The 54,632-nt window shown below is 37.0% G+C and carries 53 protein-coding genes, 1 pseudogene and 3 riboswitches; of the genes and pseudogenes, 45 read left to right on the top strand and 9 right to left on the bottom strand.

Annotated elements, in window-relative coordinates; translation table 11 throughout:
• Window positions 1-70: 70 nt before the first annotated feature.
• Together KM885_RS12000 and KM885_RS11995 are read right to left on the bottom strand one after the other, a co-directional pair.
• Window positions 71-763 (bottom strand): DUF1565 domain-containing protein, encoded by a 693-nt coding sequence (locus KM885_RS12000; RefSeq protein ID WP_216884042.1) that lies wholly within the window; start codon window positions 761-763, stop codon window positions 71-73.
• 137 nt (window positions 764-900) lie between these two features.
• Window positions 901-2,319, bottom strand: a complete 1,419-nt coding sequence (locus KM885_RS11995; protein WP_216884041.1) for a sigma-54 interaction domain-containing protein — start codon at window positions 2,317-2,319, stop codon at window positions 901-903.
• 306 nt (window positions 2,320-2,625) lie between these two features.
• On the opposite strand from KM885_RS11995, the gene KM885_RS11990 reads away from it, so the two are divergent.
• The 7 genes from KM885_RS11990 to KM885_RS11960 all read left to right on the top strand — a co-directional run bounded on the left by KM885_RS11990 (window position 2,626) and on the right by KM885_RS11960 (window position 12,177).
• A complete protein-coding gene (locus tag KM885_RS11990; protein WP_216884040.1) occupies window positions 2,626-3,822 on the top strand; it encodes an amidohydrolase in 1,197 nt (398 codons plus the stop codon).
• Window positions 3,823-4,209: 387 nt separating this feature from the next.
• Window positions 4,210-5,310 carry a sodium:solute symporter family protein gene (locus tag KM885_RS11985; RefSeq protein ID WP_216884039.1) on the top strand — a complete coding sequence of 367 codons (1,101 nt, stop codon included), beginning with the start codon at window positions 4,210-4,212 and terminating at the stop codon, window positions 5,308-5,310.
• Window positions 5,292-5,597 (top strand): hypothetical protein, encoded by a 306-nt coding sequence (locus KM885_RS11980; protein ID WP_047185524.1) that lies wholly within the window; start codon window positions 5,292-5,294, stop codon window positions 5,595-5,597. Before KM885_RS11985 ends, KM885_RS11980 begins: the two co-directional genes overlap by 19 nt.
• Complete coding sequence (locus tag KM885_RS11975; RefSeq protein WP_216884038.1) at window positions 5,594-7,798, top strand: transglutaminase TgpA family protein; 2,205 nt, start codon at window positions 5,594-5,596, stop codon at window positions 7,796-7,798. Before KM885_RS11980 ends, KM885_RS11975 begins: the two co-directional genes overlap by 4 nt.
• Before the next feature lie 27 nt (window positions 7,799-7,825).
• Window positions 7,826-7,927: riboswitch (purine riboswitch) on the top strand.
• A gap of 154 nt (window positions 7,928-8,081) precedes the next feature.
• Window positions 8,082-9,617: a glutamine-hydrolyzing GMP synthase gene (guaA, locus tag KM885_RS11970; protein WP_047185522.1), complete on the top strand. Its 1,536-nt coding sequence runs from the start codon at window positions 8,082-8,084 to the stop codon at window positions 9,615-9,617.
• A gap of 523 nt (window positions 9,618-10,140) precedes the next feature.
• Window positions 10,141-10,689, top strand: a complete 549-nt coding sequence (locus KM885_RS11965; RefSeq protein WP_145523812.1) for a GNAT family N-acetyltransferase — start codon at window positions 10,141-10,143, stop codon at window positions 10,687-10,689.
• 579 nt (window positions 10,690-11,268) lie between these two features.
• Window positions 11,269-12,177 (top strand): DUF2268 domain-containing putative Zn-dependent protease, encoded by a 909-nt coding sequence (locus KM885_RS11960; protein ID WP_083452610.1) that lies wholly within the window; start codon window positions 11,269-11,271, stop codon window positions 12,175-12,177.
• A 193-nt stretch (window positions 12,178-12,370) separates the two neighbouring features.
• Here the strand turns inward: KM885_RS11960 and KM885_RS11955 are convergent, their stop codons facing one another.
• Together KM885_RS11955 and KM885_RS11950 are read right to left on the bottom strand one after the other, a co-directional pair.
• Window positions 12,371-12,847, bottom strand: coding sequence for a DUF3231 family protein (locus KM885_RS11955; protein ID WP_052771732.1), 477 nt, complete (start codon window positions 12,845-12,847; stop codon window positions 12,371-12,373).
• Between the two features lie 216 nt (window positions 12,848-13,063).
• Complete coding sequence (locus KM885_RS11950) at window positions 13,064-14,437, bottom strand: catalase (RefSeq protein ID WP_128715719.1); 1,374 nt, start codon at window positions 14,435-14,437, stop codon at window positions 13,064-13,066.
• 264 nt (window positions 14,438-14,701) lie between these two features.
• Here KM885_RS11950 and KM885_RS11945 point away from each other — a divergent pair, with 264 nt between their 5' ends.
• Window positions 14,702-14,959, top strand: a complete 258-nt coding sequence (locus tag KM885_RS11945; RefSeq protein ID WP_204797958.1) for a type II toxin-antitoxin system prevent-host-death family antitoxin — start codon at window positions 14,702-14,704, stop codon at window positions 14,957-14,959.
• Between the two features lie 254 nt (window positions 14,960-15,213).
• On the opposite strand, the gene KM885_RS11940 is transcribed toward KM885_RS11945, so the two are convergent.
• Together KM885_RS11940 and KM885_RS11935 are read right to left on the bottom strand one after the other, a co-directional pair.
• Window positions 15,214-15,558: a type II toxin-antitoxin system PemK/MazF family toxin gene (locus KM885_RS11940; RefSeq protein WP_047185516.1), complete on the bottom strand. Its 345-nt coding sequence runs from the start codon at window positions 15,556-15,558 to the stop codon at window positions 15,214-15,216.
• The gene (locus KM885_RS11935; protein ID WP_047185515.1) at window positions 15,551-15,748 is read right to left on the bottom strand and encodes a hypothetical protein; all 198 of its coding nucleotides are present in this window, start codon (window positions 15,746-15,748) and stop codon (window positions 15,551-15,553) included. Before KM885_RS11935 ends, KM885_RS11940 begins: the two co-directional genes overlap by 8 nt.
• A gap of 234 nt (window positions 15,749-15,982) precedes the next feature.
• Between KM885_RS11935 and KM885_RS11930 the strand changes: the two genes are divergently transcribed.
• The 9 genes and pseudogenes from KM885_RS11930 (at window position 15,983) to KM885_RS11890 (ending at window position 23,332) form a co-directional block, all read left to right on the top strand.
• Complete coding sequence (locus KM885_RS11930) at window positions 15,983-16,231, top strand: AbrB/MazE/SpoVT family DNA-binding domain-containing protein (protein ID WP_052771731.1); 249 nt, start codon at window positions 15,983-15,985, stop codon at window positions 16,229-16,231.
• A gap of 291 nt (window positions 16,232-16,522) precedes the next feature.
• Window positions 16,523-17,443 carry an alpha/beta hydrolase fold domain-containing protein gene (locus tag KM885_RS11925; RefSeq protein ID WP_204797925.1) on the top strand — a complete coding sequence of 307 codons (921 nt, stop codon included), beginning with the start codon at window positions 16,523-16,525 and terminating at the stop codon, window positions 17,441-17,443.
• A 64-nt stretch (window positions 17,444-17,507) separates the two neighbouring features.
• On the top strand, window positions 17,508-18,764 hold the full coding sequence (locus tag KM885_RS11920) for an acyltransferase (RefSeq protein WP_204797924.1): 1,257 nt from the start codon (window positions 17,508-17,510) through the stop codon (window positions 18,762-18,764).
• Window positions 18,765-18,769: 5 nt separating this feature from the next.
• Window positions 18,770-19,429, top strand: coding sequence for a DUF6320 domain-containing protein (locus KM885_RS11915; RefSeq protein WP_204797923.1), 660 nt, complete (start codon window positions 18,770-18,772; stop codon window positions 19,427-19,429).
• 200 nt (window positions 19,430-19,629) lie between these two features.
• A pseudogene (locus KM885_RS11910) lies at window positions 19,630-20,157 on the top strand (aldo/keto reductase); the annotation flags it as partial.
• A 195-nt stretch (window positions 20,158-20,352) separates the two neighbouring features.
• Window positions 20,353-21,258, top strand: a complete 906-nt coding sequence (locus KM885_RS11905; RefSeq protein WP_216884037.1) for a hypothetical protein — start codon at window positions 20,353-20,355, stop codon at window positions 21,256-21,258.
• Window positions 21,231-21,470 (top strand): zinc ribbon domain-containing protein, encoded by a 240-nt coding sequence (locus KM885_RS18275; protein WP_084824086.1) that lies wholly within the window; start codon window positions 21,231-21,233, stop codon window positions 21,468-21,470. The genes KM885_RS11905 and KM885_RS18275 overlap by 28 nt, the downstream gene beginning before the upstream one ends.
• 128 nt (window positions 21,471-21,598) lie before the next feature.
• On the top strand, window positions 21,599-22,624 hold the full coding sequence (locus KM885_RS11895; protein ID WP_128715712.1) for a hypothetical protein: 1,026 nt from the start codon (window positions 21,599-21,601) through the stop codon (window positions 22,622-22,624).
• A 477-nt stretch (window positions 22,625-23,101) separates the two neighbouring features.
• The gene (locus tag KM885_RS11890) at window positions 23,102-23,332 is read left to right on the top strand and encodes a hypothetical protein (RefSeq protein ID WP_047185509.1); all 231 of its coding nucleotides are present in this window, start codon (window positions 23,102-23,104) and stop codon (window positions 23,330-23,332) included.
• A 427-nt stretch (window positions 23,333-23,759) separates the two neighbouring features.
• On the opposite strand, the gene KM885_RS11885 is transcribed toward KM885_RS11890, so the two are convergent.
• Complete coding sequence (locus KM885_RS11885) at window positions 23,760-23,969, bottom strand: hypothetical protein (RefSeq protein WP_060668756.1); 210 nt, start codon at window positions 23,967-23,969, stop codon at window positions 23,760-23,762.
• A 639-nt stretch (window positions 23,970-24,608) separates the two neighbouring features.
• Here KM885_RS11885 and KM885_RS11880 point away from each other — a divergent pair.
• The 12 genes from KM885_RS11880 to KM885_RS11825 all read left to right on the top strand — a co-directional run bounded on the left by KM885_RS11880 (window position 24,609) and on the right by KM885_RS11825 (window position 34,626).
• Window positions 24,609-24,791: a hypothetical protein gene (locus tag KM885_RS11880; RefSeq protein ID WP_047185508.1), complete on the top strand. Its 183-nt coding sequence runs from the start codon at window positions 24,609-24,611 to the stop codon at window positions 24,789-24,791.
• A 21-nt stretch (window positions 24,792-24,812) separates the two neighbouring features.
• Entirely contained in the window at window positions 24,813-25,070 is a 258-nt protein-coding gene (locus KM885_RS11875) for a type II toxin-antitoxin system RelE/ParE family toxin (protein WP_047185507.1), read from the top strand.
• A 201-nt stretch (window positions 25,071-25,271) separates the two neighbouring features.
• Window positions 25,272-25,850, top strand: a complete 579-nt coding sequence (locus KM885_RS11870) for a M15 family metallopeptidase (protein ID WP_216884036.1) — start codon at window positions 25,272-25,274, stop codon at window positions 25,848-25,850.
• A gap of 252 nt (window positions 25,851-26,102) precedes the next feature.
• On the top strand, window positions 26,103-26,987 hold the full coding sequence (locus KM885_RS11865) for a LysR family transcriptional regulator (RefSeq protein WP_216884035.1): 885 nt from the start codon (window positions 26,103-26,105) through the stop codon (window positions 26,985-26,987).
• A 95-nt stretch (window positions 26,988-27,082) separates the two neighbouring features.
• Window positions 27,083-27,592: a flavodoxin gene (locus tag KM885_RS11860; protein WP_216884034.1), complete on the top strand. Its 510-nt coding sequence runs from the start codon at window positions 27,083-27,085 to the stop codon at window positions 27,590-27,592.
• 36 nt (window positions 27,593-27,628) lie between these two features.
• Window positions 27,629-27,946 (top strand): carboxymuconolactone decarboxylase family protein, encoded by a 318-nt coding sequence (locus KM885_RS11855; protein WP_047185503.1) that lies wholly within the window; start codon window positions 27,629-27,631, stop codon window positions 27,944-27,946.
• A gap of 39 nt (window positions 27,947-27,985) precedes the next feature.
• Window positions 27,986-28,711: a dihydrofolate reductase family protein gene (locus KM885_RS11850; protein WP_047185502.1), complete on the top strand. Its 726-nt coding sequence runs from the start codon at window positions 27,986-27,988 to the stop codon at window positions 28,709-28,711.
• A gap of 39 nt (window positions 28,712-28,750) precedes the next feature.
• Window positions 28,751-29,152 (top strand): cupin domain-containing protein, encoded by a 402-nt coding sequence (locus KM885_RS11845; protein ID WP_047185501.1) that lies wholly within the window; start codon window positions 28,751-28,753, stop codon window positions 29,150-29,152.
• A 145-nt stretch (window positions 29,153-29,297) separates the two neighbouring features.
• Window positions 29,298-29,399, top strand: a riboswitch (purine riboswitch).
• A gap of 91 nt (window positions 29,400-29,490) precedes the next feature.
• Window positions 29,491-30,795: an NCS2 family permease gene (locus KM885_RS11840; protein ID WP_047185500.1), complete on the top strand. Its 1,305-nt coding sequence runs from the start codon at window positions 29,491-29,493 to the stop codon at window positions 30,793-30,795.
• A 146-nt stretch (window positions 30,796-30,941) separates the two neighbouring features.
• Window positions 30,942-32,639 (top strand): methyl-accepting chemotaxis protein, encoded by a 1,698-nt coding sequence (locus tag KM885_RS11835; RefSeq protein WP_216884033.1) that lies wholly within the window; start codon window positions 30,942-30,944, stop codon window positions 32,637-32,639.
• A gap of 151 nt (window positions 32,640-32,790) precedes the next feature.
• Window positions 32,791-33,495, top strand: coding sequence for a gamma-glutamyl-gamma-aminobutyrate hydrolase family protein (locus KM885_RS11830; RefSeq protein ID WP_204797915.1), 705 nt, complete (start codon window positions 32,791-32,793; stop codon window positions 33,493-33,495).
• A gap of 69 nt (window positions 33,496-33,564) precedes the next feature.
• Window positions 33,565-34,626, top strand: coding sequence for an NAD(P)H-dependent flavin oxidoreductase (locus KM885_RS11825; protein WP_216884032.1), 1,062 nt, complete (start codon window positions 33,565-33,567; stop codon window positions 34,624-34,626).
• 693 nt (window positions 34,627-35,319) lie between these two features.
• On the opposite strand, the gene msrA is transcribed toward KM885_RS11825, so the two are convergent.
• Complete coding sequence (gene msrA / locus KM885_RS11820; protein ID WP_370447404.1) at window positions 35,320-35,844, bottom strand: peptide-methionine (S)-S-oxide reductase MsrA; 525 nt, start codon at window positions 35,842-35,844, stop codon at window positions 35,320-35,322.
• A 126-nt stretch (window positions 35,845-35,970) separates the two neighbouring features.
• Here msrA and KM885_RS11815 point away from each other — a divergent pair, with 126 nt between their 5' ends.
• Window positions 35,971-36,507: a 3-alpha domain-containing protein gene (locus tag KM885_RS11815; protein ID WP_047185495.1), complete on the top strand. Its 537-nt coding sequence runs from the start codon at window positions 35,971-35,973 to the stop codon at window positions 36,505-36,507.
• Between the two features lie 394 nt (window positions 36,508-36,901).
• Here the strand turns inward: KM885_RS11815 and KM885_RS11810 are convergent, their stop codons facing one another.
• Window positions 36,902-37,336, bottom strand: a complete 435-nt coding sequence (locus tag KM885_RS11810; RefSeq protein ID WP_047185494.1) for an Hsp20/alpha crystallin family protein — start codon at window positions 37,334-37,336, stop codon at window positions 36,902-36,904.
• Between the two features lie 122 nt (window positions 37,337-37,458).
• Here KM885_RS11810 and KM885_RS11805 point away from each other — a divergent pair, with 122 nt between their 5' ends.
• The 15 genes from KM885_RS11805 to KM885_RS11735 all read left to right on the top strand — a co-directional run bounded on the left by KM885_RS11805 (window position 37,459) and on the right by KM885_RS11735 (window position 54,262).
• A complete protein-coding gene (locus KM885_RS11805; RefSeq protein WP_047185493.1) occupies window positions 37,459-38,082 on the top strand; it encodes a DUF2179 domain-containing protein in 624 nt (207 codons plus the stop codon).
• Window positions 38,083-38,496: 414 nt separating this feature from the next.
• Window positions 38,497-38,594, top strand: a riboswitch (purine riboswitch).
• A gap of 173 nt (window positions 38,595-38,767) precedes the next feature.
• Window positions 38,768-39,259, top strand: a complete 492-nt coding sequence (purE, locus tag KM885_RS11800; protein ID WP_216884031.1) for a 5-(carboxyamino)imidazole ribonucleotide mutase — start codon at window positions 38,768-38,770, stop codon at window positions 39,257-39,259.
• The gene (gene purK, locus KM885_RS11795; RefSeq protein WP_216884030.1) at window positions 39,246-40,382 is read left to right on the top strand and encodes a 5-(carboxyamino)imidazole ribonucleotide synthase; all 1,137 of its coding nucleotides are present in this window, start codon (window positions 39,246-39,248) and stop codon (window positions 40,380-40,382) included. The genes purE and purK overlap by 14 nt, the downstream gene beginning before the upstream one ends.
• A 29-nt stretch (window positions 40,383-40,411) precedes the next feature.
• On the top strand, window positions 40,412-41,122 hold the full coding sequence (locus tag KM885_RS11790; protein WP_047185490.1) for a phosphoribosylaminoimidazolesuccinocarboxamide synthase: 711 nt from the start codon (window positions 40,412-40,414) through the stop codon (window positions 41,120-41,122).
• Window positions 41,119-41,370, top strand: a complete 252-nt coding sequence (gene purS, locus KM885_RS11785; protein ID WP_047185489.1) for a phosphoribosylformylglycinamidine synthase subunit PurS — start codon at window positions 41,119-41,121, stop codon at window positions 41,368-41,370. The genes KM885_RS11790 and purS overlap by 4 nt, the downstream gene beginning before the upstream one ends.
• Entirely contained in the window at window positions 41,367-42,050 is a 684-nt protein-coding gene (gene purQ / locus KM885_RS11780) for a phosphoribosylformylglycinamidine synthase subunit PurQ (protein ID WP_047185488.1), read from the top strand. The genes purS and purQ overlap by 4 nt, the downstream gene beginning before the upstream one ends.
• A complete protein-coding gene (gene purL / locus KM885_RS11775; protein ID WP_047185487.1) occupies window positions 42,034-44,262 on the top strand; it encodes a phosphoribosylformylglycinamidine synthase subunit PurL in 2,229 nt (742 codons plus the stop codon). Before purQ ends, purL begins: the two co-directional genes overlap by 17 nt.
• A gap of 14 nt (window positions 44,263-44,276) precedes the next feature.
• On the top strand, window positions 44,277-45,659 hold the full coding sequence (gene purF, locus KM885_RS11770) for an amidophosphoribosyltransferase (RefSeq protein ID WP_246864111.1): 1,383 nt from the start codon (window positions 44,277-44,279) through the stop codon (window positions 45,657-45,659).
• 24 nt (window positions 45,660-45,683) lie between these two features.
• Window positions 45,684-46,703 carry a phosphoribosylformylglycinamidine cyclo-ligase gene (purM, locus tag KM885_RS11765; RefSeq protein ID WP_047185485.1) on the top strand — a complete coding sequence of 340 codons (1,020 nt, stop codon included), beginning with the start codon at window positions 45,684-45,686 and terminating at the stop codon, window positions 46,701-46,703.
• Window positions 46,700-47,263, top strand: a complete 564-nt coding sequence (gene purN, locus KM885_RS11760; protein ID WP_047185484.1) for a phosphoribosylglycinamide formyltransferase — start codon at window positions 46,700-46,702, stop codon at window positions 47,261-47,263. Before purM ends, purN begins: the two co-directional genes overlap by 4 nt.
• A gap of 64 nt (window positions 47,264-47,327) precedes the next feature.
• Window positions 47,328-48,860: a bifunctional phosphoribosylaminoimidazolecarboxamide formyltransferase/IMP cyclohydrolase gene (purH, locus tag KM885_RS11755; RefSeq protein WP_216884029.1), complete on the top strand. Its 1,533-nt coding sequence runs from the start codon at window positions 47,328-47,330 to the stop codon at window positions 48,858-48,860.
• A gap of 17 nt (window positions 48,861-48,877) precedes the next feature.
• Window positions 48,878-50,122, top strand: a complete 1,245-nt coding sequence (gene purD / locus KM885_RS11750) for a phosphoribosylamine--glycine ligase (RefSeq protein ID WP_216884028.1) — start codon at window positions 48,878-48,880, stop codon at window positions 50,120-50,122.
• A gap of 553 nt (window positions 50,123-50,675) precedes the next feature.
• On the top strand, window positions 50,676-52,418 hold the full coding sequence (locus tag KM885_RS11745; RefSeq protein ID WP_216884027.1) for an adenine deaminase C-terminal domain-containing protein: 1,743 nt from the start codon (window positions 50,676-50,678) through the stop codon (window positions 52,416-52,418).
• Between the two features lie 234 nt (window positions 52,419-52,652).
• On the top strand, window positions 52,653-53,672 hold the full coding sequence (locus tag KM885_RS11740) for a DUF3048 domain-containing protein (protein ID WP_204797907.1): 1,020 nt from the start codon (window positions 52,653-52,655) through the stop codon (window positions 53,670-53,672).
• A 293-nt stretch (window positions 53,673-53,965) separates the two neighbouring features.
• Window positions 53,966-54,262 carry a YerC/YecD family TrpR-related protein gene (locus KM885_RS11735; RefSeq protein ID WP_047185479.1) on the top strand — a complete coding sequence of 99 codons (297 nt, stop codon included), beginning with the start codon at window positions 53,966-53,968 and terminating at the stop codon, window positions 54,260-54,262.
• Window positions 54,263-54,632 lie beyond the last annotated feature (370 nt).

Genomic DNA, 54,632 nt, shown 5'->3' with positions numbered 1-54,632 from the left:
GCATGACTAAATTAGCTGGATTCCTTGGTAGATATGCATTTTTAGGCGCTCAAGGATTTTTTATGAATAATTAAGGTATATTATTGTTTCGGCGAACGAGATTATTTTCCACCTTAAAATCGTTAATATTTCCATTAAGTACAATAGATTCACTTGAACCAAGTTTTAAGTTTTCCACAGTGTTATTTGCAATATGTATGTCTTTCATTGGGCGAGTTCCGTATATTGCAATCCCATGACCATTCCCGTCATCTGCATGGGTTTTAATGCGCTGCACGTGGTTATTTTCTAGTGTAATATGACTGCTAGATCCTGTTACATGAATACCCATTACTGTTTCATTTGCTAAATCGGTTGTTAAATCCTGTATTGTTAATCCACTAATGGTAATATAGTTTTTATTGTTTATCATAACCAAGGATGTATCCCCTTCAACATCCTTCATACCCTCTCCGCTAAGGATAACCTTTTCGTTTTTATAGGGTTTGAAAGTAATTGGCTTCGATTTTGTCCCACTATGTTTAACGACGAGATTTTCGTTATAAGTACCTTTTCGAATGAATACGGTGGATCCCGCTTTTGCTTCTGAAGCAGCTTTTTTCAGTGTGCGAAATGGTTTTGATTTCGTACCGTTATTTTGATCATTACCATTTAAAGCTACGTATATAAAATTAGCGTTTTCCTGTTTTGCATTCGTATGATTTAAAACAAAAAATATGGTGATAACAGCTATTGCCAAGAGGATAAGGATCGTTTTTTTCATATAATCATTCCCTGTATAAAATAAATAAATTTCTTTCTTCGTTCTGGAAAATTCCTATGTCGAATGCTACAGGATTGATTATATCATTATTTCGTTCAGGAGCAGTCAATTGAACAGCTACTAGATTTTATTCTATATCAATTAGTTTTGGTATCAATACCATATTTTTTGAGTCTTCTCATAAAAGTAGATTGGGGAATCCCCAAAAATTGCGCTGTTTTCCTTGTGGACTTGTGCTGTTTATATGCTTCCTTGATAATATCTCTTTCTACATTATCCAAAATTTCAGGTAAGGTATCGCCTTGCAACTGTAAATGTAGATCTTTATTTTCCGTTTCTGCTTTGTGGAATCGTTCCGGAAGATCAGATAAAGAAATTTCATCTTGTTTGACCATAACGACAAGTTGCTCCACAAAGTTTTCCAATTCCCTAATATTTCCTGGCCATGTATAATTTTGAAGTATTTCAATTGCTTCCATCGTGAAAAAACGATTTTTTTTATGTCGTGTATTAAACGTATTTAAATAAAACTGCAGAAGCGGAAAAATATCTTCTTTACGTTCGCGTAGAGGTAATATCGTAATTGGTAAAACATTAAGACGATAAAATAGATCCCTACGAAACGTACCTTCGTCTATCATCGTTTCTAAATGACGATTCGTCGCTGCGATAATCCGAATGTTTGCATTTTTTGTTTGTAAAGCGCCAATCGGCTTATATGTTTTATTTTGTAGTAATTGAAGAAGTTTAGATTGCAAATGAAGCGGAAGTTCACCGATTTCATCAAGAAATAGAGTGCCGGATTCGGCCAATTGTATCAAACCAACCTTTCCACCGGTATTTGCCCCTGTAAAAGCCCCTTTACTATAGCCAAAAAGCTCAGATTCGATAAGGGTTTCAGGTATGGATGCACAATTAACATGGATAAAAGGTTTATCATGCCTTTCGCTTAAGTTATGAATTTGTTGGGCGACAATATTTTTTCCGACGCCGGTTTCTCCAGTTATTAAAACGGTTGTATCTACACTTGCAACGGTCTCAATTATTTCGGAAAGTCTTACAAATGACTGGCTTTGTCCAACAAATGTAGTTCCATTTTTATTAAGCAGTTTATCCTTATTTAATTTCCTGAATTCTTGAATATAGCGTTGGAGAAGAGCATTAATTTCTCCGAGTTCAAGCTGGGGAGCACTGGAGGCAATTTTATTCATATTCCTGCCATGCGCGACCACATATTCGATATCTCCATCGTCACTCAAAATAAGATGGCCCGTGGTCATATATTTTTCTCCGTTTACCAGTGTTTGTACTTTTGTAATGGTTTTTCCTGTTTCAATCACTTTTTTTATGATAGAAGGATTAAATACTCCCTCATTTTCTAGTTCTGCCACACTTTTTCCGATCATTCTTGATTTATGACTTTCGAATATTTTTTTATTTATTTCGTTCATCCACAAGGTTTTGCCTGTCTTGTCAGTTATATAAATAGCATCATCGAGTGAATTAAGAATTTTAAGAAAATAAATTTGTTCAATTTCAATATTTTTTTCTATCATCATAGCCCACCTTAAACCGTTTTTCTGTATTAATGAGTCATTTTTGGATCATTATTATATTTTATCACAAAGTATTCATAAAAAATGAACCAAATATAAATCAGTGTTGAGGGAAGTGAGCTGATTTTGGTTCACCTTTTACTTTTATCGCGTGAAAATAAGTTGTATTCCGTTTGAATTTGTCCATTATTCCGGTAATTAGGATATTTAATACTGGCATGAAAATTGCATATATAGTTGCAGATGCTGAGCAATGATAAATGGGTGCATCATCAGAAACTAAGATATCGGAAAGGAGAAATGGTAATGACAGCAATACAAGATGATATAGCAGGCTTTGTCGAACAAAATAAGGGAGAAATGGTGAAATGGAGACGTCATTTACATCAGAATCCCGAATTATCTTTCCATGAAGAGGAGACTTCCCAGTTTGTTTATGATACGCTGCAATCGTTTGGGAACCTTGAGGTTACACGTCCAACAACAACAAGTGTAATGGCTCGCTTAGTCGGTGAACACCCCGGGGAAACAATCGCATTCCGTGCCGATATGGATGCTTTACCAATCCAGGAGGAAAATACATTTGAATTCGTTTCTAAAAATCCGGGTGTCATGCACGCTTGTGGACATGACGGGCATACGGCCATGTTGTTATGTACGGCTAAAATTTTATCCGGTCTAAAGGATCAAATAAATGGGGAGATTCGATTTTTATTCCAACATGCAGAAGAGCTACCTCCTGGAGGAGCAATACAAATGGTTGAGGCTGGCGTGATGGATGGTGTTGATAAAGTTATCGGTTTACACCTTTTGCCTACAATGGAGACTGGCACATTGGCTGTAGATTCAGGACCCATGCAATCCGCAGTTGATAATTTCGATATTAAAATTATCGGAAAAGGCGGACATGGCGTTTCCCCCCACGAAACCATTGACAGCTTGGCCATTGCTTCCCAAGTCGTTTCTAATCTGCAGCACATTGTATCAAGAAATACTGATCCTTTTGATGTACTAGCGTTATCAGTGACCAAAATTAATAGCGGTGCAGTTGATAGTACTGCAGCTTATAATGTCATTCCTGAGACAATTGAATTAGGTGGAACGGTTCGAAGTTTTAATACGGAGCTTCTAGGCTCTATTCCAAATGTAATGGAGCGAATCATCAAAGGAATTACAGATGCGCACGGAGCGACTTACGAATTCCAATACAAAAAAGGGTATCTTCCAGTAATAAATGATGAACAAGTATCGGGTCAAGTCCGTGAATCACTCATTGAAGTATTTGGTGAGGAAAATGTACAAAAAGCAAAAGCGATTATGCCAGGTGAAGATTTTTCTGTATTTTTACAGAAAGCTCCAGGGACCTACTTTTATGTAGGTGATGGTAACAAGGAAAAAGGCATGGTGTATCCGCTTCACCACCCGCGTTATACCATCGATGAAGATGCATTGGAAATAGGTGTAAAGGCATTTATCAATATAGCATTCAAATTACTGAAATAAACTTATCACATCTTAACTGGCTGTAAGACCATACTTCACGAAGTCGATTTAAACAAGAGATCTAAGTGGGAGCGGGCAGCCAGTAGCGCCTTGATAAGTTCAAATAACATTCAGTGGGGGATGAAGGAAAACCCCCACTGATGTGTTTTGACTGCCTTCAAACATACTCAATTCAAACAACCCACATCATTTCCGATTGGGATGGTGCGAGTTAGGTTATGCAAAGAAGTATTCCTTTAAGATCAAAGTTGAGGGAATACGGAATTTAAACGCTATATCTTTTATGGCTTATATCAATATGTTAGTTAAGTGAAAGTTACGGACAGAAACAACATGTTTAAATCGTGAAGCATATCATTTAAAACCTATTAAAAGGAGAAATAAACGATGCTAATTAATGAATCAGCAAAACCAATATTAATAATACTATTAACTGTATACGCTTTCAGTATTATTGGGTACTCATACTATTTTTATAGAAAAGCAAGAACGTATGAATCTTATAATATGGGTGGGCGTGCGATGCCGCTTACACCGATGATTCTAACAATAGTCGGTGGAGCTGTAGGAGGATCTACTTTACTTGGGTTTATGACGGATGCCTACCTACTTGGTATGGGACGAATATGGCTAGTTATTTCCCTTGCGTTTTCACTAGCAATCTTCACATTGTTTTTTGTGAAGCGCGTTCGAAAAGTTGGAGATGAACAACAATTATTTTCTGTTGGAGACTATGCTGCCTATCGATATGGAAATGCAGCGCGATACCCTGCATTTATTGGGAATATCGCTGCTTTAGGTGCTCTTACTGGTATGCAATTTGTAGCAATGGCAACCGTATTTAATCTTGTTTTTGGTTTGGATATGACGATTGGTATTTTAATATCTTGTGTATTTATCACGTTGAAAACCTATTTAGGGGGACTTACAGCTGTTATTTGGACGGACGCCATTCAGGGAACCGTTCAAACCATTGGAATCATTGCCCTGGGTGTCTGTGTTTATTTTTTAACTGGTGGATGGGAAAATGTCTCCGTGAATGTTAATTCTCTGGGAATGACTGATTTTTTAAGTCCAACTAATGCTGGGGTGGCAGAGATTCTTATACCATTTTTGACCATTGGAGCAGCTACATTAGTAAGGCAAGATACATGGCAAAGAGTATGGGCAGCGAAAAATATTAAAGTATCTGTCATGTCCAACTGGTTAGCTTGTTTCTTTGTACTTCTTACTGGAGTGGTTATCATCTTTATAGGAGTCTTTGCTAAAGCTGGTCTGAACATTGTAACGGACAAGCCAGAACTTATTTATTATGATGTCATATTCGGTTCTATTCCATTTTGGTTTGGAGCTATCATGTTTATCGTATTAATTGCTACGATTCTTTCTTGCGCAGATTCATTCTTTATTGCTGGTTCTACAACTATTGTTAGTGATGTTATTAAGCCACTAATGAAGCGGTGGAACATTTGGCTACAATCCAACTAGCTGGAAGGCAGTCATTTGGAGTACGATTAAAGGAACAAATTCCGCGTATGAACCATGGAGATATGGTGTTTGTGATGACGACCTATATGGATGATATATTCAAACAAACGATGGAACAATTGAGTAAGCGAATGAAACAGGTTGTGGTCATTTTTATACAATCATCCACGTTCATTTCTGAGGCTGATCGATTAACGTTACAACGATTTAAAACGGAAGGAATAGGGATCCAAATCATTACGGAAGAAAAATTAGTAAAAAGGCCAATTGAGGTGGATATAAGATGAAAGCTTTATTAAAAAGTAAATCAACTATGATCTATACCCCGTTCTTATATCTCTGTGGCTGTTTTTTATTTTGGGAATGGTTATATCCTTTACATGATATGACAGATACGGAAAGTATACGTGTGTTTATCTTCTATGCTTACTTCTGTTTTCTTATCACGTTCCTACAAATAAAGTGGTGGTTGTCATTTCCGGTTAAAGGAATTGTCCTTCTTTTTCTGATACATTGGCTATATTTTGATCAATCATCCCTTTTCAGTCTCACTTGGATAGCGCAATTGATTCAGGAGTTTTCGTTTAATGTGGATGCCCTTATTTCTCAAAATTACGATACATTGACTTCGACTTTTCGTAGTTTCTTATTTTTTATTTTAATCGCTTTAATGAGTTATTTACTTCATTATTGGTTTGTCCAAACGAAGCGAATCTTTCTGTTTGTTTTATTAACCTTCATTTATATTACCGTACTTGATACTTTTACCATGTATGATGCAACGACATCGATTGTACGAGCATTTATTATTTCTTTAATTGCCTTAGCGATTTGTAATTTGTTAAAGGAATTTGCCCATGTTTCGATTGGGTTCGAGTGGATGAAGAAGGTAAAATCTTGGTTGCTTCCACTTTTGGCCATCATCGGCTTTGCTACTTTGATTGGATTTGTTGCGCCGAAAATCGATCCACAATGGCCGGATCCGGTTCCTTTTATTTCTAGTGCAGCTGAAGAGGCGGGGGAAAGTTTTGGTAACACGGTTAAAAAAGTAGGTTATGGAGAGGATGACTCTAGACTTGGAGGGTCATTTGTCCCAGATAAAAGCCCTGTTTTTACAGCTTATGTCGATGACCAACATTACTGGCGAATCGAAACAAAGGATTTATATACAGGAAAAGGCTGGGAGTTATCGGAGAATCCAACGTTTGTGGAACAAGTAAATGGTCAGATAGATTTAGAAACATTTACAGATCAAGTCCAAACGGAAAAATTAACTGGAACCGTGGAAATTCATAACCAATCGATTGAAAAATTAATGTATCCATATGGAATCGAACAAGTTAAAGACGTAAAAGACGCGCAAACTGTATTTTCATTAGATGCTAATTCTGGTGCCGTTCAAACCACAAATGATACGAATTCCGGCTTGATTTATCAAATTCAATATGACAAACCAGCCTTTGCAATGAATCAATTGAAAAGTAGTTCAGAAGAAGACCCTATAGATATTTTGGATAAATATACACAATTGCCATCTACCTTACCAAATAGAGTAGTGGATTTAGCAGAAGAAATAACGGCAAATGAATCGAATCGTTATGACAAAGCCAGGGCGATTGAACAGTATTTTAACCAAAATGGATATGAATACAAGACGGAGGATATTCCAGTACCTCAGGGAAATCAGGATTATGTGGATCAATTTTTATTTGATTCAAAAATAGGGTACTGTGATAATTTTTCCACATCGATGGTTGTGATGCTTAGAACCCTTGATATACCTGCAAGATGGGTAAAAGGCTTTACAAGTGATGATTTAGTAGAAAGCAACTCTGGCAATGACCCGGATAAGTACCAAATTACGAATGCCAATGCACATTCTTGGGTTGAAGTATATTTTCCTGAATATGGTTGGGTGCCATTTGAACCAACCCAGGGATTTTCTAACTCAGCAGATTTTTACTTAGGAGAATCTCAAGTAGACACGGAAGCGGACGAAGAGGCATTAGACGCGTCGGCAGATTCCGTAGAAGAAGAGGAGCAAGTAACGGCAGAGCAGGAAGAGGAAGGAGCGGAAACAGCTCTTAACCTTTTACCGGAAAATCATGATATGAACCGGTTAGGTAATTGGGGTTGGCTTATTCTAATTGTGATTGTTGTTATAGCAATAGTGCTTCTTTATCTATTTAGAAATCAGTTGCGAACGAAGCGGGTTACGTATAGAATGGATAAAACCCCAGACGTAGAAACATTCCAAGAAGCGTACCATCATGTTATGAAGCTTTTACAACGTAACGGTCATATAAAAGCGCCAGATCAGACGTTAAGAGAATTTGCAAGAATGGTAGATGACCATTACGGAACAAGTGAAATGGGTAAACTAACGAATTACTATGAACAGCTTCTTTATAGAAATGAGTTTCCTGAGAAACATTCTGTGGAACTAACGAAATTATGGAAAGATTTAATCAATCACATAATGGGTTGACCTAGTAAACGTTGATTAGTAGAATAAAAGAAATTGTATTTGGCCTTTCGTATATCCTCGATAATATGGTTCGAAAGTTTCTACCGGAGTACCGTAAATACTCTGACTATGAAGGCAGAAAATCTAAATGGTTTGGTGAAAACTTGGATTTCTGCCTTTTTCTAGTTTTTTACTATGAAAAGGGGAAATTCAAGTTTTTTTTACTTAATTTTTATTTTCGTGGAATAATAATTGTAGAATTGGTGCTTAAGATTACTTTTTTAAATAGATAGGAGCAAATTTTATGGGAAATGAAGAAATGATTTTGGTGCTTGATTTTGGTAGTCAGTACAATCAATTAATTACTCGTCGAATTAGGGAGTTTGGGGTATACAGTGAACTACACTCTCATAAAATGACAGCAGAAGAAATTAAAAAATTAAATCCTAAGGGAATTATTCTTTCTGGTGGACCGCATAGTGTATATGGGGAAAATAGTTTCCGTCCAGATGAAGGAATTTTTGATTTAGATATTCCTATTTTAGGCATCTGCTACGGAATGCAATTGATGGCACTTCATTATGGTGGAAAGGTAGAAAGATCGAAGAACCGTGAATATGGAAAAGCACTTATTGATTTAGAAAGACAACCTGTTCTTTTCAAAGACACTCCAGCTAGTCAAACGGTTTGGATGAGTCACGGGGATAAAGTAACTGCTGTTCCTGAGGGATTCCAAGTGGATGCAACAAGCTCCTCCACCCCGATTGCCTCAATGAGTAATACGAATAAAAAATTATACGGAGTGCAGTTCCATCCAGAAGTAAGACATTCGGAATACGGAAATGATGTTTTAAGAAACTTTGTATTTCATGTATGTGAGAGTGCTGGGGACTGGACGATTGAAAACTTTATCGAACAAGAAATGGCGAACATTAGGAGCAAAGTTGGCGATAAAAAAGTGTTATGTGCGCTAAGTGGTGGGGTTGACTCCTCTGTTGTTGCTGCGCTTATTCACAAAGCGATTGGGGATCAACTAACTTGTATTTTCGTTGACCATGGTTTGCTTCGTAAAAATGAAGCGGATGATGTAATGAAAGTATTTGCAGATGATTTCCATATGAATATCATTAAAATCGATGCAAAAGATCGCTTCCTATCTAAACTTAAAGGTGTAGACGATCCTGAGAAGAAACGTAAGATTATCGGTAACGAATTTATTTATGTATTTGATGATGAAGCAGCTAAGCTAAAAGATATGGACTTTTTAGCACAAGGTACGCTTTATACAGACATTATTGAAAGTGGTACAGAAACAGCTCAAACGATTAAATCACACCATAATGTTGGTGGACTTCCAGAAGATATGCAATTTGAATTGATTGAACCATTGAATACTTTATTCAAAGATGAAGTTCGTGAACTTGGAACTCAATTAGGAATTCCGGATCATATCGTATGGCGTCAGCCTTTCCCAGGTCCAGGACTTGCCATTCGTGTTCTAGGAGAAGTAACGGAAGAAAAATTAGAAATGGTTCGTGAATCAGATGCTATTTTACGTGAAGAAATTGCTTTAGCAGGACTAGATCGTGATATCTGGCAATACTTCACCGTTCTTCCTAATATTAGAAGTGTTGGCGTAATGGGAGACGCAAGAACATATGATTACACCATTGGTATCCGTGCCGTTACATCGATTGATGGAATGACTTCAGACTGGGCACGTATCCCTTGGGACGTTTTGGAAAAAATCTCTACACGTATTGTGAATGAAGTGGATCATATTAATCGAGTGGTTTATGATGTGACGAGTAAGCCGCCTGCTACGATTGAGTGGGAATAAGAGGCTAACTTGATTTGAAGAGAGAACGCTGATTTAACAGCATTTATCCTACTCAAAAATGAAGAAAATGTATAAAAAATGATATAGTTCCCTACCAAAAACCCTACCAAGAAAAAATTTTGGTAGGGAATTTTTTTTATCGTTGAATTTTGGTAGGGAATAAACTAGCTAACTTGATTTGAAGAGAGAACGCCTTATTTGCCAGTGTTTATCTTAGCCTTAAACGTACAAAAAAATGGATAATGATATGGTTCCCTATCAAAAATTCTACCATCTTATTTTGGGTAGGGATTATTTTTTTGTATCTGGATTATCGTGAGGAATTAGAATTAATTTTAATGTATGTTAAAATAAGAGATTAAAAGCCCAATTCAAAAGGTTTTTTGTCCAAAAAATACTCTATGGATTGATGTTACTTCTTAAAGGTAGTTGGATAACAAAATTTCTGGGATAAAGCGTTCTAAAAAGGTAATTTAAAATATTTTACAAAAAAGGATTACAAGTTTAACAAAGGGTGAATATTATGAAGCTTTCTGGTGAAAAATTATTGCTAACAATGGCATCAGCCAATGATTTAGATTTTATTTGTAGGATAGAGACTGATGAAAATTTATGGTACTTTGAGGAGTATGTAGAATCGGATAAAGACGTTGTACGTGAAGAATATATTCAAAAAATTGAAGAAAAGGAAAATCGGACAAGTTATGATTTTATCGTTACGATTGCAACAGATAAAAATAAAAAACCTATTGGTCTAGCGCAATTATGGAACGATAGTGAACATAGAAAAAGCTGGGAAATTGGCTTTGCAATACTTCCTGAAAATGGAGGTAAAGGTTACGGGAGCGAAGCGGCGAAAGTGTTATTGAAATTTGCTTTTGAAAAACTATGCGCCCATAAAGTATTTGGAATGTGCAATGCAAATAATACACGCTCTGCGGTTTTGATGGAAAATATCGGTATGAGAAAAGAGGCCATTTTTAAGGAAGAGCTTTTTTGGCAAAATAAATGGGTTGATCAATACTATTTTTCTATTTTGGAGAGAGAGTATTTTGCAGGAGCTAAACCTTAATGTGAATAGAGTATGTTAGTTGCAATGATATAGTTCCCTACCAAGAAAAAAATTTGGCAGGGAATTTTGTTTTTTATTTGAATTTTGGCAGGGAAATTTTTGAACTAAATTAGGTAAGAGTTAGACATGATTAATTAATTATCTAATTGACTTCGGTTTTTATTTGTAGTTGCATCGATGCTTATAATTTTACTTGACTCTAACGTAGCGTAATACCTTAGTCTTGAAATATGGAGGTGAATTACACTGTTTACAACGGTGGACGTTTGCAAAAGAACTGGACTTACTGAACGCTCTATACCTACTATTCTAATTTGGATTTATTAAAACCAAGGAAGAATGCCAACGGCCAGTTAGTTTTATCCAAATTAGACTTAGAAAAAATTACACAAATACTTGCCGCGAAGATTACAGGTTATAAACTTAAAGATTTAAAAGACCGACAACCTTCATTAGGATTAATTAAAAATGACTTAACACAAATAATTGCTGAGATAGAAAATATATTATTTCATTTAGACCTAATATAAAGTTGTTTCAAGATTATAATGTTAAATATTTGCTAAAAAGGTGATTAAAATGGGTATGACTTATAAGGTAATCGATACAGTGGAACAATACGAAGAATTACTTGCGATTACGGATTTGGAAGAAAGAAAAAATTACTTTCGTTATACAATGATGGAGCCATTTAAGGAAATGTGGAATTTAATCAATGTTCCTATAAAAGCAAAACAAGAAAATGGCTATGATGTTATAATGGCTACAAAAATGCTTGGTTATGCAGATATTTCCAACGGTAAACAAATCCAACAGGGGTTATCAATCCTAAAAGAAAATAACGCTTATACAGTAGCGGATAATACCATTAAAAACTGTATAGAAAACGCTAATAAGTCGGGTTTGAAAGTAAACGCTGATGAAATAAAGTTTGGATTGTATGTTGCAAATCCTGATAAACTAAAGCTACAGAAAGGATATACGGGGTTCGGAGGTGTTCCCGGGTTTATTACTGTGAATATCTATCCAAATGAATATAACTTACCGAAACTTCCCGCAGTTATTGCTCATGAATTTCATCACAATATTCGCTTTTCTTATTTTGATTGGGACCATGGTAACGTAACAGTAGGAGATTATCTTGTTATAGAAGGTTTAGCCGAGTCATTTGCGAAAGAATTATACGGAACAGAACAATTAGGACCTTGGGTTACTAGCATGGAAAAAGAAGAATTAGAGTATTCAACCGATGTTATTAGGGAAGCTCTTGACGTAAAAGGGTTTGCCGAAGTGAGCAGTTATATGTTTGGCGATGAAATTGCGGCACAAGAAGGGTATCAACCTGTTGGGCTTCCTTTTTGTGCCGGTTATGCAGTAGGATATAAGGTTGTTCAGTCCTATATGAAAAAGTATAATAAGACAATTTATGAAGCAACTTTGGCTTCCACTGATGAAATAATTCATGGATGTGACTTGTTTTCTGAGTAACCCTCATAGTTCTGCAAAAGGGCGCGATTGGGGACAAAAAGGATACACATGCTAGTTATGTGCTATCCTCTTTTATTTGTTTTTTTAGTTTAGGGATTGAACTTTTTTTCACACTATTTTCCGATACCTCTTTTTTAAAAAAGTATCCAAAATTGGAATTATGCATTAAAATTTTGCGGAAAAGTTGGTTTTTTTAATATTGAAATTTCCTTATCGTTGTAAATCCACATTTTCCTGATGGGACCCCAATACTAAAAGCAAAAAAATCAGTTGCATAATACATCATTAATTGATCAGAAAATGTATATGCTGTACTTTTTGTTATATCCGCATCCCATGTCAAAGGTACAGGCAAATCACTTTCCTTTAATTTTTCGCTAAATAATGCAATATACTTTTTGCCAACTTCTATACATCTTAGAAGGAATGATGTGACATCCTTTGATTGGGCAACTTGGCTAAATCCAATCAAAATAGCTGTTCCAAAAGCTTTTATTTGGATGTTACCATGAAGGATAGCCACTTCCGATCCTATTAAAGGTCTTTTTCCACCTAAATATCCCATAAAAAAATCTTGCTTTTTTACAAAGTCAACTTCATCGAGATTGGGCAGGTATGGTGCTCTGACATACAACCCCTTTGATAACCTGATGGAAGCTTCTTTATACAAAGTTAAACGATTCCTGCTACTATATGAATAGAGCAATCAAATAGATGTAGCTTGTGGATATTTATTTCACCTAAAATATAGTGTACGAATACTGATATCCAAATGGAGATTGCTGATATATAAATTTAATAGTTTAATTTTATAAGACTTAAACTTTAGAAACCGTAACTTAGGAAGAGCCCATAATCTTGATGATTATGGGCTTTAGCAATTCATTTACTCTCGCAATCCATCCAATACACGTTCGCCGAGGTCACGGGAAGCAAAAGTAAGATACTCGATCACCTTGACCTGTAGTTCCCGTCTTATTCCCGTCATTGCGGTGACAAGATTCGAGACAAGGTTAGATTTCCCTGTTTGCGATAATGACCGATAGAAATCTCCTGCTTGTGAAAAATCATCTTGTTTTGCAATATCCGAACGCACGAGTTTCCCTTCTACATATCTGCCTTCTCCACTTGTCTGCAAATCGCCTGGTCGCCAATGCTTTTGCGCATTCACTGGAACCTTGCGAAATTGTGGACCGATACGATAACGTTGAGAATCCCAATATACATTCGCCCGGCCTTGTATAATCTTATCATCGGACAATTCCGCTCCATCTAATAAGTTTGAAGGTGAGAATGCAATCTTCTCCACTTGTTCCATATAGTTTTCGGGATTGCGATTGAGCACCATCTTCCCAACAGGATGGAAAGGGTACATCTTTGCATCCCACACTTTTGTGTCATCAAGGGGATCGAATGGAAGCTGTTCTTCATCCCTTGGATCCATCATTTGTACGTACAGCCCGTATTCTACCGTTCTCCCATTCGCGATTGTTTGGAAAAGATCTTCGCCGGCGTAATCGGGGTTGATCGCCGCCAGCCTTTCTGCCTCCTTGCTTGTAATATATTCCACACCATCAAATGGAAACCAAAGATATTTAATGTAATGGCGTTTTCCTTCCGAATTTCGCCACACGTACGTACTGACGCTGTGGCCGGGGATTCGCCGAAAGCTTTTGATTGTGCCGTGGTCAGAAAAGAGGCGAACGATAAAATGAGTGGTTTCTGGAGTGTTGGCGACAAATCTCCAAAGCCGTTCTGGGTCCATTAAGTTGTTTCGTGGTGATGGTGATAGTGCTTTGATACTCTCTGGAAAACGCATAGGATCGCGCAACAAAAAGACCGGGATATGGTTGCAAATAAGGTCGAAAATTCCGGCATCTGTATAGAACTTCGTTGAAAATCCACGTAAGTTTCGCGAAGTATCAGGAGTGCCTTTATTGCCCGTCCCAAGCGAAAAGCGAACCGCGACAGGAACTGTTTGCCCAGCCTGCTGAAGAAAGGGAAGTTTTGTGTATTCACTCATGCTATTCAACGTTTCGAAATGGCCGAAAGCACCATATCCTTTCACATGTACAGGTCGTTCCACAATTTTCTCGTGAATAAATGTTTCAAGTGTTTCATGCAAAATATTATCTTGCTCCAGTGTGGGACCGTTCTTACCAACCGTTTGTGAATGGGATGGTTCAGGATTATCCGATTGTTTATGTTGATGAACAGGAATACGCTTTTCTTGCTGAGGATTTTGTTTGTTATCGGTCATTATTTCCTCCTTGTGAAAAATTGACATTATTATATGTTATGAATGGTGCTTGTTTCAATATGCGTTATTAGCCAAAAGTAATAGGGTGATTGAAAAAGAGAATGGTGCGCCATCTGTAATAATATGTATTTTGTATTTTTGGAGCATAAAAGTTGGAACAAACGATGATAAACCATGAATATGATGGCATTACTGGCGATATTATAAAAAAATCAATCATTACGCTATAATATGAAGTGTAATCAATTATAAAAGAAAAGGGGAATTGTCGTATTAAGGTACAACCCAACAAATGCAAGAAAAAACCTTTACCAATTGATTAAGCAAGTGAATGATGATAATACACCGATTGAAATAACTAGCACAAAAAATGATGATGGTGCTGTTCTTGTCAGTAAAAGAAATTGGGATGCTATACAGGAAACACTTTATTTGCAAAGCACTGGGGTTCTTGATCGAATGAAACACTTTGAATATGAAGAGACAGAGGACTTGGGTGAGATTGATTGGGATACGCTATAAAGATAAAAAAGGATGAAAAAAAGATTTACCCAAACTGAAAGGGGCAAATCTTCATGAAAAATTTGATAAGCTAATTGAAGTTATTAAAGAAAGTCCTTTTCAAAATCCTCCGCCATATGAAAAATTTGTCGGTGTGGTCACATTTACGAGAGAGAATTATAATAAAGAAGGACTAAAAAGAGCAGAAGGGAATTTGGGAAAAAATGACTTCCTTCAATGAAAAGCCAGCTTGTTCCCAGGTCCTTATGGAAACCTTACTCAAGATTATTTATAAGAACATTAATTTTTGTACGAACATCCTCTAAAATTTCAGGTTTAACTTGACCAAACTTTTTTACAACTATATTCTTTGCGAGTGTGTACACTTTATCTGCCCTGATGCTTGAGGTTATTTTAAGAATTCCTTCTGTTAAGTCCGCTGAATCTATTATTACTGAATAATCAAGGTCTTTTAACTTTGAAGTAATAGCAACTACAATAATATCTTCTGTAAAATTATTGTAGCTATCGTTTGAAATAATTAAGACTGGACGTTGTTTTCTACTCGTTAAATCAGTAAATGGAACCGGTATTAATACAATGTCACCTTGCTTATACATTATTCCAAACCTCATCATCTATATCGTTATCCCAGAAGTCCAAACTACTCTCGCTGGCTTTTGATAAATCCTTAAATAAGCTTATTTCATTCTTATTTTTTATTTGCTCTGCAAAGTCTAATATTTTTCTAACTTCATTTTCAGGTGCTTCATCAATAATTTTCAGTAAACGTTCTTTAGCTGTATTCATGTTGTATGTTCACCTCCATGAATATTTTATTCTATTATATCACTTTGATTTCCTTTTGATAATTGAGTTTGTTTAAAAAATTGTACAATAATACATTCGCATTGGTTTGCGGACTGGATTAAGCAGCAAATCTTAAAATTATTACAGAGTGTTCTTCTTTTCCAATCAAAAGATATGTATCGATTCATTTGAAAATTATAAACTTAAGTCTACATTTTATTTGGAGGTGCTATGATGCGGACAAACAAACAGACAGTGGGGTATATAACCGTTACTGCACAACAATGGGGCAACAGCATTAGTATTCGTATACCTTTTAGATTGGCGGATAAATACGGAATTGTAAAAGGTACAGAGTTGGAAATTCGTGATACGAAAAATGGATTTGAGTTAAAACCAAAGGGAAAGCCAACATTGGATGATTTGTTGGCTCCATGTGATGGTGAAAACCCTTATGAGGAGTTTTTTTGCAAACTGGATTGAAACCATTATTAGTATCCATGTGAAGTTGGGGATTGGATCATTTGGAACATTTAGAGGATATACATGGGGAAAATAATGAAAAGTTGATGGGGAATTTATACCACCAAAGAAGACACCAAAAAGGGATATTGCCCAAAAGCAATATCCCTTTTTTGATGTGTCCGTGTGCCTTTTTGTACAAAACTAAACAATTCCTGCTAGTATAGAGTATAAAGCAACCAACAGACGGATATTTATTTTCGCGTAAGAATACTTTATAAAAATGGTACTACCCCGAACAGGAGGAAACTTATGAGAAGTATTCGAAGCTGGATTGCAGAACGTTTACTCAAACGATTCAGTAATAAAGATAGCTTTACCGATGAAAAACTATACGCTCAATTTCTTAAAGAAAAACAAAGGGAAAACGAGAAACCCTATGTATTACCAAAATATATTCAGAGAAAGTTCAGCATGGTAAAACAGCATTTTGGTGGAATGGAGTGTTACATCTTTAATGAAGAAAAAAAGACTTCAGGAAAATCCATCCTCTATTTGCATGGCGGAGGGTATATTAAACAACCATCGCTATATCATTGGAATTTTCTTTGGAAGTTAGCAAAGGGAACCGACGTTACGATATACGTTCCCATTTATCCGAAAGCACCCAACCATCAGTATAAAGAGTCTTTTGATAAAGTTCTTCCAGTGTATGAATCGATTTTAGAAACCTCGGATAAGGAAAATGTTATCTTGATGGGTGACTCTGCTGGCGGAGGATTTGCGTTGGCCTTAGCACAATTGCTTTTGGATAAAGGGCTACCACAACCTAAAAAAATCATTTTATTTTCACCTTGGCTTGATATTACGATGAAAAATCCAGATGCTTATCAATTGGAGCATAAAGATCCAATGTTAGGAATCTATGGTTTGATTCAAATGGGGAAGGCGTATGCAGGTGGCACTGACCCAAATAATTATTTACTTAGTCCGATAAACGGAAAGATAAATGGATTGGGGGAAATTACTTTATTTATAGGGACACATGAAGTTTTTTTACCAGATGCAAGGAAGTTCAGAGATATTGCTATCTCACAAGGAGTGAGAATGAACTATTTTGAATATCCGAAAATGAATCATATCTTTGTGCTTTTCCCGATTCCAGAGGCAAAAAGGGCGACTAAGAAAATCGTGAATATCATAAAAAACATAAGTAAAATGGACGAACGATGAATCGAGAGCAAATATGATGTAAAATAGGGTACAAGAAAAACAGTAGGTATTGAGGTGTTCAACAATGGATGAATGGTACAAACTTGATAATGCAGGGAAATTGTTTCATGCTGTATCGGAGCAAACCAATTCTTCGGTCTTCCGGGTTGCTGCCATTATGAAGAAAACAGTACACCCAGCTAAACTTCAACTTGCGCTGGATGATGTTCTCAAACGCCTCCCTTTGTTTGCCGTAAAGCTTCGTAAAGGTGTTTTCTGGGATTTTCTTGTGGAAAATAATGAAAAGCTTTATGTTCAGCTTGAAAGCCAATATCCATGTGCACCAATTGATCCGTTAGAAACAAATGGGTTCTTATTACGTGTTACCTATTATAAAAAGCGTATTGCTGTGGAATTTTTCCATTCTGTAACAGATGGGACAGGTGCTTTGGAATTTATTAAAGCGCTTATTTATTATTATCTATCTTATCTCGGAGAAGACGTGGCTTATGAAAGTACACTAATCGATATTCATAATCCGCCAAGTTATTATGAAAGAGACGATAGCTATCAAAACTATGGTACAGATGAAAAAGCGGAGAAATTCAAAGAAACGTCTTCTTATCAGATTCGCGGCACTTCCATCGATCAAACTATTACTGTCCATGGAAAAATGAGCGCTAGCAAAGTGCACCAGCTTGCAAAAAAATACGGAACAACCATCACCGGTTTTGTCACGGCCATTTTAATTGCAGCTATCTATAAAGAAAGATTACGGTATCGGGCATATAAAGAGGAAATAAAGATTGCCGTCCCAGTTAACTTACGGAGTCTTTTCCCATCCAATACTCTGCGCAATTTCTTTGGTGTTGTCAATATAGGTATGTCTGTAACGGAGAAGACGACATTGGAAGAAATTATTGAAGAAACATCGAAGCAATTACGTGAGAAAGTACAAAAGGAAAGCTTGCAGAAAAGTATTAACGACCGGGTGAAATGGCAAACCAGACTGACCGCGAGATTTGTTCCGCTCCCAATTAAATACCATGCCATTCGTTATGGTTACAGGAGTTTTAGTGAGCGCACTAAAGCGATGACCTTGACAAATATGGGGAAAGTACGACTTCCAGACTCCATGGAATCACATATATCTCATATGGAAATGGTTCTCTACCCGACAAAGAAAAGCCCGATTAACGCAGGGATGATCGCGGTGGGGGATGAACTTGTCATCACATTTGCAAGAATGATACAAGAAGTGGATATTATCCGTACATTCTTTAGAGAGCTTTCCAAGACATTTAATTTGGAGATAGAAGTATACTCCAATGACAGCAGGTGAAATCAATGCAACATTATTGCTCAAATTGCGATATCTATACACAACAACCATATTGTCCGTTATGTAAACACAAACTTTCTGAGGGATTGGAACATAACGCGTATTATCCTGCCTATGAAACCAAAGTTCAACGGCGTCGCTTTGTTCAGCGGCTCGTCTTGTTTATTGCTATTTTCGCTATTAGTACAAGCCTATTAATCAATTTATTAACTAAACCGAATCAATTATGGTTCTTGTATGTGCTAGGTCCCGTACTATATGGGTTATTATTGATTAATCATACCATACTCTCTAAAGCCCACACTGGTTCTAAAGTCATTTTTCAAGTTATCGCACTTTCTATTATGCTTTTTATCTTGGATGCGGCATCTGGAAGTTCAAAATGGTCGATCCATTACGTTATTCCTTTTCTCGTTTCGCTTGCTACATTATTTGTAACCATTATTGTACTAAGAAAACCAATGAAATGGCGAGAGTACATCGGGTATATGACAACAATGGTTATTTTAGGCTTTCTTCCTGTCATTCTTTTTCTAAGCTCCTGGTCAACGGTGTTATGGCCAAGTGCTGCAACTGCCTTATATGCTCTGCTAACGCTAATTGGGATGATCTTATTTTCGGAAAAAACGATGAAGAATGAAATTGTGCGGAGGTTTCATTTTTGATGAAGAAATGTAAGTATTAATATGAATAAAGGCTATAAACCCTATTGATAAGGTTTACAGCCTTTTATTTTTTAGATGACTCCTGTTGGTATCTCTATCGGTTAAGAAAAAGCAACATTCGTTTTTTTGTTAGTTAAACTGGTTTCTACGTAAGGTTCTAATGGAAACTTCATGTTCTCCTAAAAGTTTATTTAGATCTTTATCTCCTTCATTGGAAAAGCAGTATTCCAATCGAAGAAACAATAGAAGCAATGGAAAAAGCTAAAATGCAGGGGAAAATCAAAGCTTGGGGAGTTTCAAATTTTGATGTGAATGATATGAAGAAATTACTAAAACAACCCAATGGTCCTCACTGTGCCACGAATCAAGTCCGTTATAATTTAGGAGATCGTGGAATTGATTTTGATTTAGTTCCTATGATGAAGGAAAATAATATACCGTTAATGGCATATGCCCCTGTAGCAAGAGGAGATCGTTTAGGTGCCGATCTAACGAAACAAAAAGTGTTACTAGATATTGCGAAAAAGTATAACGCAGATGTTTTTCAACTCCTATTAGCATGGTGTATTCGTAATGGGCAGACCATCGCCATTCCACAATCTAGTAATACGGAACATGTTATCAATAACGTAAAAGCTGCAGATATTCAGCTTACGGAAGAGGATCTTGCAAAAATAGATTCCGTTTATCCAGAACCAAGAGTTAGTGAGCCACTTGCATTGTGCTAAGTAGGCCTAAATGATGAATGGAATGTTAAGAGTAGAATTTTCTACTCTATTTTTTTACGAGCTTGGCAGAACGCCCCTTATTTTAATGAGGGGATGAATGCCAAGTTTATTTTTTGAACAACTTTATTATGCAAGCCTTTTTAGGTTGATAATCGAACGTATGTTTGGTAAAATATTCCATATGGAGGTGAAAAAATGGCTACGAAAACTATCTTAGTTAAACTCAAAAAGCCAACAAAGAAAAAGCATAAACAATTTATATATGAGCAAACGGAGTTTTCTGATTGCGTAAATCATTGTGTAGAACGCCTACAAAATGGAGAAAAAATTTCTTCAAAAAACGTACCATTCAACCTTAAATCCGCTATAAGAAATGAGGCTATTCGTCGAGCGAAAAAGGCAATTTCTGATTATAAAAAGGGGCGAGCAACTACTATTCCAGTTTTCAAAAAATCACTTGGTGTGAAAATAAATAATCAAAATTGGAATTCCATAGAGAAAAACGGAAGATGGTACATTGCCTTTACCTCAAATATGGGGAAAAAGGCACTACCAGTAGTAGAAACAAAAGATGTACAAACGTTTTTTCCATTTTTAACGCAAAAAAGGAAAGGATTTCGTGGAACCATGGAATTGTTACGTAAAGGGAAACATTGGTATGTGGCGATTCCAATACAAATAAGTTCAGAACTAGACTTTGGAAAGAAACATAAACGCATCTTTGAAAACATGAAACGACGAAAGTATACATCTATTGGTGTGGACTTAGGGTTGCGACATATTGCGGTCGTTTCTGAACCTCTTAGTGGTAAAAGACAATTTTTCTCTGGTAAAGAAGTCGGTTATATGCGACGTCATTTTCGTTCCATACGACGTTCGTTAGGTAAAGCAAAGGCGCTGCGCGTCATAAAACGTATAGGTAGAAAGGAAAGACAATGGATGAAAGATTATAACCGAAAATTAGCCAAAGGTATAGTGGATTTCGCCCTGCAATTTGATAACCCAATTATAAAAACAGAAGCATTAGATGACATTCGAAAAACATGCCGTAGCATAAAAGAGCAGATAAAACCATTCATTCGTGGTCTTTCTATCAATTAAAACAGTTCATCAAAGAAAAGGCTTCAAAATACAATATCCCAGTTGTAGATATTAACCCTTATCAAACAGGCCAAATTTGCGGATGTTGCGGTCATGCAGAAAGGAAAAATCGCAATGGTATTAAATTCCACTGCGTAAAATGTAATTATACGTGTCATGCTGATTTGAATGCTGCAAATAATATTGCACGTAGCACAAGCTTGGCGGGGTAACACGGAACAGTCGTGAGACAAGCTCCCACCCTAGTGAACCGCTTCCGCCTCCTTTTAAGAGGTTTCCACTTTGGAAGCTCGGTATTTTAATGCCGAGAGGATGTCACTAAATTTAAGGGGGCAGTTTAGTGGTCAGGCGCAACCGATTATTAATGATGTTTTTAGCACTAATGATTCTATTTTTAGCTGCATGTGGTAACAGTGAAGATGAAAAACAAGGGGAAACGGAAAATCAAAACAATGCGAGTACACAAGAAGAGTCAGGATCAAAAACTGAAGAAGATTCAACAGCTAGTGCGGAGGAAGTTTCCTTTGAAGTGAATCAAGCTCCAAAAGACCAGGGTGATTTGGAAGTAGCGCTTGAAGGGGATATCCATGTTGCAAATAAGGGTGTTTCCGTCAAAGGAACGACAAATCTATTACCTGAATCAAGACTTATCCTTATCATTAACTCAGAGGATGGAGTATTAATTGGAACAAGTGATCAAACACTGGTTAAAGAAAACGGGGAATTTGAATTGGAATCGAGTCTTCCAGAAAAAGTGGAAGGAGTAGTACATATTGAGGTGAAATTTGAGCCTGCAAATCAGAGTGAGGAAATAAAAAATCATTATTTAAACGAGCTTAGTGGAAGCTTTGTACGAAATTATACGGATTCAGGCGAAACCTATCAAAAAGCATCTTTCCAGAAAACAGTCACACTAGATGAAGGTGAACAGACATTTGCAATTACGGAACCGAGCTGGGATATACCGGATAATTATGGGGAAGCAGCAGTATGGATGGAGCCAGAAATAGAGAAGCAAGAAGATTATGTGGTAGTAAAACTAAATAGTAATATTATAGATGGAACGTTTATCCAAGCAAGGGCCCACATTCCCAATTACATTACATCGGGAATACAGGGCTATAGCTATATAAATCCGGATGGCTCCGCAGTCCTATATATTGAGGATCCAGAAAAAGACAGTCGAATTAAAAATCTAACTGAATACGAAATTATTATTACCATGGATCCATCCCATAGTAATAATGGTTCGCTTGTCACAGAAGCATATGGAGAAAGTGGACAGAATTTGGCAGGCGATTATGTTGATACTGAAAATGATTCGAAAGTGATTAGGCAAACCCTAACAGTTACGGTGGATGAGTGATATAGGAAAGACAATGAACACTATCTTATAGGGAGTTTAGACTTTTCCCTGGGATAGTGTTTTCTTCTGGAATAAAATTAAAGAGTAATTATAAAAGTATGATTTGTGTAGGGCTTCACTTAAATTAACGGGCAGTATAGTGCAATAACGTTATATTAATTACAGATGAAACATTTACTATTTTATTGTTTTATTATTGCGTTAACTGGTTCTTAGTTAAAGGAAACATTTCGAGTCTAATTGTATAATTATAAAAAAGGGTGATTTGGATATGAGAAGCATTCCGAAAAAAAGGAAATATTACTCGATGAAAAAATTGATGAACAGGAGTTTATTAGGATAATCAACAACTTATACGAGCAAGATTGTTATATCTATGCGATTATTCCTGAATATGAACAAGAACTATTAAATGAACTTTCGATTGACTTTATTGAAGTTAATAAATTTCCGTTACCACGAGTTTTTCCAAGGGAAATGGGTTATCTGGGTTATGTAAAAGACAGTCAAAAACGATATATTTTCGAATTTTATTTACGATCCACTACAATGGATTATCTGATTTTTTCCGAGACTGATTTATCAGAACAATTAAGTAAATTAACCAAGAAGAATTTGGACATTTATAAAATGTTCGAATTAAATAAGGTTCCTCATGTAACCATTGGTCCAGATGGTCAATGGTTAACTATAGTTGAATATGAGTAGTTTTTTCTTTAATGAAAGGGTATAAAAAAGGTTAGAGTGATGTAAATATGAACACTCTAACATTAAAAGACCTTGAATCAAGAGTTCTTCGGAATTCCAATCAATATAAAAAAACTGTTAATCGGATAACCACTCAAATAAAACGGCAAAATTTGAATCGAGGACGTATTCGACCAAAAAATCCAACCGAAGCTAAAATCCTTGCAAAGTTTAAACAGAAATAGGTGTTTTATGAATATTTATCAAGCCAAACAGAAATTAGAACAAAATATAAACGAAAATGCGAAGCTATGATTAAAACAGCTACTATCATAACAGGTCTAGCACCACTAAAAAACCCCCTAAGTTAGACTTTTTATTGTCCAACTTAAGGGGTTTAAATCAAACAGCGTTCATTTTTACTTTCCAACGTTTACGTAAGATATAATCACGACCGTAAAGGTGCTTGCTGCTGCTTCTCTTTCGATACTTTAGATGGTTGCTTAAAGGAGAATAATCCTATAATTGTAGCTACACATACTGATAATAATGAGACCCAAATAATCGAATGGATATCAGCTAAATTAACTACTACACCTCCTAGGCCTGACCCTAGTGCAAACCCAATTTGTACAAAAGAACTATTCAAGATCAGCATAATTGACGCTGCTTGTGGAGCAATATTCATTGGGCTGAGTATACAGAGGAGCATAAAAAGAAAGATGATGAAACGATTGAGTTTATTCTAAAAGAAGATGGTAAACAAGATGAAAGCAATATGTAATAAACCACTGTATTGATTATGGTAACCCAGTATTTTTCATTTTTTCCTCAATTAAAAAGTTATTTATGTAACCGTATGTACATTTTAATAACTCCACAACTAGTACCTCCTAAAATGGTATCGTACTGCTTTTTTTGATAGAACAGCAACCTTTTTACGCCCCTATTTTGTGATTTAATTTGCTTTAAAGTGCACTCTAAGTTTCGTCACGATCACATTCCTACTTAACAACGTAAGAAACTTTCGCCAGTTGTATCTGGGATTATTGAGGAATCGATGAACTGCATCTTTTTTAGGAGCATCCTGCACGCGGCCTGAATCAAGAATCCGATAAAGATTTTTCCTGTGTAAGACAAGAGAAGAAAATAACACTAACTGGTGTAATATTTAATCCTAAGTTAGAACATTAATCGTTAATAACTAATTATAAGATAAGATGAAACCTTTTAGTCAACTAATGATAATGAAACGGCTTTGGTTTATAATTATGAATAAAAGTTAGGAGGTAGTTGAATGAATACAAAAGAAGAAGTTATAAAAATTATTAAAGACCTACCTAATGATGTAACTTTAGAGGATATTATTAAGGAACTTTCTGTTAAAGAGAAGATTGAAAAAGGGTTGAACCAACTTAACGATGGAGAATATTATTCTCATGATGAAGTGAAGGAAAAGTTTGCTAAATGGCTGAAATAAGATGGTCAAAATTAGCCGTTAGTGATTTTTGAGGATATCATTTCTTATATCTCCATGGACTCCGAAGAGAATGCCAGATTATTTGTATCTAGAATTATTGATTCTGTTGAAACAATGGCCTTATTCCCATACTCAGGTAGAATTGTACCCGAATTAAATAATGAATTAATTAAAGAGAAGGTATTCAATAATTATCGGATAATTTATAGAATAAAGGATAATGTGATGGAAGTTGCCCGTGTTCTTCATAGCGCTAGAGAGTTACCAGAATTGGGATAGAATGAATAACATCGTGACCATGGATTATGGTTATGATGTGAAATAATCTTTAACGTGGATAGCACCTCAAATGTTAGAATTTGAATCTAATGTTCGGGGTGCTTTTTTGACAGACAGCACCCATTTTGTATTTGATTTGCTCTAAAGTGCACTCTAAGCTATATAGTATAGTTAGCAAATTTTCAAGAGGGGAATAATTACATGAAACGCTTGAGAAATATACTTCTTTCATGGATAATGGTCACCCCGGTTCTAATTACCCTAATGATTGCCTATAACAACAAAATGGATGAAAGATATATTGATTTGGGAGATGATGCGCCGATTTCAAGCGAACTGCATCCAGTAGTTGAAAAAAACAAAAATATACTGCTGGAACAGGCGGATGCTATAAATATAGATGTAGTTATTACAGTTGGAACCCGCTCCATTGATGAGCAAAATGAATTATATGCACAGGGGCGGACGACAAGCGGTAATATTGTAACAAATGCAAGGGGTGGTGAATCTTATCACAACTATGGCCTTGCGATTGATTATGCCATAAGACAAGAAAATGGCGTGATCACCTGGGATACACAATATGACGGCAATAACAATAGAAAATCAGATTGGCTGGAAGTAGCTGACCTTGCAAAGGATCTTGGATTTGAATGGGGCGGTGACTGGGGGAATTTTCCCGACTACGCTCACCTGCAAATGGATTTTGGTCATAGCATTAACCAGCTTCAAAATGGGAAAAGACCAGCTTATGATAAAAATACGGAGGAGGGCGCTTGAATAGAAAAATTATTCACGCGCTTTTTCTTGTTTGATGTTTTAAAGTACAATCCAGAATTGAGTTGTACCCCAAACTTTAGAGCTCTTTCTATTATTTGAGGTAATTTTTTAATAAATGTTTCCATGATGATTATTTCGTATTGAACTTGTCTTAGAGCGTAATCTAGGTAGTATAGTGACAAGACGATACCATATCACATGGTAAGGTATCATACTTATCCAGGTATTATTGAAAATCAGGGAGTAGTGACAATGGAAATAAGGGTACTAAGATACTTTTGGACAATTGCTGAAGAAGGAAGCATTTCCAGAGCTGCGGAACTTTTGCACATCACCCAACCTACCTTAAGTCGACAATTAAGAGAGTTGGAAGAGGAGCTGGGGACGGAGCTATTTTATAGAGAAAATAAACAAATGACTTTGACGGAAGCTGGTGTTTTTTTAAAAGATCGAGCACAAGAGATTCTCTCGCTTACCGATCAAACAGAACAAGCATTTATGGATCAGAAAAAACAATTATTTAGTGGACATATTTCGATTGGTTGTGTAGAGGCAGATAACTCGGATACGTTAGCGATGATGTTAGGAGAAATGGTTCGTGATTATCCACAAGTAATCTTTCATATCTTTAGTGGGACGAGCGATGACATCACAGAGAAGTTAGATAAAGGATTGATTGACCTTGCCGTTCTACTTGAACCGATACCGACAGACAAGTATGAACGAATTATCTTACCCAGAACGGAAAAATGGGGTCTTTTGGTTTCTAATGAATCTTTTTTAGCGCAGAAAAAGAAAATGGTACCGGAAGATTTGATTGGAGTTCCTTTGCTTTGTTCCGCAAGAAAAGAAGTACAGAAGATGATTGCGGATTGGATGAATGTCTCTATTGAACAGATGAACATTGTAGGAACCTATAATCTGATATTTAATGTTTTTTCTTTAGTGGAAAACAGAGTGGGATCGGCATTAACGATTGAAGGGTCAGTAATGAGTCGACATGTTAAGAATCTTACCTTTGTTCCGCTCTATCCAACAATTGAAACAGAGTGCGTGGTTGCATGGAAGAAGAATCGTTCCTTTTCCCCGGTAGTCAATGAATTTATACGGAGAATGAAGAATGCCTTTGAAGCATGAACCTGTTTTCCGATAAGCATTAGCCGGGCGACACATCGCGATGTATCATATATTTATAGAAAAAATTATTACATGTTTAAGAAGCAGGTGATTCATTGCCAATTGTCCTATATTTTTCTCGTAAGCATGAAAATATGATGAATGGTGAAATCCGTAGTGTGGATATGGGAAATACCGCCATAATTGCAAATAAAATTGCAGCACAATTAAATATGGATGCAATTGAAATTACACCTATAAACGAATACCCCGAGAACTATCAGGAAACGGTAGATTGTGCGAAAACGGAAAAGGCAAAACAAGCAAGACCTAAATACAAATTAGGGACCTTTGATTTATCGAAATTTAAGGAAATCATTATTGGGTACCCTAATTGGTGCGGAACATATCCAATGGTTATTGCCAGCTTTCTAGAAGATTATGATCTGTCTGGAAAGATACTATATCCTTTTTGTACGCATGAAGGTAGTGCATTAGGCACTAGCATGGATGATTTGCGGGAAAGCTGCCCTAACTCCACTATCAAACAAGGATTAGCTATTCATGGATCGAAGGTTGCCAAGGCAGATAGGGCCGTGATGCATTGGATATCACATATTGGTTAAAAAAAGATATTTTTCATAAAAGAAGGAGGAAAAAGTATGGCAAAACAAACAGCCGGTCGTAATCAATTAGGTGAATTCGCACCCAAATTTGCAGAACTGAACGATGATGTATTATTTGGAGAGGTATGGTCAAGAGAAAAAGAATTATCCCCTCGTGACCGTAGTATGATTACCTGCTCCAGTTTATTAACGCAAGGCGCATTCCCGCAATTGGAAGCACATATGAAGATTGCCAAACAAAATGGCGTAACAAAAGAAGAAATCTCAGAAATAATTACGCATTTAGCCTTTTATACGGGATGGCCAAAAGCATGGTCCGCTTTTAATATTGCGAAAGAAATTTATGGGGAATAATTAAAAGATAAAATAATTGGAATAAAGAGGAGAGGTAGAATGAATAGACCTTACATCTTTTGTCATATGGAAGTATCCGTTGATGGGAAAATAATCAGGAAATTTATGGGAACCCCAGAAGGCAAAAAAAGTGGGAAATTGTTTTATGATCTTGCTTTTGGAGAAAATCCGCATTATCGTCATCAAGGTTGGTTGTCTGGACGTACCACAACGGATGATAATTTTACCAAGTATCAAAAGCCTGATTTAGACAAGGATGCACCAACTGTTCCTGAAGGCGATTTTGTCGTAGATACTGACTTAGATAAATACTATGTATCTGTGGATCCTTCTGGCAAACTTGGCTGGACAAGCAATGTATTAAAATATCAAGATACAAAAGCACATGTCTTGGAAGTATTGACAAAAAAGGCGAGCAATGAATATAAAGCAATGCTCCGAAAGTTAAATATATCTTATATTATCGCTGGGAAAGATAAGCTTGACTATAATGTCGTAGTGCAAAAACTAAAAGAGTTATTTCATATTGATAACTTGATGTTAGGAGGCGGCGGTGTCCTTAACTGGTCATTTATCCAAGCGGGGCTTTGTGATGAAGTGAGCATCGTAATCAGCCCTTCAGCAGATGGATCAGCCGATGCTCCATCACTTTTTGAAACAAAAGAAGGCTTATCCGATGATACGCCGGTAAGTTTTTCATTAAAAGATGTAGAAGCAAAAGAGGATGGCTGCGTTTGGTTAAGATACCTAGTTAATTATAAATAAAAGACTTATCAATCTTAAATGAAAGAATGGAGAGATAATATGAGTAATGAAAATCACGATACAATATTTCCAATCGGAGAAAAGAATGAACAGTTTGCACAGTATTTTATCGGACAAAGTTACTTAAATATGCTTTCAACTTCCGGGGTGACTGTTGGAAATGTAACGTTTGAACCTGCTTGCCGAAATAATTGGCATATTCACCACAAAGGTGGGCAAATCCTACTTGTCACAGCTGGAGAAGGTTACTATCAAGAGTGGGGAAAACCTGCACAAAAATTGAAAGCAGGCGATGTTGTACACATCGCACCGGAAGTAAAACATTGGCATGGAGCAACAAAAGACAGCTGGTTTACACATCTTGCCATTGAAGTCCCAGCGGAAGGTGCTTCTAACGAATGGTTAGAAGCAGTGTCGGATGAGGAGTATAATAAACTTTAATTTGATTGTTAAAATGATAGATAAACATAGGAAAACCAGTGAAAAGCATATCTTCGCTGGCTTTTTTAAATTCGAACAATATACTAATATTTAAAAACAACGTTCGACTTCTATTGACATAAGTCCACGTTATTAGTAATATAATACTGTAAATTAAATAAAAACGCGTATAATCTCGGGGATATGGCCCAAGAGTTTCTACTAAACTACCGTAAATAGTTTGACTACGCAGAGATATTGGGATGAAAGGATCTTTCATTGCCTTTTTTCTGCCGTAGCACTCTTGTTGGTAACATGGGTGTTTTTTATTTTTGAAAAAGCGATGAGGAGGAAAAGGAATGAAAGAGTACTTTCAATTTGATAAACTTGGCACTAGTTATAGAACTGAGTTTACAGCTGGATTAACGACATTTCTAGCGATGGCGTATATATTATTTGTTAACCCGTCGGTGCTATCTGATGCGGGCATGGATCAGGGTGCTGTCTTTGTGGCTACTGCTGTGGCAGCTGCAGTTGGTACTTTACTTATGGGGATTATTGCAAAGTATCCGGTAGTTCTCGCGCCAGGAATGGGATTAAATGCATTTTTTGCTTATACGGTTGTTTTAGGTTATGGAATTCCTTGGGAAACTGCATTATCAGGAGTATTAGCTTCAGGACTTATATTTATTGTTTTAACGTTGACAGGACTTCGTGAAATCATCATTAACGCGATACCTCATAACTTGAAGATGGCTGTTGGGGCCGGTATTGGTTTGTTCATTGCTTTTATTGGTCTAACAAAATCAGGGATTGTAGTAGCTGACGAAGCAACGTTTCTAGCTATTGGAGACATCACATCACCAACTGTATTATTAACTATTTTTGGGCTCGTTGTTTCTGTTATTCTTTTAACGAAAGGGATTCGCGCTGGAATATTTTATGGAATGATTATTACGGCTATTGTAGGAATGATCTTTGGTTTAGTTCCAATTCCAAGAGGGATCGGTGATATTGTAGGTGCCGTTCCAAGTATAGCCCCTACATTTGGTCAAGCATTCACTCATTTTGGTGATATCTTTACGATTGAAATGCTTGTTGTTATTTTAACTTTCTTATTCGTTGACTTTTTCGATACAGCGGGAACATTAATGGCTGTTGCGACTCAAGCAGGATTAGTGAAGGATAATAAACTACCACGTGCTGGCAAAGCGTTATTTGCTGATTCAACTGCGACTGTTGTAGGATCTGTCGTTGGAACTTCAACAACAACCTCCTTTGTTGAATCTACAGCAGGAGTTGGAGTTGGTGGTAGAACAGGATTCACCGCAGTCGTAGCGGCAGGATTCTTTATATTAGCATTATTCTTTTCCCCATTACTTGGGATTATCACTACGGAGGTAACGGCGCCAGCATTAATTATTGTCGGTGTGATGATGGCAAATCAATTGAAACAAATTGAATGGGATAAATTCGAGATTGCTGTACCTGCATTCTTTGTTGTTCTAATGATGCCATTAACATATAGTATCGCAACAGGAATTGCGGTTGGATTTATTTTCTATCCAATTACCATGATTGTAAAAGGACGCGCGAAGGAAATCCACCCAATCATGTACTTTCTTTTCGTTGTGTTTGTCTTGTACTTTATCTTCTTGAGTTAAATGAAGAAAAGTGCTGGAGTTAGAAAATTTCAAAAAGAGTTGGGACTTTTTGTTTAAGTCCTAGCTCTTTTTTATTATTCTTTTTGTGACTAAAGTCACGGTGCTTTTTGTCATATTATGGTATTATATGTTGGGGGTGGTAAGCTATGAAAAGGAAATCGCTAACATGGAACTTAGGAATTATTATACTAGGTGTCATTATAGCTACTGTTATTATTAATGGTTTTACTACATATAGAACTGCTTATAACAGTCTCTACAAAGCAGCTGGAATTGAAGCTTATGGCTGTGCGAACATCACAACTGGACTTTTGACGACAGATGATATTGAAGATTTGAAAAATGAAAATCGAAACAACGAAATTGGTGAAACGCTAAATTGGACAGTGGATCATAAGGATATTTTTGAAAGTCATTATATTCTTAGTTTAGATGGTAAAATACTAGCATTAGATGACAATTTAAAAGCAGATGGCTTTCAAATTGGGGATAGCTTTCCAATGGATGAAGAAGCTATAAAAACATTAAAGGAAACGAAGCATTCTACATATTCAGAGATTTACGAATATGGTGGGATTGAAAGAATTTCTGGATATGCTCCTATTTTTGAAGATCATGATTCTACGAAAGAGTTGGTCGCTATTAGTGTCATAGATTTTGATGCGAATATTGTTACAGATCGTACTTGGGATGTGGTGAAAGAAGGCATTCTAGTTGGAATGATTCCTCTATTGCTAGCAGCTGCTATTACGATTTATATAATTAGAAAGAAAACGAAACCTATTTCAAGTCTAATTGAACAAACCAACAAAATCGCAAATGGTGATATTACGAAGAAAGAAGTAAATGTAAATAGCAAGGATGAAGTTGGTGACCTAGCTCGTAATTTAGATTATATGTCTGATAATTTAAGAGAAATCATCGTTACGATAAAAGAGGCATCACATAATTTATCTAGTAATGCAAATGACACTTCTATATCCATGCAAGAGATAAAGATGGCGCTTAGTCATGTTTCTCAGAACATGGAGGAAATTGCTGCTGGTACTTCAGAAGGGGCAGACATGACAACAGATGTTTCAAGTTCATTAATGAATTTGGCCGAGTTAATTCAATCATCAAGAGAAAAAGCAGACGTAAGTGTGAAAAGTGCAGAATACACAATGGAAACAGCGAAAACAGGAATTCAGAAGGTTAATGAAATTGTAGAACAAATAAACACGATTAAACGTTCTTCTTCTGATACAAAACAAGCAATAGAAGAATTAAACGCCTATACAAATGAGATTCAACAAATTACTGAAACGATTACAAGAATTGCCGAACAGACGAATCTTTTGGCGTTAAATGCTGCCATTGAAGCTGCTCGAGCAGGTGAACAAGGCAGGGGATTCGCTGTTGTTGCTAATGAAATTAGAAAGTTAGCGGAACAGTCAAACAAGGAAGCTTCCGGAGTTGAAAAGGTCATTTCCAAGATTACCTCTAATATTGTCGGTACAGTTGAAACGATTGAGGATAATCATAAAAATGTAGAAGCTGGTGAAAAGTCGGTTATAGAAACAGGAGAAGCTCTTGAAAATATTCAAACTGCAGTTCTGAATATTGCTGAGGAAATTAGCGGATTGTCCGAACTAACACATGAAGAAGCGACAACATCTGAAACTATGATTCAACAAGTTAAACGACTAGAACAGACGAATGAATCTATGGCATCAAATGCACAAGGTGTTTCTGCAGCCTCAGAAGAAACTACGGCATCCATCGAGGAAACAGCCGATCGATCTACACATCTTGTTGATTTATCCAATGAATTGAATAAGATTGTGAGTAAATTTAAATTATAGTGTTGCTGATTAAGCCGGAAATTCCATCGTGGAGTTTCCGGTTTTTAAAAAGCAAACACATTTCATAAATAGTTGTATAAAATACACCAAAGGATCAATGCTTTAATGTAAGTATCATAATGGAATCAGCGATAGGAAGGAGGAATTCCATTTGAAACCATTCATTGGTGTGACATGTTCGATGGAAGTGGATCGTTCTTATTATATGACGAAAAACGATAACATAAAGGCAATAATAAACGCTGGTGGTATTCCAGTGATTCTTCCGTTTTTATCACAAAATACAGATATTGAACAAATTGCTAAACGAATCGATGGATTATATGCAACCGGCGGATATGATATTGATCCAACCTTATTTGGGGAAGAACCACATCAAAAACTTGGAACAATTATCCCCGAACGTGATTTTTTTGAAATAGAATTAACGAAGAAAATGCTATCCATGGATAAACCGATTCTTGGCATATGTAGAGGAAGCCAAATAATAAATCTTGCGGCAGGTGGAGATATGTACCAAGATATTTACGCACAAATAAATGATCATGTCCTGCAGCATACCCAAAACTCCCCACGTGATCACGGGTCACATTTTGTCAACGTGCGAAAAACCTCTCTGCTTCATCAAATAACGAATAAAAAAAAAATAAAAGTAAATAGTTTTCATCATCAAGCTAATCGCTCTGTCCCAAAGGAATTTCAAATAAGTGGAGTAGCGAATGATGGGGTAATTGAAGCGATAGAAAGTAAACATCACTCCTTTGTACTAGGGGTCCAATGGCATCCGGAATCCATGACAGATGAAGTGTCCATGAATATATATAAAAACTTTATTTCGGCATGTAATTGCTTGTAAGAAAAAGGATTTTTCCTTATGAATAGAGAATATATTAAATAACTTATATTCTTAAAATGAGGTGTAACGATGCTGCGAAATAAAGTGGCCGAACTATTTGATATTACCTATCCGATTATTCAAGCACCGATGGCCGGTGGAATTACTACTCCTGAGTTAGTATCTGCGGTTTCGAATCATGGGGCTTTAGGAATGATTGGTGCTGGATATATGAGTCCGGGAAACTTAAGAACATGTATTCATGAAATTAAACAGAAAACTGAAAACAACTTTGGTGTAAACGTCTTTGTACCTAATGACTTTCATGTCACCGAGGAAACGATTGAAGGGTCAAAAAAATCATTAGAATCAATCTATAATACGTTATCGATTGATGAAAACATGCTTTTAGAAATCCCTACACCTAAATGTATCCAGCAAAAATATGAAAAACAACTGGAAGTAATTATAGAGGAAAATGTCCCGATTTGTTCTTTCACTTTTGGGGTGCCATCTAAAGAAACGATTCAACAGTTAAAAAATAAAGATATAATTTTAGTGGGGACCGCTACTACAGTAAAAGAAGCGATTTTAATAGAAGAGTTGGGAATGGATGTCGTCGTTGCGCAAGGCTATGAGGCTGGGGGGCATCGAGGCTCATTTTTAAATGAGTCAGAGGATGGTGCCGTTGGAACGATGTCACTTGTTCCTCAGGTAGCAGACGCAGTAGATATTCCTGTAGTTGCTGCTGGTGGAATAATGGATAGTCGGGGGTTAAGGGCTGTGATGTTTCTAGGGGCAAAAGCCGTTCAAATGGGAACTGCATTTTTAACGTGTAAGGAAAGCGGCGCGAATGAACTCCATAAGGAAGCGATTTTAAATGCGTCAGAAGATGAAACAACCTTAACCCGTTCCTTTTCTGGAAAAGCGGCAAGAGGATTAAAGAATCAATTTATCCAAGAGATGAAAGAGAAGGAAAAGGATCTTCCTGAATATCCGGTTCAAAATTACTTAACAAACCCGATTCGGAAAGTAGCAAAAGAGCAACAAAACAAGGAATATATGTCACTTTGGTCTGGTCAAAGTCCACGTCTTGCTAAAAGCCAGACAGTAGGGGAATTAATTCATCGAATGATGGAAGGTGTTTTTTAAATAGAATCTAATAGCTGAACAGTTTCTTCAAATCGATGATAGAAATTTTGACTCCAAGGTGACAATAAAGTTATTTAATTTTATAGCTTTAAACACGTATAACCTCGTTCAAAATCCAGGGCGAGGTTATGGGCGCTTATCTGAATAAATACTATTCCTAAATTGGGCCAGATTATGGGGGTGCTTTTTTGGAAGAGGAAGTTAAAAGGCATATAACTAAAATTATATCTGTGACTATTGTAGGCTCACTTCTGATGATAGCAATACCTTTTCTCTTTAAGATTTTTGGTTAAACGTTGTTCGAGAAAAGGGCGTATATCTACAATAAGAAGATTACTGAATGGGGATTTGTCCATTTTAAACAAGGTAATGTAAAGAAAGGAATTTTCCTAATGGTCTATAACGGTTTAATGAATAAGCTTTATTCTTGCTGGGGTTAGTATGATCATTGAATTAGTATTTCTTGATTCAGGTCGAGGATTTTTCATTGGAATGTTGTTTTTTTGTTATAGCTGTCATCTTATTGGGTGTTGGAAATAAAAAATATCTCAAAAACAAAGAAATCTTGTGAACAAAAGCCTTAGTGTAATAGGTTTATTCAAGTATTAAGCAATAAAAGGGATAACACAAATTAGTCATGATAATATGTGTCATCCCTTATTTTCTAATTCTATTTATATCTGTAACGCAAGTCTAATTCCAAACCTTCTCAATAAACTCATCTCTACCCGACTTAGCGCGATCTTCTTTATATTCCTTTTCATTTTTCTTGTAAAAGTCCTGATGGTATTCTTCTGCTGGATAGAATGCTACAGCTGGAAGAATTTGTGTAACGATAGGTTTTGAAAACTTTCCGCTTAGATCAAGTGATTGTTTGGAATTTTGAGCTAATAATTTTTGTTCGTCATCATGGTAAAAAATGGCTGTACGATATTGATCACCACGATCCTGAAATTGCCCACCCGCATCTGTTGGATCAATTTGCTTCCAATATAGGTCAAGTATTGTTTCATAACTCATGATAGAAGGATCATAGGTGATCTCAACAGCTTCATAATGACCGGTATCTCCTTTTTTAACTTGTTCATAAGTTGGGTTCTCCACGTGACCACCAGTATAACCGGAGATGATCTGATGAACTCCATCCCACCTGTCAAAGGGTTTAACCATACACCAGAAGCAGCCGCCTGCGAATGTTGCCTTTTTAAATTTTTCCACTTTCATTTTCCCCCCTGCTTCATATCTATCTAGCTTTCTAAGTAGCTATTCGTATACCAAAGGCTTGGCTAAGATAGATTTTTCTAATAGAATAACTATATCATACCTAAAAAAGAAGGTGAAATCATGGAAGAACCTTATGTTTATAAAATCTTTTCCAATGAAAGGAAAGAAAAAAGAAAAAGATTTAGATTACTAGAAACGGGTTTCTCTAAGAATAAAATAAAAGATGAAGCAATCTTCGCTTACCCCATTAAGTATTATTCGGAATTGGATGAAGAGGAGAGATCTGATAGCATTGGTTCGATGGATGAGAACTTCGCGGTACTGGAGATGGATGAATTTACGGTTTCAATTGGGGATACGTATCGAATGGATGAGGCGGTCATTCAAGTATCAAAGCCTGGGAAAATACGGAAGACAGAGCAGAAGGAGAATTTTCAAACGGGCTGGTATTTTCGTGTGTTAGAAGAAGGTAAAATCAAGTCACGAACAGATTTAGAATTGCTGGACCGGCCGTATCCGGAATGGACAATTGCTGCTTGTAATGAAATTATGTTCGTCAATAAACATGATTTGCGAATGGCTGATGAACTTTGTGACTGTGAGTTATTAAGTGAGCAGTGGCGCCGTATCCTTCGAAAAAGAGTCAGAGGATTTTAAACTTGAATTAATATCGTGTGAAATGGCAAGAACCGTGGTAGTATATAGTCCGCGGTTCTTAAGCATTTTTTAAAAGGTAGTTCAAAAAGTCCGGTGAAAATGACATGCCCCTGCAAAAGGGGTATGCCGACGTTGGGCGCAAAGCCCGTTTTTAGTCGGCCTTCCTTTAAAAAGGTGCGTTGGCTTGCTTTTCCGTTCCTCGCGTATTAATTGCATACGTTCCGGTACTCAAAACTACGCCGCCTCGAACTGCGACGCACAGGACGTGCTAGTGTCGGCGTTGCAACAAATCTTTACGGTGGGACGAGTAATCGGAGTCCCAGGACGTTGCGCTTTTAGCCGACCTCGATCCTTTTCATCCTCCTTTTTGAACACGTATTTGAAGTGCAAAACCTTATGCATCTTCTAATGGTTGGATTTCCACCTTATTTCGTCTGCTCGATTCATCTATAAAACGATGAAGTTGAATAAAGACAAGACCATTTTTATACGTTGCACTAATTTTATCGGCTCGAACTGGGAAAGGAAGGGTTATTTTACGATCAAAAACACCTTGTAAAATTTCTTCCTTTACAACTGTTCCATGTGCATTTTCTAAGTCAATGCTGCCTTTGAGTTCTAAAGTAGCATAATTCACATAGATATCCATTTGGTTCAAATCTTTTAATCCAGGTACGTTAACAATGCATAGAATTTCATTTTCCGTTTGATACATATTGATTTGGGGAATATTAGGTTTGATCATTCCTTCAAAATCTTTCCAGAAGTTTTCACCAAAGAAATGATCCATGTTCTTTTTCCAGTCAGACATTTGTTTAAACGGATCCATCATTACACCACCTAATGTATATTATATTTAATAACGTATGCACACGGTATAGGTAAGGTGCCTAGAAAGGTAGGCTTAATATAGAATTAACGATATAAAATGAATGGTTAGGGGGATGTGAATTGCTTACTAATGCTTTGATAATGGTGGCAATCATTTTCGCGGTTAATGTTGTTTATGTTTCTCTTATGACGATACGTATGATATTAACACTCAAAGGTCGTACATACATTGCCGCTTTTGTTAGTATGTTTGAAGTGGTCATGTACATTGTTGGGTTAGGTCTTGTTTTAGATAATTTAAATCAAATACAGAATATCATTGCTTATGCAATTGGATATGGTACTGGTTTAATTATTGGATCCATCATAGAGGAAAAACTGGCATTAGGCTACATTACAGTAAATGTAATTTCATCTAATCCGGACTTAAAGTTTACGAAACGAATTCGTGACAAAGGCTTTGGTGTAACTAGCTGGTCTTCTTACGGAATGGATGGAGATAGATTAACGATGCAAATATTAACCCCAAGAAAATATGAATTAAGACTTTATGAAGTAATTAAAGAAATTGATCCTAAAGCTTTTATTATATCTTATGAACCGAAGCGAATTCATGGTGGATTTTGGGTGAAGCAAGTTCGCAAAGGTAGGTTATTTAATCCGAAAAAAAAGGAAGCAACACAGCAAAAGCAAACAACAACCACTAATACAGATGTGCAGGTTAAGCCTGAAAAAGAACAGTAGAATAAAGTGAAACACACTAAACGCTTGGAAAGATTAATTTCTGTTCAAGCGTTTATTTTATTATCTTTGATGGGGAAAAAACATGAGTGGCAACTTATCCCTGCAATGAGTGCCCGTTCCCTATCAAATTTAGCCAAAAGATAACTCATCGCCGTAATGAGAGCCCGATCGCCACCAAATGTAACCGAAAAGGTAACTCATCTTCATGAACAAATTAAAAGGAAACTACTATTCCTTTGTTCATGAAGTTCCTTTCATCCAAAGCAAGAACTTAATGAAAACCGCCAAATGATATTAGAAAAAGACAAAAAAATCGCGACTAACCACTAAAATCCGAACATTAGGGAAAAATATAACTTAATTGTCCGATATTTCATTGACATTCACCATATGAATTGGTATGCTTAAGTCATCAAAAATACGATCATATTACCTCATATATTTCTGGAATAAGGCCGGAAGTTTCTACCCAGCACCGAGAATGCTGGACTATGAGGGAAGGTGAAAATGTGTCTCGGACTTTTCTACTACACACTACAAGTCTATTCATCTTTCCTCATATGGGAGATAAATAGACTTTTTGTGTATGGTAAAGCATTATGTGGATTGAATTTTCTAAATAATTGATTAAAAGAAAAAGTCGAATATAAACCTAAATTTAAAATAATGTAGAGAGAGGGATTTCATGGCTCAAGTTGGTATCATAATGGGAAGTATTTCAGATTGGGAAACGATGCAACACACTTGTAATGTACTCGAGCAGTTAGAAATTCCGTACGAAAAAGATGTGATATCTGCTCATCGTACTCCAGATAAAATGTTTGATTATGCCAAATCAGCACGGGACCGTGGACTTAAAGTAATCATTGCTGGTGCTGGTGGGGCAGCTCACTTGCCTGGTATGGTGGCTTCTCAAACTACTTTACCGGTTATTGGTGTACCCGTTCAGACGAAAACATTGAATGGACTGGATTCCTTGTTATCCATTGTTCAAATGCCTGGCGGGGTTCCAACTGCAACGGTTGCAATTGGAAAAGCCGGCGCTACGAATGCGGGAATTCTAGCTGCCCAAATCTTAGGAACATTTAATGAAGAGATTGCAGCGAATCTTCAACGGAACCGTGAAGAAATGCAAGATAAAGTGGCAGAAATGAGGGAAGAACTTGCAAACAGATAAAACGATCATTCCAGCTCAAACAATAGGTATTATTGGTGGCGGCCAATTAGGAAGAATGATGGCGATGGAAGCACGTTATATGGGATATAAAATTGCTGTACTAGATCCAACCCCTAATTGCCCTACTGCTCAAGTGGCTGATGTTCAAATTACTGCACCTTACGATGATATGGATGCGATCAAGCAATTGACGGATATAAGTGATGTGATTACGTATGAATTTGAAAATGTAGACCTTGAAGCAGCAACTTACATCGAGAGCAAGGGGAAGCTTCCACAAGGTTCTTACGCTCTCGAAGTGACGCAAAATCGAGAAAAAGAAAAGATGCTGATGAGAAACTTGAACTTGCCTACTCCAAAATTTGCTATTGTGACAAATGCTGATGACTGTGAAAAAGCTTTAAAAGATTTTACCTATCCAGCAGTCATTAAAACATGCCGAGGTGGTTATGACGGGAAAGGACAGTTGAAATTAAATTCCCAAATAGATTTACAAGAAGCTTTAGCATTTGCTGAAAAAAATGGACATTGCATCATAGAAGAATGGATTCCATTTGATAAGGAAATCTCTGTTATTTTTACAAGATCCGCATCAGGCGATATGACGTATTTCCCTATTTCCGAAAATGAACATCGAGACCATATTCTTTATAAAACGACAGTCCCAGCAAATATAGAGGTTGAACTTCAAATAAAAGCAAATGAAGCTGCGCGTGTGCTAGCCGAAGACATGAATATTGTAGGTACTTTTGCCATTGAAATGTTTGTAAAAGGGAATGAAATCTATTTAAACGAGATGGCTCCAAGACCTCATAATTCAGGGCATTATACCATTGAGGCGTGTAATATTTCCCAATTTGGTCAACATATTCGTGCCATTTGTGGATTACCGCTTTTCGAAATTAAACAATGGAAGCAAGCATGTATGATTAATATCTTAGGTGAAGATATGGAATTTGTTTTAAAGTCTATTCCACATCATCATACAGGATTTATTCATTTGTATGGAAAGGAAGAAGCCAAAGAAAAGAGAAAAATGGGACATATCACATTTATCGGTAATACGCTTGAAGAAGTCTGGACACAAATCCATAAATTCGAGGATTTGAAAACCATAACATAACCGCGTCAAACTAACGGAAGGTGAATGCGTTGAAAGCTGAGCTCCTTTATGAAGGCAAAGAAAAGAAAGTTTATCAAGTGTCTGAACAACCCGGAAAATTGATTTTTTCTTATAAAAGTGAAAGAACTGCATTTACGGAGGAAGGAAAAGAGAGTTTCGTTGAAAAGGCCCGGTTAAATAATGATATATCGTCACGCATCTTTGAATACCTACGTGACAGGGGAATGGATACCCATTATATAAAGAAGCTAAGTGATACGGAACAACTCGTGAACAAAACAGAAATGATCCCATTAAAAGTGGTGATTTGTAACAGTGTGACCCCTGCCATGTCTAAAAGATTAGGAATTGAAGAGAATACGATTCTTTATCCACCAATTATTGAATTATATTATAAAAATGAATTACTTAAGAATCCGTTAATTAATGATGAGCACGCGTTATTTCTTACAAATATTACACCAATTGAATTACAAGAAGTGAAAGAAAAAGCATTACGTGTCAATAAACATTTGAATCAATTATTTTCAAGTCTAACTATATCTTTAGCGGTATTGAAATTAGAATTTGGAAGGATGAATGGTCATATTATTCTTTCTGATGAGATTTCCCCAGATACTTGGAAACTCTTAGATAAATCAACAGGTGAAATTCTTCAAAAGGCAAATGAAAAGGTATATTCAGGAAATCAATTAGAGTTTTACGAAAAGTTAGTAAATCGACTGGAGGAATTAAAATGAAGAAAGTAACGGTATACATCACATTAAAGGCCGGTGTTCTTGACCCGCAAGGAAAGGCAATCCAAGAATCATTAACTGCACTTGGATATGAAGGGGTAACAGATACAAGGGTTGGTAAAGTAATTGAATTAAATATGGAAGATGGTCCTGATTTAGAGGTACGTATCAAAGACATGTGTAATAAACTTCTTGCTAATCCTGTAATGGAAGATTACCGATTTGAAGTGGAGGAGGCTGTTCAAGCGTGAAGTTTGCAGTAATTGTTTTTCCGGGGTCAAACTGTGATAGAGATATGTATCATGCCGTGAAAGAAGTATTAGGTGAAGAAGCAGATTTGCTATGGTATGAAAATAGTAACCTAGAAAACTATGATGCCATTTTAATTCCAGGTGGATTTTCTTATGGGGATTACCTACGCTGTGGTGCTGTTGCAGCTACCTCAGACGTTATGAAACAAGTTCGTGAACATGCGGAACGTGGAAAACCTGTCTTAGGCGTATGTAATGGATTTCAAATCCTTACTGAATCTGGATTGCTTCCAGGTGCTTTCATGCGAAATCAGAATGTATCTTTTATGTGCCATCAAGAAGAGCTAGTTGTAGAAAATAATGAAACGGTCTTTACTTCGGGCTATGAAAAAGGCGAAATCGTTCGCTTTCCAATTGCGCATGGGGAAGGTAATTATTTTTGCGATGAAGAAGCACTTCAACAATTAAAAGCAAATAACCAAATTGTTTTCACATATAAAAATAACCCAAATGGTTCCGTATCGGATATTGCTGGAATTATGAATAAAGAGGGGAATGTACTTGGATTGATGCCTCACCCGGAACGTGCGATGGAAGCCATTCTAGGTAGTGATGATGGTATGAAATTATTCAAGTCATTGGTTGAGAATTGGAGGAAGACTTATGTTACAAACGCGTGAGTGGAGCCCTGGGCAAATTGAAGAAAACAAGATTTACCGTGAAATGGGTTTAAGTGACGAAGAATATCAAATGATTAAAGATATTTTAAAACGTCAACCGAATTTCACGGAAACGGGAATCTTTTCTGTTATGTGGTCTGAACACTGTAGTTATAAAACGTCTAAGCCATTATTGAAAAAGTTCCCAACCAAAGCACCTAACGTACTACAAGGACCGGGTGAAGGTGCTGGGATTATCGATATCGGTGATCATCAAGCAGTTGTGTTTAAAGTAGAGAGTCACAACCATCCTTCCGCTGTGGAACCATATCAAGGAGCAGCAACTGGTGTTGGTGGAATTATTCGTGACATCTTCTCCATGGGTGCACGTCCAATCGCATCCATGAACTCATTGCGTTTCGGTAATTTAACTAATGAACGTACGAAATATTTATTCACAGAAGTAGTGAACGGGATTGCTGGATATGGTAACTGTGTTGGAGTTCCAACGGTTGGTGGAGAAGTTCAATTTGATGATAGTTATGAAGAAAATCCACTAGTTAACGCAATGGCTATTGGACTAATCAATCATGATGACATTCAAAAAGGGATTGCTGCAGGTATTGGAAATACGATTCTTTATGCTGGACCACCAACAGGACGTGACGGAATTCATGGTGCAACATTTGCATCTGATGATTTAGCAGAAGATGCGGACAAAGACCGGCCATCTGTTCAAGTTGGAGATCCGTTTATGGAAAAATTACTTATTGAAGCATGTTTAGAAGTTATTCACAACGATGCTTTAGTAGGAATGCAAGACATGGGTGCAGCAGGCCTTACGTCATCTGCATCAGAAATGGCAAGTAAAGCTGGTACCGGATTAGAAATGAACTTAGACCTAGTACCACAACGGGAACCGAATATGTCCGCATATGAAATGATGCTTTCTGAATCACAAGAACGTATGCTTTTATGTGTGGAACAAGGTCGTGAACAAGAAATTATCGACATCTTTGAAAAATACGGCTTGAAGGCAGTACCTGTTGGGAAGGTCATTGAAGAGAGAGTTTTCCGGATTAAACATCATGGGGAAGTGGTTGCAGATATTCCGGTGGATCCTTTAGCGGAAGATGCGCCTGTGTATGAAATGCCATCAGAAGAGGCGAAGTATTTTAGGGAGTTTCAACAGATGGAGAATACCGTTCCGGGCGTTGAAAATCACCAAGAAATGCTTAAAAAACTATTGCAACAACCAACGATTGCAAGTAAAGAGTGGGTTTATGATCAATACGATTCCATGGTACAGACCAATACAGCAGTAGCACCTGGTTCAGATGCGGCTGTGATTCGTATTAAAGGTCATGACAAAGCAATAGCAATAACAACGGATTGTAACTCTCGTTATATTTATTTAGACCCTGAAACCGGTGGGAAAATTGCTGTAGCTGAGGCTGCACGTAACATTATTTGTTCTGGGGCAAAACCATTGGGGCTTACAGACGGACTTAACTTTGGTAATCCCTCTAATCCAGAAATTTACTGGCAAATGGAAAAAGCTACAGATGGAATGAGTGCTGCTTGTACGGCACTTTCAACCCCTGTCATTAGTGGGAACGTATCGTTATATAACCAATCGAAAGGTAAATCTATTTTCCCAACACCTGTTGTAGGGATGGTTGGTTTACACAAATCTTTAGACCATATTACTCCAAGCTTTTTCCAACATGAAGATGATATTGTGTATGTCATTGGAGACGCTAAAAAGGAATTTGGTGGTAGCGAATTACAAAACATCCTTCAAGGTAAATACGAAGGTCGAGCTCCCGAAATTGATTTAAATGTAGAAGCAAAAAGACAAAAGCAATTACTAGAAGCTATCCAATCTGGAGTAGTTGTTTCGGCACATGACTTAGCAGAAGGTGGTCTAGGTGTTGCTCTTGCGGAAAGTGTGTTCGGTCGTAAGGGATTAGGAGCAACGGTAGAACTAACTGGAGATGTGACTGTAGAATTATTTAGTGAAACACAATCCCGATTTATCGTAACAGTAAAAGCAGAAAATCAAGAAAAGTTCGAAAGTCTTGTGGACGATGCAAAACAAATTGGCAAGGTTACTACAGATGGCACCATTCAAGTTTCCATTAACAATGACATGGTTATCAAGCAAGATGTAAAGGAACTTGAAGAACTTTGGAGAGGTGCAATCCCAAGCTTGCTGAAATCCAAAGAATAAGTGGGGAATGTCCAGTGTTCGGAATTTGGGGTCATGAAAAAGCAACGGAATTAACATACTATGGTCTACATGCTTTGCAACATCGTGGCCAAGAAGGAGCCGGAATCGTTGTAAACGTAGAAGGAGAATTAAAGGCGCATAAAGGATTAGACTTAGTCAATGATGTGTTTAAAGATGTAGAATTTGACCAATTGCAAGGACATCATGCAATTGGTCATGTAAGATACGCTACTCAAGGTCAAACCGGAATTGAAAATGTTCAACCGTTATTATTCCACTCTCAAACAGAAAGTATGGCTTTAGCACACAGTGGGAAAATCATCAATGCGTATGAACTCCGTGGCCAATTAGAGAAGCAAGGCAGTATCTTACAAACATCATCAGATACCGAAATTTTAGCTCATTTAATCAAGCGTGACGGTCAAGAAATTAATGAAAAATCCATTAGTAACGCGTTAAATGAATTACATGGTGCCTATGCTTATATGATTTTGACGAAAGATAAAATGTATGCAGCACTTGATCCGCACGGTATTTTCACCCTATCTATTGGATTATTAGGGGATGCCTATGTGATTGCATCGGAAACATGTGCGTTTGACCAAATTGGTGCGACATTTGTGCGAGATATATTACCGGGAGAATTAATTACAATCGAGGAAAGGGCATTAAAATCATCTCGTTTTGCCAAACAAGAAAAGCGTGCTTTGTGTGCGATGGAATATGTTTATCTATCTAGACCAGATAGTAATGAGAATGATGTAAATGTTCATGCTTCACGTAAACAAATGGGGAAAGAGTTAGCGAAAGAGGCACCCGCTCCAACTAATGCAGATATTGTAGTGGGGGTTCCGGATTCCAGCATCTCAGCTGCCATTGGTTTTGCGGAAGAAAGTGGTTTACCTTACGAGATGGGTATTATTAAGAATCGTTATATTGGTAGAACCTTTATTAAGCCTTCTCAGGATTTACGTGAACAGGGTGTTAAAATGAAGCTTTCTCCAGTTCGGGGAATTATTGAAGGAAAAAGCGTTATGATGATTGATGATTCCATTGTAAGAGGAACAACGAGTAAACGGATTGTTCACATGCTAAAAGATGCCGGAGCAAAAGAAGTACATGTTCGCATTGCTTCCCCTCCCATTGAGCATCCGTGTTACTACGGGATAGATATGTCAACCTATGAAGAATTAATAGCGACGAGCCATTCCACCTGTGAAATTGCAGAAATGATCGGAGCGGATAGTTTAGCATTTTTATCAGAAGCGGGATTAGAAAAAGCAATCGTTAAAGATAAATCTCTTAACCAAGGATTATGTATCGCATGTATGTCCGGTCGATATCCCATTGATATTAAGGAAGGAAAAAAATCCCCTTTATGTGTGATAAAGGACTAATCTAGAGGATGTGTAGAATCAACGATGTCAGATGTATATAAACAAGCTGGTGTAGATGTAGAAAAAGGGTATGAAGCAGTGGAACGTATGAAAAAGCATATTGCAAAAACGACACGTCCCGAGGTGCTGGGTGGGATCGGATCATTTGCGGGACTTTTTGATTTATCTAACGTTAACTATCAAGAACCTGTCATGGTTTCCGGAACAGATGGAGTTGGAACGAAATTAAAACTTGCCTTTCAATTAAATAAACATGATTCAGTAGGTATTGATTTAGTTGCGATGTGTGTGAACGACATTGTTGCTCAAGGTGCACAACCACTATTCTTTCTGGATTATATTGCTTGTGGAAAAAATGACCCCGAGCGCATGGAGCAAATTGTAGCAGGGGTATCGAATGGTTGCGTGGATGCTGGAGCGGCACTTATCGGTGGAGAAACAGCTGAAATGCCCGGTATGTACAGGGACGAAGAATATGATTTAGCAGGATTTGTTGTCGGTATAGCGGAAAAATCTAAACTAATTACTGGGGAGGCAATTCAAAAAGGAGATGCTATAATTGGTCTTGCATCAAGTGGTATTCACTCCAATGGTTATTCCTTAGTAAGAAAACTAGTAGAAGGTTTAAATTTGAATGAAACACCAAAAGGATTATCGAAATCTTTAGGAGAAACACTACTTACTCCAACTAAAATCTATGCAAAATCAATTGCTAGAGTACTAGATAAACATGAAATCAAAGGAATTTCTCATATTACTGGTGGTGGATTTTACGAGAACTTCCCGAGAATGATGCCCAAAGGTCTAGGGGTTGAGATTGCACCAGATAGCTGGGACGTACCTGAAGTTTTCCCTTTTTTACAAACATTAGGTTCCATTCCAGATGCTGAAATGTACGGTGTATTTAATATGGGAATTGGAATGGCACTTGTTGTTAGTCAAGATAAGGTGGAAGAGGTACTTTCTATTCTTCAAGAACATGGAGAAAAAGCATCAGTAATTGGTAAAGCTGTAGCCAAAGAAGGGGTGCATTTCCAATCATGAGTAAAATAAATGTTGCCGTTTTTGCCTCAGGTACGGGTAGTAATTTTGAGGCAATCATGGAAGCTGGTGATCTCTCGTGTAACATTGTCCTACTTATTTGCGATAATCCTGGAGCAACGGTTATTCAAAAAGCAGAAAAATACCAAGTTCCTACTTTTGTATTCCGTTCGAAAGATTATGTTTCTAAAGAGGAATATGAAAAAGTTTTAGTAGAAAAACTGAAAGAGGCAAATATTTCTTGGGTTTTTCTAGCTGGATACATGCGTATCATAGGGCCAACATTACTTGAAGCGTATGAAGGTAAAATCATAAACATTCACCCTTCTTTATTACCTGACTTTCCAGGGAAAGATGCCATCGGTCAAGCATATCATGCCAGAGTCAAAACAACAGGAGTAACCGTTCACTACGTTGATGCGGGGATAGACACCGGGCCAATCATCGCTCAAGAAGAAATAGAAGTAAAAGAAAACGACACCTTAGAATCACTAGAAGAAAAAATACATCATGTAGAACATCAATTATATCCGCGTGTAATGAAAGACATTGTTAAAAAGTAATTTACTTTAGTAGTCTGTTAAATGCACAAGACTTACATACTAGACAAAGTGGAGGGTTCAACTAATGAAAAGAGCACTAATTAGTGTTTCCGATAAACAAAACATCATTGAATTTGCCAAAGGTCTCGTAGAACTAGATTATGAGATTATCTCAACAGGTGGAACATTAAGCAAAATCCAAGAAGCAGGAATACCTGCAAAAGCAATAGATGAAGTAACTGGTTTCCCAGAAATTATGGATGGTCGAGTAAAAACACTTCATCCATTCGTTCATGGAGGATTACTTGCAAAACGTTCTAACCCAGATCATATGAACCAAATGAAAGAAAACAACATCGAACCAATCGACATGGTTGTCGTAAACTTATATCCTTTCAAACAAACCCTTGAAAAAGAGGGTGTATCTAAAGAGGAAATCATCGAAAACATTGATATCGGTGGCCCAACGATGCTACGTTCTGCCGCAAAGAACTTTGAAGATGTAACTGTAATAGTAGATCCACAAGATTATGATGATATTCTAACTTCTTTAAAAGAAAACACACTAGACTTTGTAAAAAGGCAAAAATTAGCTGCAAAAGTTTTCCGTCATACAGCTAACTATGACGCAATGATTGCAGAATACTTCATGGGTGAAACAGGCGAAGAATTCCCGGAGACTTATACCGTTACATATGAAAAAGTTCAAGATTTACGTTACGGCGAAAACCCACATCAAGAAGCTGCATTCTACAAACGTCCGATTGTTAAAACGATGAGCCTTGCAGCAGCAAAACAATTACATGGGAAAGAACTATCTTATAACAATATTCAAGATGCGAATGCTGCGCTTGAAATTCTAGCAGAATATGATGGGCAAGCTGCAGCAGTTGCTGTAAAACATATGAACCCATGTGGAATTGGTGTAGCGAATTCCATCTCGGATGCATTTAATCGTGCATTTGATGCAGACCCAATTTCAATTTTCGGTGGTATTGTTGCTCTTAACGAAGAAGTAGACTCTCCTACTGCAGAAAAACTTAGTGAAATTTTCTTAGAAATCGTTATTGCACCAAGCTTCTCAGAGAAGGCTTTAGAAATCTTAACGAAGAAGAAAAATATTCGCTTACTTGAATTACCAATGAACGATACGGAGATAGTTAACCATAAATTAACCTCTGTGAATGGTGGCGTGCTCATTCAAGATCAAGACAATGGCAAGGTTGAGGTAGATAATTTAAAAGTGGTTACGAAACGCCAACCAACGGAACAAGAATTACATGATCTACTATTTGCTTGGAAAGCGGTAAAACATGTGAAATCAAATGCAATTGTTCTAGCTAAGAACGGCCAAACCGTTGGCATTGGCGCTGGGCAAATGAATCGTGTCGGATCTGCGAAAATTGCAATCGAACAAGCTGGTGGAAAAACAAAAGGCTCTGTCATGTCATCGGATGCATTTTTCCCAATGCCAGACACAGTTGAAGAAGCTGTAAAAGCTGGTGTAACAGCAATTATCCAACCAGGCGGTTCCATCCGTGACCAGGATTCTATCGATGTTTGTGATGAACACGGAATTGCAATGGTTTATACAGGAATGCGTCATTTTAAACATTAAGAGTGGAGGACCTTGGAATGAACGTCTTAGTAGTAGGAAGAGGTGGCCGTGAGCATAGTGTGGCACTTGAACTTGCCAAAAGCAGTAAAGTTACGAAACTTTACGTTGCTCCCGGTAACGGCGGAATGAAAGAACAAGCTACATGTATCCCAATTGATGAAATGGATATAGATGATCTTGTTTCTTTTGCAAAAGAAGCTGCAATTGACTTAACAATTGTTGGACCAGAAGCACCATTAAACGAAGGAATTGCGAACCGATTCCAACAAGAAGGTTTAAAAGTATTTGCCCCAACCAAAGAAGCGGCTTTACTAGAAGGAAGTAAAAGTTTTGCAAAAGCGTTTATGAAAAAATACAGTATACCAACAGCAGAATACGAAACGTTTACAGATGTGGAAAAGGCAAAAGCATATATTGAAGAAAAGGGTGCACCAATTGTTATTAAAGCGGATGGTCTAGCAGCTGGGAAAGGTGTCGTTGTTGCTGAAACAATGGAGCAAGCTTTAAAAGCTGTAGAAGATATGCTAGTTTCCAAAACCTTTTCTGAAGCAGGTTCCAAAGTCGTTATTGAAGAATTCTTGGACGGCCGTGAATTCTCATTAATGGCATTTGTTCATGAACACCATGTATATCCAATGGTTCCAGCTCGAGATCATAAGAGAGCGTACGATCATGATGAAGGTCCCAATACTGGCGGGATGGGTTCCTTTGCTCCAGTTCCGGATGTTACGGAAGAACATATCGCGTATTCTGTAGAAAATGTTCTCCAAAAAGCTGCAGATGGTCTAATGTCAGAAGGAAGACCATTTACCGGAATTCTTTACGGCGGTTTAATCATGACGGAACTAGGTCCAAAAGTCATTGAATTCAATACTAGATTTGGTGACCCTGAAACCCAAGTCGTTTTACCATTGTTAAAAAATGATCTAGTTCAAGTATTCACGGATATCCTAGATGGAAAGGATCCTAAATTGGAATGGGAAGATGTAACGTGTCTAGGAACTGTTCTTGCATCTGCAGGTTATCCAGGGTCTTACAAAAAAGGAACAGTAATTCCAACGTTTCCGGAAATAGAAGATACGTATATTATCCATGCTGGAACAAAATACGAAGGGGATACACTTGTATCCGATGGAGGTCGTGTTCTCCTAGTTGGCGCAAAAGCAGCTAATCTACAAGAAGCGCATCAAAAGGTGTACCAGGTTTTAGAATCTATGAATAATGATAATTACTATTATCGTAGAGATATTGGTATGAAATAAACGAAAAGGCAAAAGGAGTTAGTGAAATGCCTCCCCATGGGTAACAAGATTTTAAATCTAGTTACCCATGAGGGGGTTTTTTTATTTAATCTTCTAGTAAATCAGTCATCGTAGAGTGGATATCAGTACTCAGAGGGGAGATATCAGTACTTGGGTAGGATATATCGGTACTCGAGTAGGATATATCAGTACCCAAGGAGGAGATATCGGCACACGAGTAGGATATATCAGTACCCAAGGAGGAGATATCGGCACACGAGTAGGATATATCAGCACTCAAGGGTGAGATATCAGTACTTGAGGGGATATCAGCACACGGGTAGGATATATCAGTACTTGAGGAGAGGATATCAGCACTCAAGGAAGATATATCAGTACTTGAGTAGGATATATCAGCATCCAAGTAGAAGAAATCAGTAATTATGGAATCTACTAGGCAAACTTGTAACAACACATGCGAAATTTGTCAATAAGTATTAAGCAAACATCCCTACAAGAAAGAATAATAGTATGGTAGAATAGGAGTAATCATAAATTATTGGAGAGCTTGCCGATGCATACAAATGAAAATAATTGGAGAAGCCGCGAGCTTAGACAACATGTAAAAGTAATAGATGGTCTAGAAGCTCCTACGCTTGTACTTAAAAATAGTAATTATTTAAATGTTTTCGTAAAACAATGGATAAAAGCGAATATATGGATATATCATGATCGGATTGTTTATGTTGGGGACAATATGCCTGACAAACTAGATCAAACGGAAGTTGTAGATTGTGAAGGGAAATATCTAGTTCCTGGTTATATGGAGCCACATTCCCATCCTTTTGTATTATCAAACCCAGAAGAATTAGCAAAACATGCTGCCAGATACGGAACCACCACTATGATGAATGATAACCTTATGTGGCATTTTTTATTAGACAAAAAGAAAGCGTTTTCTCTATTAAACGACTTTGATCACTTGCCAGTTTCCATGTATTGGTGGTCTCGATTTGATCCACAAACTTCGGTACAAGATGAAGAAGAAATCTTTAATACGGAAGACATGTTATCATGGATTTCTCATCCTTCCGTTGTACAAGGTGGAGAGTTAACTTCTTGGCCAAGCCTGTTAGATGGAAATGATAGATTACTATATTGGATTCAAGAAACAAAAAGACAAAGAAAGCCGGTAGAAGGACATCTTCCTGGTGCATCAGAAAAGACGTTAACAAAGATGAAATTACTTGGAATTTCTGCTGATCATGAACCAATCACTGGTGAAGAAGTATTAAGAAGGCTCCGTTTGGGTTATCATGTATCTTTAAGGAACTCTTCTATTCGTCCTGATTTATCCCTCCTAGTAAAAGAGATATTAAGTCTAGGACTTTCTAATTTTGATAACCTAACATTTACAACAGATGGACCTACACCTTTGTTCTCGGAAAAGGGATTTATCAACGTTTGTATTGATATTGCTATTCAAAATGGAATCCCTATTGAAGAAGCATATCGGATGGGTAGCTATAATGTTGCCAGACATTTTCAGTTGAGTGAGACGCATGGTAGTATTGCGCCTGGTCGAATTGCACATATTAATATATTAGAAAGCATTGAAAATCCTCAACCTATAAGTGTTCTAGCAAAAGGACAATGGATTATAAAAGACAATACGAAACAAGAGCTTCCTAATAAGATTAACTGGGAAAAATATGGGGTTGCTCCATTAAACTTCGATTGGGAACTTGGAGAAAAGGATTTACAATTTTCCATGCCAATGGGATTAGAAATGGTCAATAATGTTATTGTTAAACCGTATAGCATTAATGTTGATATTACACTAGAAGAACTTCCTGAAAATAAAAATGATGCATTTCTTATATTAATCGATAAAAATGGTAAATGGAGAGTTAACACAACGATTAAAGGATTCACGAATCAACTTGGAGCTATTGCTAGTTCGTTTACTTCATCCGGAGATTTAATCTTTATTGGAAAAAGTAAAAAGGATATTTTACTTGCATGGAAGAGGTTAAAAGAAATTGGTGGAGGAATTGTCCTTGTTCATAAAGGAGAAATACTGACCGACCTTTCCCTAACGCTAGGTGGTATCATGTCTACGGAATCAATGGATGTTATAATGGAGAAGGAAAGAGAATTAAAGAACTATCTTAAAGAATTTGGTTATAAATTTGACGATCCAATCTATAACATCCTTTTCTTATCCTCTACACATTTGCCATATATTCGAATTACACAACAAGGAATTGTAGATATTAAGAAAAATGAAATACTCTTCCCTGCTACAATGTGTTAACATATAATAGTTAGAGCGAGGGCTTAAGCGACCGTTTAGTGATGTACAAGCCGATTTCACCATAAGGGTTTAAGCGCAACTAAGCTTCTGTTTTCACTAATCGTGAGTTACTCGCTTCACCGAAAACCTTTGCTGGGTGCTGGAGCTGGACGTGGTCTTCCTTAAGACAAGAGTTTTAATCTTTCTCAGTTGCAAAAATAAGCAATGGGTAATCTTACAAAGGGTGTTGGGCAAATGAGGAAACCGATCCTATTATTTTTCGTGATGCTTCTTGTTCTAGTTGGATGTTCCAATGATAAAGAAGAGACGGAAAATGCAGTAGAAGATGGAAGTTTCAAAAATATATATCCTTTTACAGGTATTGGTACAAATGAACCGATAGATAACCGAATGATTAGTGTAATGGTTAATAATCATCCAAAAGCTAGACCGCAGACAGGTTTATCTCAGGCGGATATTGTTTTTGAGATACTAGCGGAAGGAAATATCACAAGATTTTTAGCGTTATATCATAGCAATTTACCAGAAGTCGTTGGACCAGTAAGAAGTGCTAGAGAATATTATTTTAAATTAGCAAATGGCTATCATGCTCTATATGTTTATCACGGAGCGGCAGATTTTGTTGATGAAATGATTGTTAATAGTGGCACTGACTTCTTAAACGGATCTACCTATGATAATGATGGCTATTTATTTAAAAGAGAGTCATTTAGAGAAGCCCCGCATAATTCATACCTGCAGTTAGGAGCAGCCTATGACGTGGCTAAAGATAAAGGTTATGATATAACAGCGGAATATGAAGCCTTGCCATTTCTATCAGCGGATGAGATTGAAACATTAGCTGGAGAAGAGGCACGTCATATTGAGGTGATTTATTCGGATTCTTATTCATTCGCAAATGTTCAGTATGACTATGATCAAGATTCAGGAAGTTATACAAGATCGAGTGGCGGAGAGAAGACAGTTGAACTACATACAGAAGTGCCAATCGAAGTCGAAAATGTACTAATTGTAGAGACAAGTCATCAAGTAATTGACGATGCTGGACGTAGGGAGATTGATTTAGAATCAGGAGGAAATGCTTACCTACTGCAAAAAGGACTTATAAATAAAGTGAATTGGGAGAATCATGATGGTAGAATAATACCTATAAAAGACGGCCAAGAGATTGGGTTTATACCTGGTCAGACATGGATCAACGTTATCCCAACAAATCCTGGGTTAGACCAAGCAGTGAAAATTTCCAACGAATAGAGTTAAAGTGAGTGTTCAAAAAAGGAGGATAAAAAGGACCGAGTCGGCTAAAGTCGCAACGTCCTAGGACTCCGATTACTCGTCCCACCGTAAAGATTTCTTGCAACGCTGACACTAGCACGTCTTGTGCGTCGGTAGTTCGAGGCGGTGTAGCTTTGGAGCAATGGAGTGTACATCCTAAAGATACATGAGGAGCGGAAAAGCAAGCCAACTAGAAACGTCAAAGTGTCATTTTTACCGGACTTTTTGAACAACTTCTTAAAGTAATAAGTAGAAGGTCAGGAGGATATACCGTGCAAATAGATAAGCTAAGAGGAGAGCAACTTGATCAATTATTTGATGCAATTCTCTCTTTAAAGGATAGAGAAGAATGCTATCGTTTCTTTGATGATATTGCTACCATGTCCGAAATTCATGCATTATCCCAACGTTTACAAGTTGCAAAAATGCTAATGGAAGGAAGTACATACAATAATATCGAACAAGAAACAAAAGCCTCCACCGCCACCATTTCCCGTGTCCGCCGCTGCATCAACTACGGAAGCGAAGGATACAAAATGGTACTTGATCGAGTATTAGAAGAAAAATGATCCACTGCCAAAAAGGTAGTGGATTTTTTAATGGTACAAACCACTTATACGCAAGCAGAAACGCAGTGATATTCAGAATCCACTGCGTTTTTTATTGGTTGCTGCTCTTATAGTTCGAAGGCTACCGAGAAAAACAGTATTACGGTTTAGTATCCTCATAGTTGTCTGTAGTTAATCAAGAAAGGTCGCCCCCTCACGGCCATTTGCAAGGAAAAAACAGGGGGTTTTGTCCGTGATACCCATTGTCACGGCCATTTGCAAGGAAAAAACAGGGGGTTTTGTCCGTGATACCCTGATATTGTATCTATAAAGTAGACAATTTTAGAAAGTGTCCTATTCATTTGATAATCTTATATATAGAATTAGATAG

Origin of the sequence: Oceanobacillus caeni, from assembly GCF_019037185.1 — a bacterium.
GTDB lineage: Bacteria > Bacillota > Bacilli > Bacillales > Amphibacillaceae > Oceanobacillus > Oceanobacillus caeni.
This window is presented reverse-complemented; position numbering and strand designations above follow the sequence as displayed.

Excerpts from the sequence above, each read along its gene's own strand:
- KM885_RS11835 (WP_216884033.1), top strand. The coding sequence starts at position 30,942 with ATGAAAAGGAAATCGCTAACATGGAACTTAGGAATTATTATACTAGGT.
- KM885_RS11965 (WP_145523812.1), top strand. The coding sequence starts at position 10,141 with ATGAAGCTTTCTGGTGAAAAATTATTGCTAACAATGGCATCAGCCAAT.
- KM885_RS11855 (WP_047185503.1), top strand. The coding sequence starts at position 27,629 with ATGGCAAAACAAACAGCCGGTCGTAATCAATTAGGTGAATTCGCACCC.
- KM885_RS11810 (WP_047185494.1), bottom strand. The coding sequence starts at position 37,336 with ATGGATCCGTTTAAACAAATGTCTGACTGGAAAAAGAACATGGATCAT.
- KM885_RS11745 (WP_216884027.1), top strand. The coding sequence starts at position 50,676 with ATGCATACAAATGAAAATAATTGGAGAAGCCGCGAGCTTAGACAACAT.
- KM885_RS11990 (WP_216884040.1), top strand. The coding sequence starts at position 2,626 with ATGACAGCAATACAAGATGATATAGCAGGCTTTGTCGAACAAAATAAG.
- KM885_RS11880 (WP_047185508.1), top strand. The coding sequence starts at position 24,609 with ATGAATACAAAAGAAGAAGTTATAAAAATTATTAAAGACCTACCTAAT.
- KM885_RS11840 (WP_047185500.1), top strand. The coding sequence starts at position 29,491 with ATGAAAGAGTACTTTCAATTTGATAAACTTGGCACTAGTTATAGAACT.
- purH (WP_216884029.1), top strand. The coding sequence starts at position 47,328 with ATGAAAAGAGCACTAATTAGTGTTTCCGATAAACAAAACATCATTGAA.
- KM885_RS11870 (WP_216884036.1), top strand. The coding sequence starts at position 25,272 with ATGAAACGCTTGAGAAATATACTTCTTTCATGGATAATGGTCACCCCG.
- purE (WP_216884031.1), top strand. The coding sequence starts at position 38,768 with ATGGCTCAAGTTGGTATCATAATGGGAAGTATTTCAGATTGGGAAACG.
- KM885_RS11890 (WP_047185509.1), top strand. The coding sequence starts at position 23,102 with ATGGGTTATCTGGGTTATGTAAAAGACAGTCAAAAACGATATATTTTC.
- KM885_RS11920 (WP_204797924.1), top strand. The coding sequence starts at position 17,508 with ATGGATGAATGGTACAAACTTGATAATGCAGGGAAATTGTTTCATGCT.
- KM885_RS11960 (WP_083452610.1), top strand. The coding sequence starts at position 11,269 with ATGGGTATGACTTATAAGGTAATCGATACAGTGGAACAATACGAAGAA.
- KM885_RS11915 (WP_204797923.1), top strand. The coding sequence starts at position 18,770 with ATGCAACATTATTGCTCAAATTGCGATATCTATACACAACAACCATAT.
- guaA (WP_047185522.1), top strand. The coding sequence starts at position 8,082 with ATGGGAAATGAAGAAATGATTTTGGTGCTTGATTTTGGTAGTCAGTAC.
- KM885_RS11940 (WP_047185516.1), bottom strand. The coding sequence starts at position 15,558 with ATGTATAAGCAAGGTGACATTGTATTAATACCGGTTCCATTTACTGAT.
- purM (WP_047185485.1), top strand. The coding sequence starts at position 45,684 with ATGTCAGATGTATATAAACAAGCTGGTGTAGATGTAGAAAAAGGGTAT.
- KM885_RS11925 (WP_204797925.1), top strand. The coding sequence starts at position 16,523 with ATGAGAAGTATTCGAAGCTGGATTGCAGAACGTTTACTCAAACGATTC.
- purL (WP_047185487.1), top strand. The coding sequence starts at position 42,034 with ATGTTACAAACGCGTGAGTGGAGCCCTGGGCAAATTGAAGAAAACAAG.
- purS (WP_047185489.1), top strand. The coding sequence starts at position 41,119 with ATGAAGAAAGTAACGGTATACATCACATTAAAGGCCGGTGTTCTTGAC.
- KM885_RS12000 (WP_216884042.1), bottom strand. The coding sequence starts at position 763 with ATGAAAAAAACGATCCTTATCCTCTTGGCAATAGCTGTTATCACCATA.
- KM885_RS11975 (WP_216884038.1), top strand. The coding sequence starts at position 5,594 with ATGAAAGCTTTATTAAAAAGTAAATCAACTATGATCTATACCCCGTTC.
- KM885_RS11985 (WP_216884039.1), top strand. The coding sequence starts at position 4,210 with ATGCTAATTAATGAATCAGCAAAACCAATATTAATAATACTATTAACT.
- KM885_RS11740 (WP_204797907.1), top strand. The coding sequence starts at position 52,653 with ATGAGGAAACCGATCCTATTATTTTTCGTGATGCTTCTTGTTCTAGTT.
- KM885_RS11850 (WP_047185502.1), top strand. The coding sequence starts at position 27,986 with ATGAATAGACCTTACATCTTTTGTCATATGGAAGTATCCGTTGATGGG.
- KM885_RS11825 (WP_216884032.1), top strand. The coding sequence starts at position 33,565 with ATGCTGCGAAATAAAGTGGCCGAACTATTTGATATTACCTATCCGATT.
- KM885_RS11930 (WP_052771731.1), top strand. The coding sequence starts at position 15,983 with ATGCGGACAAACAAACAGACAGTGGGGTATATAACCGTTACTGCACAA.
- KM885_RS11885 (WP_060668756.1), bottom strand. The coding sequence starts at position 23,969 with ATGCTGATCTTGAATAGTTCTTTTGTACAAATTGGGTTTGCACTAGGG.
- KM885_RS11815 (WP_047185495.1), top strand. The coding sequence starts at position 35,971 with ATGGAAGAACCTTATGTTTATAAAATCTTTTCCAATGAAAGGAAAGAA.
- purN (WP_047185484.1), top strand. The coding sequence starts at position 46,700 with ATGAGTAAAATAAATGTTGCCGTTTTTGCCTCAGGTACGGGTAGTAAT.
- KM885_RS11845 (WP_047185501.1), top strand. The coding sequence starts at position 28,751 with ATGAGTAATGAAAATCACGATACAATATTTCCAATCGGAGAAAAGAAT.
- KM885_RS11935 (WP_047185515.1), bottom strand. The coding sequence starts at position 15,748 with ATGAATACAGCTAAAGAACGTTTACTGAAAATTATTGATGAAGCACCT.
- KM885_RS11950 (WP_128715719.1), bottom strand. The coding sequence starts at position 14,437 with ATGACCGATAACAAACAAAATCCTCAGCAAGAAAAGCGTATTCCTGTT.
- KM885_RS11905 (WP_216884037.1), top strand. The coding sequence starts at position 20,353 with ATGGCTACGAAAACTATCTTAGTTAAACTCAAAAAGCCAACAAAGAAA.
- purD (WP_216884028.1), top strand. The coding sequence starts at position 48,878 with ATGAACGTCTTAGTAGTAGGAAGAGGTGGCCGTGAGCATAGTGTGGCA.
- KM885_RS11995 (WP_216884041.1), bottom strand. The coding sequence starts at position 2,319 with ATGATAGAAAAAAATATTGAAATTGAACAAATTTATTTTCTTAAAATT.
- KM885_RS11865 (WP_216884035.1), top strand. The coding sequence starts at position 26,103 with ATGGAAATAAGGGTACTAAGATACTTTTGGACAATTGCTGAAGAAGGA.